This is a genomic window from Micromonospora cabrerizensis, assembly GCF_022230955.1.
Lineage (GTDB): Bacteria > Actinomycetota > Actinomycetes > Mycobacteriales > Micromonosporaceae > Micromonospora > Micromonospora cabrerizensis.
This window is the reverse complement of record NZ_JAKKFI010000014.1, coordinates 1-57,538: the sequence shown is the minus strand read 5'-3', so window position 1 is coordinate 57,538 and position 57,538 is coordinate 1. Positions and strand designations below refer to the sequence as shown.

Below are 57,538 nucleotides of genomic sequence, written 5' to 3'. Positions count from 1 at the left end.
CGACGGACCCGGGCGCCGGCGCCGCGCACGCCGACAGCGAGGCCGACCGCAACGAGGAGCACCTCCGGCACGGTGAGGTGGGGCCGCGCGTCCCGGAGGAGTAGCCCGTCCCGCTACGCCAGCGGCTCGACCGCCTCGACGAGCACCTGGAGCACGTGCCGGTACGGCTGCCCGGTGGCCCGGCTCATGCCCATCTCGCAGGTGCGGTTGCAGGAGGCGTACGCGTCGTAGCCACGCTGGTTGATCTCGGCGGCCTGGGCCGCGGTGGCGCTGGCGGTCACCTCGGGATGCAGCAGCCCTCGGTCACCGGCGAAGGCGCAGCAGCCCCAACTGTCCGGCACGGTCACGGTGTCGGCGACCGCCCGGGCCACCGTGCGCAGGTCGTCGATGCCGCCCAGGTGCACGGTGGAGCAGGTGGGGTGCAGGGCCAACGAGCCCAGCCGACGCGGTGCCGGCAGCGCCGGCAGGAGGTGCTCGGCGGTGAACGTGACACTGTCGACGAAGCGCAGGTCGCGGTAACGCGCCTGGTCCTCGTCGGCCAGCGCGCCGGTCAGCTGGGTCAGCCCGTGGGTGCAGGACGAGGCGTCGCACACGATGGGCAACCGGCCGTTGTCACTGGCCGTCCAGAGCGCGGCGAGGGTCCGCTCGGCCATCTCCCGGTGCCCGGCGGGGTAGCCCTTGGACTGCCACGGCGTTCCGCAGCACAGGCCCGCCGTCTCGGCCGGCACGACGAGCGGCACGCCCGCCAGCTCGCACAGGCGCAGGAACGCCGCCGCCGCGTCGCCGGCCGGGCCGCCCTCGGGCGCGAAGAGACTGCCGACGCAGGCCGCGAAGAACACCGCCTGCGCGTCCGGCGCGCTCCGGGGGCCGGGGCGGGGAGCGCCGGCGCGCGGCATGTCGTCGCTCCACCTCGGTACGAGTTCACTGGCACCCAGCCCTCGGATCACCCGGGTGGCGGCGCGGGTCACCGGCGTCGGTACGGCGTGTGCGGCGCTCAATCCCACCCGGACGCCGGTCACGGCACCCTTCCAGTGCCGCGCGGCGGAGCGGGCGGTGCGCTGGGCGAGTGGGCCGTGCCGCTCGGCGCGCAGCCGCTTCATCGCCGCGCCGGTGTCGATCCCGACCGGGCAGGCGGTGACGCAGAGGCTGTCGGCGGCGCAACTGTCCACCGCGGCGTACTCGTAGTCGGTGGTCAGCTCCCGGCGGCGTTCCTCGTCGCCGGCGGCGGTGGCGAGGGCGATCTGTCGTTGCAGGACGATGCGCTGCCGGGGCGTGGTGGTGACGTCGGCGGTGGGGCACACCGGCTCGCAGTAGCCGCACTCGACGCAGGCGTCCAGCTCGGGGTCGACCGTCGGAACGGCCTTGAGCTGCCGCAGGTGCACGGTCGGGTCGTCGTTGAGCAGCACACCGGGGTTGAGCAGGCCGCTCGGGTCGCACAACCGCTTGAGCTCGCGCATCACGTCGTACAGCTCGTCGCCGTACTGGCGGCGGACGAAGGGTGCCATGGCCCGGCCGGTGCCGTGCTCCGCCTTGAGCGTTCCCCCCTCGGCAAGGACGAGGTCGACCATGTCGTCGGTGAACCGGGCGTAGCGGTCGATCTCGGCCGGTGTGTCGAAGGACTGGGTCAGCATGAAGTGCAGGTTGCCGTCGCGGGCGTGTCCGAAGATCACCGCGTCTGAGTAGCCGTGCCGGTCGAACAGGCCGATCAGCCCGTCGCAGGTGCCGGTCAGGCGCGGCAGCGGCACCGCCACGTCCTCCAGCAGGGCCGTGGTGCCGGGCGGGCGGGCACCGGCGACCGCGGTGTAGAGGCCCTTGCGCAGGTGCCAGAGTTTGGCCCGCTCGCGCGGGTCGCGGGTCAGCTCGGTGCCGGTAACGGCGGGCAGTCGGTCGAGCACGGGCCGGGCGTCGCCCAGCGTCGCGGCCAACCGCTCCGCGCTGTCCTCGGCGAACTCCACCAGCAACGCGGCGTGCCCGGTGATCGTCAGGCCGCGCAGGGCCGGGCTCGCACCCGGGTCGCGCTGGCTGACCCGCAGGGCGGCCGCGTCGAGCAGCTCGGCGGTACGGGCACCGGCGGCGAGCAGGGCGGGCAGCGCATCGGTGGCGTCGGTGAGGCCGGGCAGGATCAGCAGGCCGGTGGCGGCGTGTTCGTGGATCTCGACGGTACGGAAGACGGCCTCGGCCACGAAGCCGAGCGTGCCCTCGCTGCCGATCATCAGGTGGGCCAGCATCTCGACCGGGCTGCTGTGGTCGAGCAGGGAGTTCAGGCCGTACCCCATGGTGTTCTTCATGGTGAACAGCCGCTCGATGGTGGCGCGCGATCCCGGCGTCGAGCGCACCCGGTCGCGCAGGCGCAGCAGCCCGGCGTACAGCTCGGGCTCGTCGGCGCGCAGCCGGTCGTCGGCGTCGCGGGCGGCGGAGTCGACCACGGTGCCGGACGGGAGGACGAAGCGAAGCGACTCCATGGTGCGGTACGCGTTGTCGGTGGTGCCGCAGGTCATCCCGCTGGAGTTGTTGGCCACCATGCCGCCCACCGTGCACGCGGCCTCGCTGGCCGGGTCCGGGCCGAGCCGGCGTCGGTAGCGGGCCAGCCGGGCGTTGGCCTGCCGGATCGTCAGGCCGGGCTGAAGCCGGATGCGGCGGCCGTCGTCGAGCACCTCGGCGTGCCGCCAGTCGGTGCGCACGTCGACCAGCACCCCCGCGCCGCCGGCCTGCCCGGCGAGGCTGGTGCCGCCGCCGCGCAGGGTCAGCGGCACGCCGGCCTCTCGGGCGCCGGCCATCAGCGCCCCCACCTCGGCCGCCGAGGCGGCGCGAACGACGGCCTGCGGCTCGAACAGGTACGGGGAGGCGTCGTGCGCCGCCGCCAGCCGCCGGGGCAGCTCGGCGCTGGCCCGGGTCGGGTCGTCGAGGCGCGAGCGCAGCAGCTCGGTCACCTCGCGGGCGCGGGCGGCGGTCGGCGTGGGTGGTCCTACGACGGGGTGCATGGACGGGTCCTCCCGGGACGTGGTCAGCCGGCCACCGGTGGCACGGCGGGACGGCCGGCGATCAGCAGCCGGCGGGGAGCGGTGTCGACCGGCTCCGGCAGCCGCAGCGGCTGGCGGCCAGGCGTGATGCTGCCGAGCACCGAGGGGTGCCGCGCGCCGGTGCCCGACGGCAGCGCGCCGGGCAGCCCGTGCACGGTCAGGTAGCCCAGCAGCGCGAAGGCCAGCGCCTCCTTGGCGTCCGACGCCACACCCAGGTCGTCGCTGGACGACAGGCCGACGCCCGGCAGCTCGTCGGCGATCATGCGCATCAGCGTCGGGTTGTGCGCGCCACCGCCGGAGACGATCAGCCGGGTGACGCCGTGGTCGCGGCAGGCGTCGGCCACCGTGACCGCGGTCAGCCGGGTGAGTGTGGCCAGCACGTCCCGCGGATCCGGCGTGGGCGCGTCGGCGAGGGCGGCGAGCAGGTAGGGCAGGTGGAACAGTTCCTTGCCGGTGCTCTTCGGGCCGGGCAGCCGGTAGTACGGCTCGTCGAGCAGCCGCCGCAGCAGGGCCGGGTCCACCTGCCCGGCAGCGGCCCCGCGCCCGTCCCGGTCGTACTCCTGGGTGCCCCCGCTGAAGTGGCGGGCTGCGGCGTCGAGGAGCGCGTTGGCCGGCCCGGTGTCGAACGCGAGGGGGTCCGCGTCCGGCGCGACCACGGTGATGTTGGCGATGCCCCCCAGGTTCAGCGCGGCGGGGACGCCGGGCAGGCCACCCAGCAGCAGCGCGTCGAAGAGGGCGACCAGGGGAGCGCCCTGGCCGCCGGCGGCGACGTCGCGGCTGCGCAGGTCGGCCACGACGGGAAGACCGGTGGCCTCCGCGATCCAGGCCGGCTGGCCCAGTTGGAGCGTGCCCCGCACGGCGCCGGCCTCGACCCAGTGGTGCATCGTCTGCCCGTGCGAGACGACCAGGTCGGCGTGCCCGTCGCACAGCTCCGCGAGGGCCCGCGCGCCGGCCTCGGCGAAGGCCTGGCCGATGCCGGTGTCCAGCACGCAGATCGCCTCGGTGGTGGTCGGCGCGGGCGGCAGGGCGGCGGCGATCAGAGCACGCAGCTCCTCGGGGTACGGGTGGCTGATCCGGCCCAGCGGTCGCATCCGCAGGGTGTCGCCGCTGCGGTCGAACTCGGCCGCGGCGGCTTCGATGCCGTCGTAGGAGGTGCCGGACATCAGGCCGATCACGCGCATCCCGTCCTCCTTCATGCCCGGCTGGCGGGCGCTGCCGCCGGGTCGTCGTCGACCTCGTCGGTGCGTCCATGGTCGTAGGGAACCGCCGGGGCCGGGTGGAACCGGCTCGACACCGCGCCGACGAACAGGGTGACCAGGACGCCGATCGGCACCAGCCACTGCGCGGCGATGGCGGTCTGGACGGTGGTCCCGCCCGTCGTGACGTCGATCTTGACGTAGCGGACGATGTAGGTCATCACCGCAACGGTGACGAGGAAGGCGATCACCGCGTCGACCTGGTTGGCCCGGCTGACCAGGCGGCCGAGCAGGAAGGCCCCGAGCAGCGCGCCGTAGGTGTAGCCCGCGATGGTCAGGCCGGTCAGGTAGACGTTCCCGGTGCTGGAGCTGAACGCGCAGGCGAAGATCGCCATGAACACCGCCCAGACCAGGGTCATCACCCGGGCGAGCCGGAGCATCACGTCGTCCGACGGGACCTTCTTGAAGAAGCTGTGGATGAAGTCCGCGACGGTGGAGTTCGACATCGAGTTCAGCGCCGACGACAGGGAGCCCATCGCCGCGCCGAGGATGCCGGCCACCAGCAGACCCGAGATGCCCACCGGCAGGGCGTGCAGGATGAAGTTCGGGTAGAGGTTGTCGCTGCTGTTCAGGCCCAGTTCCTTGAAGGTCTGACCCTTGTTGTACGACCACAGCAGCGCACCGACCAGGGAGAACGCCGCGAACTGGATGACCACGAAGATGCCCGAGGAGATCATCGCCTTCTGGCCCTCGCGCAGGGTGCGGGTGGACAGGATGCGCTGGACGATCAGCTGGTCGGAGCCGTGGCTGGCCATCGCGAAGATCGCACCGCCGATGATCGCGGTCGGCAGGGCGAACGGGCTGGTGAGCACGTGCGCGAGGTCGAAGTTGGTGTCGAAAAGCTGGAACTTGCCGGCGTCCAGCGCCTGCGCGTAGCCGTCGCCGCCGACGGCGTGGCTGAGCACCCCGATGGCCAGGATCGCGCCGCCCAGGTAGAGCCCCATCTGGATGGCGTCGGTCCAGATGACCGCCTTGATGCCACCGAGGTAGGTGTAGACCACCGTGATCACGGTGAGGACGATGATGATGGCCTGGTAGCCGACGTTCAGGCCCAGCTCGTCGAGGAGCAGCTTGATGGGGATCGCCGAGGCGAACAGTCGTACGCCCTCGGCGAGCAGCCGCGTGAAGACGAACGTGACCGATGCCAGACCCTGAAGTTTCAGGCCAAACCGCTCACCGAGGTACTGGTAGGCACTGACGAAGCCACCGCGCTTGTAGAGCGGGATGAGCACCGCGGCCACGACGACGCGACCGATGACGTAGCCCAGGGCCAGCTCGACGTTGCCGAACCCCTGACCGCTGTAGGCCCCACCGGGCACGCTGATCACGGTCAGGACGCTGGTCTCGGTGGCGACCACGGAGAACGAAACCGTCCACCAGGGCAGTTTGCCCTCACCCACGAAGTAGTCCTTGGAGGACTTCTGTTTGCCGGACAGGCGGAGTCCGACGAAGGCGATCACCACGAGGTACAGCACGATCACAACGAGGTCGAGTTGACGCACGGCTCGCTCCCTACCAGCGGTTGTCAATAAGTGACGTTAGCCGAGAGTAACGCGAAACTTTTTGCCAGTGCCGGTCCGGGCTGGCTACGCTGAGGCTCCAGCCTGCTGATATGGGGAGCGCGAGCCGGCGAGCCGCCTCCCGTCGGCCGGCGATGCGAGCACCAGCGAGAGGAACGACCACCCCGTGGACCTCAGCACCCTCGGCACCGAGACCCGCAACGACCGGACCAGCGACCTCGACCGGATGTCTCCCACCGAGCTGCTCCTCGCGATGAACGACGAGGACCGCTCGGTCGCGCAGGCCGTCCGCCAGGCCGTGCCGGACATCGCGGCCGCCGTCGACGTCGTCGTGGCGTCGTTGCGCCAGGGCGGGCGACTGATCTATCTCGGTGCCGGCACCAGCGGGCGGATCGGCATGCTCGACGCCGTCGAGTGCCCACCCACCTTCGGTACGTCGCCCGACCAGGTTCTCGGCCTGCTCGCGGGCGGGGCCGGCGCCTTCGGTGTCGCCGTCGAGGGCGCGGAGGACGACCCGGCCGGGGCCGTCGCCGACCTCGACGCGGTCGGCCTGACCGCCCGGGACACGGTGGTCGGGCTCGCCGCCAGCGGTCGTACCCCGTACGTGGTCGGTGGGTTGGCCCACGCCCGCGCGCGAGGCGCGACCACCGTCTCCGTCGCCTGCAACTCCGACGCGGTGATCAGCCGGTACGCCGACGTCGCCATCGAGGTGCCCACCGGCCCCGAGGTCCTCACCGGCTCCACCCGACTCAAGGCCGGCACCGCCGAGAAGCTGGTCTGCAACATGCTCTCGACCGCCACGATGGCACGGCTCGGCAAGGTCTACGGCAATCTGATGGTGGACATGAACGCCACCAACGAGAAGCTGGTCGACCGGGCGCGTCGGATCGTCGCCGAGGCCGCCCACACCGATCTCGACACCGCCACGCGGGCGCTCGCGGCGGCGCACGGGCACGCGAAGACGGCCATCGTGCTGCTGCTCGCGCACTGCACCGCGGAGGAGGCCACCGCACGGCTGCGCGCCGCCGACGACGACGTCCGGGCGGCCGTCGCGGCCTGAGCCACGGCAGGCGGAACCGCGCCACTGTCCTCTGTGGTGCCACGCCGGGTACCGTTTCGGTGCCCGGCTGGCGCGGGTATCGGCCTGTCGTCCGGGCGGGAGCGGCCAACCCGGTGGCGACGGGCCGGGGGAGGAGCGAGGGTGACGCAGCGCAGAGCACTGGTGGTGCGGGGCGGCTGGGAGGGGCACCAGCCGGTCGCGGCGACGGAGTTGTTCATCCCCTTCCTCGACCGCAACGGCTATGCCGTACGGGTCGAGGAGTCGACGGAGATCTACGCCGATGCCGCCGCGATGGCCGACACCGACCTCGTCGTGCAGTGCATGACGATGTCGCAGATCACCCCGGACCAGGTGGCGGGCCTCAGCGCGGCGGTCATCGCCGGCACGGGCCTCACCGGCTGGCACGGCGGCATCGTGGATGCGTTCCGCGCGTCGTCCGACTACCTCCAGCTGGTGGGCGGGCAGTTCGCGACCCATCCGGGCAAGGAGCCGTGCGAGCGTCACGGTGGCCCGGAGGACAACTTCCTGCCGCACACGGTGCGCATCACCGACCTCGGCCGGGCGCATCCCATCACCGCGGGAGTCGAGGACTTCGACCTGGTCACCGAGCAGTACTGGGTGCTGCACGATGACCTCATCGACGTCCTGGCCGTCACCACCCACCCGACGCAGGCGTGGCACCCGTGGCACCGCCCGGTCACCTCGCCGGCGATCTGGACCCGACTCTGGGGTGCCGGGCGCGTCGTCGTGACGACCCCGGGCCACAGCCTCGACGTGCTGGAACACGCGAGCGTGCGTGCCGTCATCGAGAGGGGGATGCTGTGGGCGACCCGCACCGCGTCGGCGTCGTAGGCCTCGGGGTCATCTCCCGCGCGTACCTGGACACGCTCGCCAACCACCCCGCGGTGAGCATCGCCGCGCTGGCCGACCTCGACGCCTCCCGGTCGGCCGCGGTCGCCGCCACGATTCCCGGGGCCGAGGCGGTGAGCGTCGAGCGCCTGCTCGCCCGCCCGGACGTGCAGACGGTACTCAACCTCACGATCCCCGCCGCGCACGCCGACATCTCGCTCGGCGCGATCGACGCGGGCAAGAACGTCTACGTCGAGAAGCCGCTCGCCGTGACGTTCCCGGACGGCCGCTCGATCATCGAACGGGCCGCGTCAGCCGGCGTCCGCGTCGGGTGCGCGCCGGACACCGTCCTGGGGACGGGTACGCAGACGGCGCGGGCGGCCATCGACGGCGGCCTCATCGGACGGCCGTTGTCCGCCTCGGCGGTCATGGTCACGGCGGGGCACGAGCGTTGGCATCCCAACCCCGACTTCTACTACGCCCCGGGCGGCGGCCCGTTGCTGGACATGGGGCCGTACTACGTCTCGGCGCTCGTCCACCTGCTCGGCCCGGTGCGCGCGGTGGTCGGAGCCGCCAGCCGCCTGCGCGCCGAGCGCGTCATCGGCTCGGGCGCGCGCACCGGCCAGCGGGTTCCGGTGGAGGTGGACACCCACGTCAGCGGTGTGCTGGAGCACGCCAGCGGTGCTCTCTCCACCATCACGACGAGCTTCGACGGCGTCGCGACGACGGCCGCGCCGATCGAGGTGCACGGGGAGGCCGGCACGCTCGCCGTGCCGGACCCGAACTACTTCGACGGCGAGGTCCGCCTCTTCGCGCTCGGCGGCACGCAATGGCGCGTCCTCGAACCCCGGGCCGGTTACGCCCAGGCCTCCCGAGGCATCGGTCTGATCGATTTGGTCAGGGCCGACGGTCAGCGTCCGCCGCGGGCGGGGGGCGACGTCGCGATGCACGTGCTCGAAACGATGACCGCCCTGCTCCGGTCGGCAGCCGAAGGACGGCGGATCGAGCTGACGACGGTGGTGGAACGGCCCGACCCGGTGCCGCTGACCCCGGTCGAGAACTGGGCGGCGTAAAGGCGTTCCGCGCTGTTCGCCGGACCGACCACTCGGTGTGAGGTCTCGGTCAGCTCGACTGGCATCAATATATCTTCATGACTGCACATGCACCGCACCACTGCCACCACGACCACGGATCCGGCGACGAGGTGCCGTACGGCCAGGTTGACGTCCCCGCGGGCTTCGGCCGGCGGACGCTTCTGGCCGGTGCCGGCGGAACGCTGATGCTGGCCGCGCTGCCGACCTCGGCCTGGGCGGCCACCACGACCATGGCCGGCGCCCCGACCGCGGCGGCCGGCGCTGGCCGGACGTCCCTGATCACCCAGGGCACCACGTTGGTCCACACCGACATGCACAACCACACGGTCATGTCGGACGGCGACGGCAGCGCCCAGGCCGCGTTCGCCTCGATGCGCGAGGCCGGTCTGGACGTCGCCGCGCTGACCGACCACGCCACGCTCTTCTCCATCGAGGGGCTCAGCTCGTCCGAGTGGCGGACCACCGGTGACCTGGCCAACGCGGCCAACGACCCGGGTCAGTTCACGGCGATCCGCGGGTTCGAGTGGTCACATCCCCTCCAGGGCCACATCAACGTCTGGAACACCTCCGACTTCGCCGACCTGCTGCGGGCCGGCAGCCCCGGCAGCCTGTACAACTGGCTCACCGGCCGACCCGGGGGTCTGGCGAGCTTCAACCACCCGGGTCGGGAGGCGGGCCGGTTCAACAACTTCTCCTTCAACGCCTCGGCCCGAGATCAGCTCGTGGGGCTGGAGATGTTCAACCGGACCGACGACTTCCTCTTCGAGGGCTGGTCGTCAGGCGTGACGTCACCGTTGGTGGCCTGCCTGAACGCCGGTTGGCGGCCGGCGCTGACCGGTGTCACCGACGAGCACGGCACCACCTGGGGCTTCCACGAGGGCAAGGGCCGCAGTGGTCTGTGGGTCGCCGAGAACACCCGCGCCGCCGTGTTCGAGGCGATGGCGGCCCGCCGATCCTTCGCCACGCGCGTCTCCGGGCTGCGGGTGGACGCCACGGCCAACGGCGTACGCATGGGTGGGGTGCTGAACGTGACCTCGGGCGACGTCCGGTTCCTGCTGGATCTGGACCGCGGCCCGGTCTGGGACGGCAAGCCCCTGCGGATCCAGGTCCTCCGTCCCGGCACGTCGGCGCCGACAGTCGTCGACGTCGTCGACACCGTCAACGGCCGGGTCACCGACTTCACCGTGCCGCTCGACGTCACCGACGGCGACTGGGTGGTGCTCCGGATCTCCGACCCGTCCCTGCCCAACGGCACCCCCGGCCCGGCCGGTCACCCGTGCAACGACTTCGCGGTGGCCTACACCAGCCCCTGGTGGCTCCGGCCCTGACCGTCGCGGCGCAAGATCGCAGCAGCTGAGTGGTTCGCCGGCCGGGCCGGAAAAGTTTCCGGCCCGGCACCAATCCGGCAGCTCCCGAGCCACGAATCCCTCCCGACCGCACCTGAGTACCAACGCCGTACCGGCGGAGACGGAGATCTGTTGTGAGATTGTCCCGAGCCCTGCTCACCGTGCCAGCGGCCGCGCTGATCCTCGCGTTTCCCGGCGTCGCGCACGCCGACGAGAGCGTTCAGGTCCAGTTGCAGGACCTGAACGAGACCGGCGCGAAGGGCACCGCGACGTTGACCGCGACGAGCGGCGGCGACCTCAGGGTCATGATCCGGTCCACGGGCATGACGCCGAACTCGCCGCACGCCCAGCACGTGCACGGCGCGGCCAACGGCATGGACTTCCACTGCCCGGACAAGTCCGCCGACGCGAACGGCAACGGGTACGTCAGCACCGAGGAGGGCCTCAAGATGTACGGGGACATCTTCATCTCGCTGACCACCACCGGCGACACGACCAAGGCCAGCGGCCTCGCCGTGGACCGGATGCCGACGGCCGACGCGAAGGGCAACCTCAGCTACGAGCGCACCATCCCGGCCGCCGAGCTGCCCACCGGCACGATCGAGCACCTCAAGGACCTGCACCTCGTGCAGCACGGCATCGACGCCAACAAGAACGGCAAGTACGACATGGAGGCGCTCGGCGAGTCGACGTTCGCCAAGTCCGTCGGCGTCAACGGCATCCCCGCCGAGGCCACCGACCCCGCCACCTGCGGCATGGTCAGCGGCGCGGCCGCCGGCTCCGTACCCGCAGGGGGTGTCGCCACCGGTGACGGCAGCACCTCCGGTGGGTCGCCGATGACCATGTACGCCGTGGGTGGCCTCGCGCTGCTCGGCGCCGCCGGTGCGGTCGTCGCGCGCCGCCGGTTCGCCGGTGAGCGCTGAGCCGGACCATCCGATGGACAACGGCGACGTACCTGTGCCTGCCGGCCACCGTCGAGGGCGCTACGCGCTCCCGGCGGTGGCCGGCGTCCTCACCGTGACGGCGGCCGTGACGATCGGTCTCGCGGTCGCCGGTCGCGGCGAGGACCCACCCCGACCCGACGCGTCCGCTGCGGCACCGGCCGCGAACACGTCGCCCGTTCCGGCGACCAGGCCGGGTGAGTTGACCTCGGGACCGCTGATGGTCGGCTCACCGCCGGTGCGGGTGTCGATCCCGTCGCTCAAGGCCGCCGCGGCGACGGTCGCCCTGGGCCTGCAACCGGACGGTGCGATGCAGGTACCGGACAGCGCCGCCGAGGTCGGCTGGTTCACCAGGGCGCCGATGCCCGGTGCGCTCGGCCCGGCGGTGCTGGCCGGCCACGTCAACTGGAAGGGTCAGCGGGGAACCTTCTTCGACCTCGCTAGGGTGAAGGTCGGGGCCGCGATCACGGTCGACCGGCAGGACGGCAGCACCGCGATGTTCACCGTCACCAAGGTCGAGCAGTATCCGAAGGACCGCTTTCCCACCGACGAGGTCTACGGGTCGACCGACCACGCCGCGCTGCGCCTGATCACCTGCGGCGGGGAGTTCGATGACAGCACGCAGCACTACCGCGACAACGTCATCGTGTACGCGCGTCTCGCCCACGCGCATCCCGCCTGATGCGCACCGTCCACCTCCGGTGGCGCGTCGGCGCGTCGCCCGAACAGGAAAGGACCTGCCGAGTATGAGCGGTGAACCGGAACAGGCGCGACGCCTGCGGTCGGTGCCGCAGGACACCGCAAGCCCGACCGCCGACGAGTTGCTCTCGCGGGTGGCGCGCGGCGACGAGGCGGCGTTCGCGACGCTCTACGACAGCGTGGCGGGCAGGGTCCTCGGGCTGACCCGCCGCGTCCTGCGCGACCCGGCGCAGGCGGAGGAGGTGACGCAGGAGGTGATGGTCGAGGTGTGGCGCACCGCCGGCCGCTTCGACGCCGGTCGAGGCTCGGCCTCGGCGTGGATCCTGACCATGGCGCACCGCCGGGCCGTTGACCGGGTGCGCTCCGAGCAGGCGCACCACAACCGTGCGCGGCAGGTCGCCGCGACCGAGTCGCACGTCCCGTACGACGAGGTGGTCGAGGACGTCACCGCCCGCTTGGAGCGGGAGCAGGTGCGCCGGTGCCTGGGCCGGTTGACGCCGGTCCAGAAAGAGGCGGTGACCCTGGCCTACTACGGCGGCCACACCTACCGTGAGGTCGCCGAGAAGCTGAAGGCGCCGCTGCCGACGGTGAAGACGCGGATGCGCGACGGACTGATCCGGATGCGCGACTGCCTGGGCATCGAGATGGAGGGGCGGGCATGAGCGCCGACATTCACACCCTCGCCGGCGCGTACGCCCTGAACGCGGTCGACGAGTTGGAGGGCGCGGCGTTCGAGCGGCATCTGGCCGACTGCGAGCCGTGCCGCGTGGAGGTGGCCGAGTTGCGGGAGACGGCCGCGCGGCTCGCCGACGAGACCGTCGTCGAGGCCACACCTCCGGGACTGCGGGAACGGACCCTGGCCCAGGTGGCGCGCACCCCACAGCTGAGGTCGGGCGTCGGAGGCGCCAGCGCCGGACGGCGGGCAGGCAGGTGGCGACAGCTCACCGTGGCCGCCGCCGCAGCCATCCTCGTGGCCGGCGGCGCGAGCGCGGTGACCTGGACCGTGAGCAACGACCGGGTCAGCGACGAGCAGGCCAGCAGCGCGCAGGCCCGTCAGATCGCCGCTGTGCTGGACGCACCGGACGCCCGGGTGTTCGAGCGGTCGCTGGAGCCGGGCGGTGCCGCCACCGTGGTGGTCTCCCGCAACCGCGACCGCGGTGTGGTGCTGCTGCGCGACCTGCCCGAGGCCGGCCCCGGGCGGATCTACGAGCTCTGGCTCATCCGCGGCAGCCAGCCCCGCAAGGTGGGACAGCTCGCCGAGGGTGTCAGGGCGTCGACCACGGTGATCGGTCCGGTCGCCGAGGCGGGCACGTTCGGCGTGTCCAACGAGCCCGCAGGAGGCTCCGCCGCCCCCACGCAGATCGTGGGTACGGTCGAGCTGAGCTGAGCCCGGGCCGGCCGTGACCACACCATCGGCCGGCCCAGCCCGTCATCCACCCATCCGGGCCGCGAGCGGCTCCGAATCACTCACATGGATGACGAACCGCTCGCCGGCCGGTACCGCCGGCTTCTGCCGATCGGGGACACCGCGACCCCGGGACGCGTCTGGCTGGCACGCGACGAGGTGCTGGACCGGCACGTCGCGCTCAAGCAGATCGCTCTACCAGGATGGGTGAGCGACGCGGAACGGTCGCGTCTACGGGACAGGACGCTCGGGGAGGTACGCGGCCTGGCCGGCCTGGACCATCCGGGCGTGGTCGGCATGTGGGACGTGCTGAGCGCCGACGGTTACCTGTGGCTGGTCATGGAGCACGTGCCCTCCCGCTCGCTGTCCGAGGTGGTCGCCGCCGACGGCCCGCTCGCTCCGGCCGAGGTCGCCAGGGTGGGTCTGCACCTGCTCGCCGCCCTGGGCGCCGCCCATTCGATGGGAGTGGTGCACCGGGATGTCCGTCCGCAGAACGTGCTCCTCGCCGATGGCGGCCGCGTCCTGCTCGGCGGATTCGGCTTGTCGATCTTCGACAGCCGTGACCCGGCGACCGTCGTCACGCCGACCCTGTCGACGGTCCAGTACGTCGCGCCGGAGCGCGCCCGCGACGGCAGGTCCACCCCCGCCACCGACCTGTGGGCTCTGGGCGCGACCCTGTATCTGGCTGCGGAGGGCCGGCCGCCGTGGACCCGGCCGTCGACCCTGGCCACGCTCGCTGCCCTGGCCACCGAGACGCCGGACCGGATGACCGTCCTGCCGCTCGAACCCACGGTCACCGGCCTCCTGCTGCGCAACCCCCGCCAGCGCCTGTCCGCCCAGGAGGCTTGCGACCAGTTGGAGCATGTGGCCGCGGCGACCGTACCCATGGGGCCCGTGCCGGCACCCCGACCGCGCCGCCGGCGGCGCGTACCCGTCATCCACCTGCGGCGTCGCCCACGACGCGCCGTGCCGGTGGTCCCGACCGGCCAGGACGCGGCCGACACCACGGTCATCCCGGTGACGGCCTCGACCACCCGGGACCGGACGTCGGCCTGGGCGTTCGTCGGCGCCGTGCTGGGCCTCTTCGCCGTCGTGGCCGTCGTCGTCACGGCGACCGGCACCGTGATCGGCGGCCTGCGCGACCAGGCCGGCGCTCCGGCCGCCGCACCGGGCGGCGCGGCGGCCGGTGCGTTGGAGACGACCACGGCGGCACCACCCGCCCACCTCTGCCTGGACGATGACGCCGCCGGCGAGGCCGAGCCCCTGCGGGAGTCCAGCGCGCCGCTGCCGTACGCCCTGCCGGACGGGTGGACCTGGCACCAGGACCGGGCCGGCTTCCTGTTGGCGGTGCCCGTGGGGTGGACTCGGCACACCGAGGGCGAGACGGTCTGCTTCCGCGACCCCGCCGAGGTGCGGGCCGTCGCCGTCGACCTCACCGCCGAAGCGTCCAGCGTGCCGTCGACGCGCTGGGAGGCGGCAGAGCGCGAGGCATCGAAGGCGGGTGCGCTGCCCGGTTACCGGAAGATCAGCATCGGACCGGTCATCCGCCCGGGTGGCGCCGCGGAATGGGAATACACCTGTGACCAGGCCGGTGGTGAGCGCCTGCATGTCCGCCGGCTGCTGGTCAACGACAGCAGGACCCGCGCCTACAGCCTGTCCTGGATCGCCCGGGACAGCCAGTGGGGCGCGACCGGGCCCTCGCAGCGCCTGGCCCAGGCGAGCTTCCGTCTCGACTGATGCGACGGGGTGGCCCCTCGGGTCATGGGGGGCATTAACATTTTTCGATTATTGTGGCGGTGATGCGACAGTGTGACGAAGGGCGGAGAACGCACACACGACGACGGGGGAGGCGACGGCCAGCACATGGGTGACACCCGACGGGCCGCGCAGGACGCGTTCGCCCGGTTCGTGCGCGACGCGGTCGACGCCGCCAGCGACGAGCGTGGCTGGTCCATCACGGAGGTGGCGGCGCGAAGCGGCGTCGGTCGCTCCACCGTCTTCCGGTGGCTGTCCGGTGACTGGCAGCACCACCCGGAGTTGCCCAAGGTCCGGGCGTTCTGCGCGACCCTGGATCTCCCACTCGGCGCGGCCCTGCGTGCCCTCACCCCGCTGGCGTACGACTCGTCGGCGCCGGCGGTGCCGGCTGCGGACCCGGCGGCGGAGGTGCTTCTGATGGCCGTCCGGGACCGACTGGTCGATCCCCGCACCACCGCCGCCGAGAGAGAGCACATCTTGACCGTCCTGCGCCGTCTCGGGCGCCACCGGTCGTCCCGGGCCAGCTGATCAGGTATCGAGAGGATCCGGTGACGGTGATGTCCGACCTGTTCGACTACGACGCCGAACTGCGCCTGCACAACGAACTCTTCCGTGCCGCTGCCCGCGTCGGCTCTCACGACCGCGTGCTCGACATCGGCTGCGGCACCGGCCAGTCCACCCGCGACGCCGCCCGCGCCGCGATGAACGGCAGCGTGACAGGCATCGATATCTCCGGGCCGATGCTCGAACGGGCCCGTCAGCTCAGCGACGACGAGGGCCTGCCCAACATCACCTTTCACCAGGCGGACGCCCAGGTGCACCGCTTCCCGTCGGCGCACTTCGACCTTTGCATCAGCAGGTTCGGAACGATGTTCTTCGCCGACCCGGTCGCCGCGTTCACCAACATCGGCCGCTCCCTGCGCCCCGGCGGGCGACTGGTGCTGCTGGTCTGGCAGGACCGTGACCGCAACGAATGGGCCACCGAGATCCGCCGAACGTTCACCGACGAGCCAGCCCCTAGTCGCGGTCCGAACGCGTTCTCCCTCGCCGACCCGACCGTCACGGAGGACATCCTGGTGGTGGCCGGCTTCGCCGCCGTCGACTTCACGGACGTGCACGTACCGGTCTACTACGGTCCGGACAGCGCCGCCGCCTTCGATGCGGTGTTCCGCCTGTGGGAGTTCGCCGACCTGCTGGCGAACCGTGACGACGCGGCCGCCGAGCGGGCCCGCACGCGGCTGCGTACCACCCTCGACGCCCACCAGGCCGACAGCGGCGTTCACTTCGACTCGCGCGCCTGGATCGTCACAGCTCGTCGGTGATCGACACGATCGGATCGTCGCAGGCGCGGGCGGCACCACGGCGGGACGATCCCCGCCCCGCCGTGGTGCTGTCACAACGCGGTGGTGGTCAGCGACCCTCGGGCGGCGCGGTCAGCTCGGCGTGCCGCACCGTGTAGTTGCCGCGGGTCACCATGGCGAAAGCGGCCGGCGCGAGGCAGGTGCCGATCCGGGACGGACCCCACTCGCCTGCCTCGTCCTGATCGGCGCTGGCCGACCAGGTGAAGCCGACCCGGTCCCGGCCACGGCCGCCGTCCTGCACGCTGAAACCGACCCGCTGGCCGAGGAAGTCGCGGGCCTTCTCGTCAGCGCGGGTGACGACCCCGGTCAGGGTCGCGTGACCCGGGCTGGTGATCATGCAGTCGACCGCCGCTTCGAAGCGGACGGTGATGTTCTCCGTGGCCAGCCAGTGTGCGACCCGCACCGTGCCCGTGGCGTCCGCGGGAGAACCCTTCTCCCCGCCCTTCAGCGGGATCGGTCGGCTGTAGGGCGCCGACCGGGCGTCAAAGGCGAACGACCGCACGTCGCCGTCCTGCCCGTACGGCAGAGCGAACTCCGCTGATCCGCTCACCTGGGCGGGCCGGTGGTTCGCGGCCCCGGCCGGCGTCGCCGCCGCGACCAGCATCGTCGCCGCCGCGATGCCCCATCCGAGTGTCTTGCGCATGGTCGTCCTCCCCGATCCGGCCGCGGTGCCGCGGCTCTGTTACCTCCACGGTCGGCGATCCGGGAACGGAAGCGATCCCCTCCGCGGGGGGACACGCTCCCCCGCCCACGGGAAACCGGCCCTGGTGAGCCACGTCCGCCGACGCCGGGACCGGTCGCGACCAGTGACGCCACGTCACATGCGGTGGTGACGTGGTGCCACTGACGGATCGGGCCGGCCGGCGGTGTCATTGGTGCATGTCCACCACACCTGTCATCGAAGTCGAACGGTTGAACGTCACCTACGGCGACTTCCACGCCGTCCGGGATCTTTCCTTCGAGGTACGGCGCGGGGAGCTGTACGCGCTGATCGGCACGAACGGGGCGGGAAAGACCTCGACCCTGGAGACCATCGAGGGGCACCGCACGCCGACCTCCGGAACCGTGCGGGTCTTCGGGCACAGTCCACGGGATCGGCGCGTCGTCCGTCCCCGGGTGGGCGTCATGCTCCAGGAGAGTGGTTTCTCCCCGGACCTCACGGTTCGCGAGTCCGTACGCCTGATCGGCCGGCTCACCCGGCGGACGGACGACGTCGACCGGGTGCTCGACATCGTCGACCTCACCGGCAGGTCGGGTCGGAAGGTGTCCCAGCTCTCCGGCGGTGAGAAGAGACGACTGGACTTCGCCACCGCCGTCTACGGGACCCCCGAGCTGGTCTTCCTGGACGAGCCGACCACCGGTCTGGACATCCAGTCCCGCGACGCCCTGTGGGCGACGGTGGACCGGCTGCGCGAGAACGGCGCCACCATCGTGCTCACCACCCACTACCTGGAAGAGGCGCAGCAGCGCGCCGACCGGATCGGGCTGATGCACCAGGGCACCTTCCACCGGGAGGGCACCGTCTCCGAACTGACCCGCACGCTTCCGGCCGTCATCCGGTTCTCGCTACCGCCGGTGGCACCGGCGCTGCCGTTGCAGGCGGTCGTCGACGCCCACGGGAAGGTCGTAGTCGAGACCTTCGGGCTGCAGAAGGACCTGCACACCCTGCTCGGGTGGGCGCAGGATCATGCCGTGGAGTTGCGGGACCTCCAGGCCGGGCCGACCCGGCTCGACGACGTCTTCCGGGCCATCGGCAGCTGACCGGCGCCGGCCACCGACTCGTTTCCCCGAAAGGAAACTCCCACCATGCTTCCCATCGCCCTCAGCGAGCTGATCCAGATCTTCCGGAACCGGCTGGTGCTGATCACCAGCCTCATCGTTCCGGTGGCTGTCAGCGCGCTCTTCGTCCGTCAGCACGAGACCTTCGCGGCTGTCGGCAGCCTCGGCTACATCGCGGCGATCGTGATGTTCACCGTGGCCGCGTTCGGGCTCTACGCCACGGCCGTCACCACCCTGGCATCGCGGCGGCAGAACCTCTTCCTCAAGCGGCTGCGATCCACCGTGGCGAGTGACCGCAGCATCCTCGCCGGTCTGCTGCTGCCCGTCACGATCCTCGCCGTGGTCCAGGTCACCGCGATCCTGACCGCACTGGCCGTGGTCGCCGGTGGGCCTGCCAACGTCGTCCTGCTGGTGGTGGCGGTCCTCGCGACCCTGGCCATGATGATCGGCCTGGGGCTGGCCACGGCGGGGCTGACGAACTCGCCCGAGCACGCCCAGGTCACCACTCTGCCCGTCACCCTCGGCGTGGTCGCCGTGTCCAGTTGGGTGGGCATCAGCGGCACCGAGGACCTCACCGTGCTCAAGCGGCTGCTGCCCGGCGGCTCGGCCACCGAGATGGCCGTGAACGCCTGGAACGGCGGCGTCGCCGTGACCGACTCCCTCCTCCTGCTCGCACCGACGTTCGGCTGGGTCGTTGTCGCCATAGCCCTCGCCACCAGGCTCTTCCGCTGGGAGCCCCGCCGGTGATCCAGGCCGGCGACGACCACGACCAGGCGACCGTGAACAGAACGACGAGATGAGAGGTGGACCCGATGGCTCAGCAACCCGAGGAACCCCAGACCGACCGCCGTACCGAGGCGGGGCCCCCGACCCTGGCGGAGGATCTCCTGCTGCTCCTGTTCCAGCCGGATGCCGGCTTCCGGGGCACCGGGGTCATCGCCGGTGAGAACACGCTCTTCTACGTTCTCGCGGGGGCGGTGCTCGCCGATCTCGGGCTCGGCGAGCACGTGCGTACCGTTCCCGGTCGGGGAGGGGTGCGGGTGGAGGCCGTCGCGGACCGCCCGCCGTCGGACGACATCCTGCGATCCGCGTGGGGCTACCTCGCGGAGAAGCCGCGCGGCATCCAGACCGTGCTCGCGGCGATCGGGCCGACGCTGCGTGCCCCGGTGCTCGACCGACTCGTCGAACGGGGCGACATCCGCCGTTCCAGTCGCAAGTCCCTGGGACTGTTCACCACGAAGGTCCTCGAGGACGGCGGGACCGGACGCCGGGCGGGCCTCCTCCGGGACGTTCGCGACGTGCTCGTCGACGGCGTTGAACCGCAACCCCGGGTGGCCGCTCTCGGCGCTCTGCTCTCGGGCAGCGGGACGCTTCCCCAGTTCGACCGGGAGATCCCCTGGACCACTCCGGTGATCACCCGCGCCAAGGACCTCGAACGGGGCGACTGGGGCGCCGGGGCCGCCGCCGAAGCGGTCACCCGCACCGTCACCGCGACGATCGTCAACAACGTCGTCGTGGCGGCGGCCGTGCTTCCCCGGTAGTGCGGAGGCGGTCGGCGAGTTCACGCACCGCCGCGTCGAACGCCCGGTCGGACTCGCAGGGTGAGTGTCCCCTGATCGGCGGCGGGAAGATGTCGCCGGGCGGGGCGACGACGTCGTACGGATCGCACAGCCGTCGGTCCACCGGTGCCATCCGACCGACTGCGGTGGGCGTCTCGTCGGGTTGTTGTGGCGGGAAGACTGAGCCGCCGATGGGGTCGGTGTCCCGCCACAGGTTCACCCACCGCCAGCCGACCCGCTCGGCGATCTCGTGGATCACCTCGTCGCTGACGTAGGCGGGAAACAGCCGGGCGTACAGCCGACGCAGGGGTGAGCCGTGGGTGAGCAGGGCGACCCGGTCGGTGACCCGTGGCGGCAGTTGCAGCAGGGTCGCGGCGAGGAGGACGGAGCCGTGGCTGTGCCCGGTGAGCACCACCGTGTTGCCGGAGTCGACGAGGTAGGTGATCCGGCGGGTCAGTTCGGGGACGGCCCGTTCGGCGTAGCACGGTGGCGCGAACGGGTGGGCATCTCTCGGCCAGAAGGTGCCCAGGTCCCACAGCACGCCCACGTAACGACGGAACCCGGGTGTGCGGTAGGCGAAGATCCCGCCGATGATCAAGCCGACGATGATGGCGGCGATCAGGTAGCTGCCGACACCGATGCTGAAGTTGACGAAGCCGACCGGCAGGCCCACGTAGCGTTGGATCAGCTCGCTGGGAGGCGTCGGCAGCAGGCCGAGCGCAACGGTCGTCATGGCGAGTCCGGCGAGGCAGGCGTAGAGCACCGCGAGTGGCACCACCCTCTCGGTGAAGCGGGCGCGGGCAATGGTCCTGCGCACCTGCCGCAACCGCGTCCTGGCATCGGCCGGCGCATCGGGGAAGTCGCGGGCAACGATCGACGCTGCGGCACGGCTCCGTCCCGGTCGTGACGCCAGAGACACCACGCCACCGACGGCCAGCGTCGCCAGCACCGCCAGCGAGAAACCGAGGATCACCCAGACGCACGCACGCGGGGGACTGGTGATCAGTGCGTCCGCGGTCGGCGCGCCCCTGTTGAGGACGTCGGACACCCGATAGACGAGTTCGGCGGAGAACGCGACCGCCAGACTGATCGCGGCGACAGCGGTCGCCAGGGCGCCGAACCCGAGCAGAGGCGCGGCATCCGGCTGTCGATTCCGGTGCCGGAACAGCACCACTCCCAGGGCCGCCAGGAGCACCGCCTGCCCGACGAACAGCCCGACGACCGCCAGGTTGTAGCCGGGCAGCCCGTTGTCCTCCGGCCAGGAGCCGGAACTGGTCAGAACGTCCACCCAGACCACGACGGTCAGGCCGAGGGTGAAGCTGCGCAGCATGCTGGCCACCCGGTCCAGCCGCCATTCCGTCCGCTCCGTCAGCGGGGGAGTGCAGAGCAGTGCCACACAGGTGACCAGCACAAGGACGGAAGCAGCCGCCAGCGCCAGGGTGCCGCCCGACAGACCCTGTGCGGACCGGGCACCCAGCAGACTGAGGTCCAGCGTGACAAACGCCGCCGCGACATGGATCGAGCGCAGCCGACCGACCAGCGGCTCGCTGTCCCACCGGCCGACGGCGGTGAGCTGCTGCGCCGGGTTCGGCTGGTCGGCTGTCCGGAAGGCCTGGAGGGGGAGCGCCGGACGCGCGCTGATCGCCCAGACCAGGCTGATGGCGGCAACCGGCACCAGCGCGAGCACCGCCAGGCGCAGTCCGGCCGGGCGTCCCCCGAGCCAGGACAGCCAACTGCGCCCGGCCACGCATTCGGGCGAGGACATGCACTTCCAGGCGATGACATCCAGCGCGATTCCCACGGCGCTCAGCACGTACATGCCGGTCAGGCTGAGCGCGAACAGTCGGCACAGGGCCTTGAAGACCGGATCGGGCCCGGCCCCGGCCGGACGCATCCAGATGGCCAGGTTGATCAGCATGAACGGCAGCAGGATCACCATCGACAGCGTTCGCACCGCAGTGCCGGCCGGCAGGTTGTTCCAGCGGTAGGCCTCGAGGGTGACTCCGCCTGCGTGGTCGCTGTCGTACTGGTCCGGCCGCGGTCGGTAGAAACCGCCCCTGCGGTCACCCGCCACCTGTTGTACGTGCGGCCGATCCAGCAGGTCGTCCGGACCCGTGGCGGACACCCCGTGCACCCGCAGCTCCACCACGCCGTCAGCTCCGGCGCGCCCGACCACCTCCCGCTGATCCATCCGGTACCGGCCCCCCGGCATGTACGCGGCTCACCGGCCCGCTCGGCTGATCCGACGGCGCCCGCGTGGCGGAACGCGCGTACCCCCCGAGAGCAGAAGCAACCCTGGCGGTGATGGTCACGCCCGTTGCTCAGAGCCAGTCGTGTTCGCGGGCGTAGCGGGCCGCCTCGTGGCGGGTGCGGGTCTGGGTCTTCTGCATGGCGTTGGAGAGGTAGTTGCGTACGGTGCCCTGCGCGAGGTGCAGGCGGGCGGCGATGTCGGCGACCGAGTAGCCCTCGCTGGTCACCCGTAGTACGTCGAGTTCGCGCTCGGTCAGCGGGCAGTCGTCGATGACGGCGAGGGCGGACACGTCCGGGTCGATCCATCGTTTGCCGGCGTGCAGGCCGGTGATGACCGAGGTGATGTGCGCCGGCTCGGCGGACTTGCTGACGAAGCCCTGGACACCGAGCTTCAACGCCTTGCGCAGCACGCCGGGGCGGGCATGGCGGGTCAGCATGAGGATCACCTGTTCGGGGAGTGTCCGGTGGATCTGCGCGACGGCGTCGAGGCCGTCCATGCCCGGCATCTCCAGGTCGATGACCAGCACGTCAGGTTGGTGCCGCAGGGTGGCTTCGACGGCCGACTCGCCGTCCTGCGCCTCGGCGAGGACGGTGATGTCGCCCTCCAGGGGGAGCAGTGCGGCCAGGGCCTTGCGGAGCAGCACCTCGTCGTCAGCGAGCACGATCGTGATCATCGACGTCCCTCCCGCGTTGCCGCCGGGATCGCGTCGACCCGAGCGGGCGGGAGCGTCACGGCGGTCAGGAACTGGCCGTTCGCCTGTTCCACGGTCAGTTCACCTCCGTCGGCGGCGACCCGTTGCCGCAGGGCGGACAGCCCTCTGAGCTCGGGAACGCTGTCGCCGCTCACGCCGTCGTTGAGGATGCTGATGCCCGACTCGGCGAGGGTGATCTGCACCCGGGTGGCCTGGGCGTGCCGCAGGATGTTGGTGGTCGTCTCACGCAGGACCTGGCCGAGCAGCTCGCTGGCGCGGGTGTCGACCTCGGCCTCCCGGGTCACCCGGACCCGGATGCCGGCTGCCTCGAACAGGTTCTTCGCGTTCTCGAGTTCCGCGGAGAGGTTGAGTCGCCGTTGCGCGTACGCGAGTTCCTTGGTCTGGGCGATGGTGTCGCTGACCAGGGCGTACGTCTCCTGCAGCTCCTTTTCTGCCCGGCCGGCGTCGCGGAGCAGCAGCTTCTGCGCGAGCGCGATCTTCAGTTTGACCACGTGCAGGGTGTGGCCCTGGATGTCGTGCAGGTCGCTGGCGAACCGGACGCGTTCCCGGAAGACGGCCAGCTCGGCTTCGCGCTCCCGGGTCTGTTCCAGTTCCCGGATGAGGTCGTAGAACCGCTCGCCCAGCACCGTCAGGACGATGACGAGGGTGGTGAGGGCGGTCGGGATGAGGACGTAGGTGACCAGGACGTCGCGTACGTCGTCCTGCTGCACCGCAAGCCGCGCCGCCCCGACGACGGCGACGTAGATGATCAGCCCGGCCACCGCCAGAGCACGACGTCGCCGCACCTCGCGCAGGGCGAGGGAACCGACGGAGCAGAAGCCCCAGTACGCGTTGGGGCTGCCGGTGAGCAGCACCCCGAGTGGCCAGACCGCTCCGGTGACGATCATGCAGGGCAGGGCGACCCGGGCGAGGTCGTTCGCGGTCCACCGTTCGAAGGCCACCAGGGCCGCCACGACACCCGGCGCCAGAATGACGAGGTGCCACCAGGCGTGTGTGTCGGCGTACAGGAGGACCGCCGCGGCGAGCACGACCAACGGCAGTGAGGTGATGAGACTGAGCCTGCGCAGCCGTCTCTGCGTCGACTCGGTGATGCGCAGTGAGGTCGCGGTCACTCCCTCAGTATTCCGCCGGGCCAGCTCAGCGACAGTGACACCACGTCACATCTCGTCATGACGTGGTGTCGCCAGCGAGGAGGGTCTGCGGCCGCCGCTGGCACGGCCGGCACGCTTACCCGGCGGAGAACGTGATGCCGGCATTCGTCCGGTATCGACTCGACTGTCCGTCCGGCGTGGTACCAATACCCAGATAGGCAAGCCGGCAGAAACGGGCGGCCCATGTCGACAAGGGCAGCGGAGCTGCTGCGTAAGCCGGGGCAACCGCAGCGACCGAGTCTTCTGGAACTCTTCTTCGACCTGGTCTTCATCTTTGCCCTCAACCGGGTCTCCCACCGGCTGGTCGAGGACCTCACCGAGCGGCGAACGGTCCTGGTCGAGGCCGGTGAGACGCTGTTGTTGCTGCTGGCTTTCATGGTGCTCTGGTTCGTCACGGCCTGGGTCACCGATCTCTATGATCCGCAACGAACGCAGCTTCAGTTGTTGGTCTACGCGGCCATGCTCGGCGCCCTGATGATGGCGGTTGCGGTGCCGCGGGCGTTCGGCGACCGGAGTCTGGCCTTCGCTGGCGCGTACGTCGCGGTCCACGTCTTTCGTGGGCTGGTCATCGTGCCGGCGCTGCGCGGCCACGAAGCTCAGCGGCGAGCGGGTGGCGTGTTCCTCTGGTTCCTGGTGTCCGCCGTGCCGTGGATCGTCGGAGCGATCGTCTCGGGCCCGGCGCGCGGGGTGTTGTGGACGCTCGCGATCGCCATCGACTGCGCGGCGCTGCTGCTGTTCTACCCCGCGCCGTGGACCCGCCCCGCCCAACGTCAGTGGCCGGTCCTGGCCGAGTATCTGTCGGAGCGCTACCGGCAGTTCTTCATCATTGCTCTCGGCGAGTTGATTCTGACGACGGGATCGGCCTACAGCGACACATCCTTTCGCGAGGGCGGGGCCGCGGCGGCCTTCGCGGTCTCGTTCGTCACGACCGTGCTGCTGTTTCGGGTCTACCTCTTCAAGGCGGGCCAGTTGTTGCCCGAAGCGATCAGAGTCTCCGTCGGGCCCGCCCGCCTCGTCCGGGAGGCGTTTCTCGCTCACGTCCTCATGGTCGCCGGCATCGTGGCCGTCGCCGTGGGGTACGAGATCGTGATCGATCACCCGTTCGGACGCACCGACGCGGCGTGGATCTTCGTGATCATCGGCGGACCGATACTGTTCCTGGTCGGGCGAGCCCTGGCCGAACACGCCGTGTTCGACCGGGTGTCCCGTTCCCGGACGATCGGCGCGCTGGTGCTCGTCGGCGTCGCGCCGGCCATGGTGCTCCTACCGCCACTGGCGGCGGCCGTCGTCGCCGCCGTCGTCCTTGGCTGCATTGCCGTCTCCGACACGATGCGCGCCCGGGAGAACCCTCCCGAACGGCCGCACCCACACCGCTTCCAGAAATGATCACGGCGGCCGTCACGTCATTGCCGAGCGGTCGATACACTGAATCTGACATCCATGTCAGGTGCGGTGTGGGGGTAGCGATGACGGCCAGCATTCGGATCGGCGAACTCGCCGCCCGTGCCGGGGTGAGCGTGCGGTCCCTGCGTTACTACGAGGAGCAGGGGCTGTTGACCAGCCTCCGCAGCCCCAGGGGCCACCGCCGCTACAGCGAGGGCCAGGTCGAGCGCATCCTGCTCATCCAGCGGCTGTTCGCCGCCGGCCTGAGCAGCCGGACGATCGTCGATCTGCTGCCCTGCGTCGACTCTCCGAGTGAGGACACCTCCGAGGCGGCCCTGGAGCGCATGCGCGACGAGCGCGACCGACTCGACCGGCACATCGAGAGCCTGATCCACACCCGCGGGGTGCTCGATGATCTGATCGCTGCCAACCGCGCTCACCGCACCGCGCTCGCCCGCGCGTGACCCGCGCCGCCCGACCGGAGACCGGCAGGCGCCACCGTCAGGCCGCGGCGAGCTGCGAGTAGAAGTCGCGTGGGTCGTGGGCCAGGGCGGCCTTGATGTCGGCGCTCCACTTGTCGACGACGACCTCCAGGGCGCCTGCGGCCAGACCGTCGAGGGTGGCGCGAACGACGTCCGCCGGGTCGATCTTCGGGCCGTCGTAGTTCGCGCTGAAGTCGGTGTCCACGGCACCCACATGGACCCCGGTGACGTGCGTGCCCTGTCCCGCCAGTTCCAGGCGGACGCTGTTCGTCAGCGACCAGGCCGCCGCCTTCGCGGCCGCGTACGCCCCCTCGCCGGGCCAGGAGAACCAGGACAACGCCGAGAGGACGTTGACGATCGCGCCGCCGCCGTTGCGGGCCAGCACCGGGGCGAACGCTCGCACCACGGAGAGGGTGCCGAAATAGTTGACCTCCATGTCGCGGCGCACGGCGTCGAGGTCGCCGGTCACCAGGTCGACATGGGAGTCGGCGCCGGCATTGTTGATCAACACCGACGCGTCCGCGGCGACCTCGGCCGCCGCGCGGACGGAACCGGGGTCGGTGATGTCCAGGGGCAGCGGTACGGCGCCCGGGAGGTCGACGCTCTGCCCGCTGCGGGACGTCGCGTAGACCTTCGCCGCGCCGCGCTCGAGAAGCTGTGTGACGTACTGCCGACCGATGCCGCGGTTCGAGCCGGTGACGACAGCGATGGAACCCTGGATCTGCACGGTGAAACTCCTTTGGTGGAGGGGCGACGCCTGCGTGCGTCGTTCACCGGAACGCTAGAACCTGTCATTGGTGTCAGATTCAAGGTTCTGATCGGTGACCTCGGTCACCCTCGGTCCGGCCCGAATGTTCACGACAACATCTCGCGCTCGGGTCGCGCCGGGGGAGCACCTGCGGGCGAGGGATGTTCGGAAACTTTCGCGAAAGCTCGCCGTCGCAGCTTGACGAGTGCAGGACTCATCTACCAGAGTCGATGTGGGCGTAGGTGGCGTGCCGTCGGGAGCTCGGGCGCCAGCAGGGCATCGACCTGAGTCAGTCGTGGGCGCGGTGGGCAGCGCTTGTTAACGCTAACGATGCTCTGCACCGCTGACCTGGCTGCGGTGGCGGCGTGGCCCGACGGCGACGGATCAGTGTCCCTCCGATCCCAGGAGAACGATCGATGAGAAGACCCACAGTGATCAGAACCGCGTTGATGTCGGCCAGCGCCCTGCTGCTGGCGTCGTCGGCGGTTGCCCTCGCGGTGCCGGCCGGGGCCGCGGCCGCCGGCTGTTCGGTGAGCTACAGCGTGTCCTCGCAGTGGCAGGGTGGCTTCGGGGCCAACGTCACGATCACCAACCTCGGTGACGCGGTGTCGAGTTGGACGCTGACCTGGTCCTACAACGCCGGTCAGACCGTCACGCAGGCATGGAACGCGACACTGACCCAGAGCGGTGCCGTCGTCACCGCCAAGAACGTCGGTTACAACGGGGGCATCGCGACCAACGGCACGGCCTCGTTAGGCTTCAACGGGTCCTGGACCGGCAGTAACCCTGACCCGACCACCTTCGCGTTGAACGGGGTGGTCTGCACCGGTGACACGACACCAACACCACCGCCCACCACCCCGCCGCCGAACGGGCCGGCGGACATCACGGTGAACAGCGCGACCAGATACCAGACCGTCGACGGGTTCGGCGCCGCCCAGTCCATCTGGGGTAGCGCCTGGTCCACCTCCGAGACGCAGACCCTGGTCGGGACGGGCGCCAACCAGTTGGGGCTGTCCATCGTGCGTACCGGTCTGTCACCGGTGTCCAGCGAGTGGGCGACACATGTCAACTCCCTGAAGACCGCGAAGACCGCCGGGTCCAACGTGAAGATCCTCGCCTCGCCGTGGACCGCGCCGGCGGCCTGGAAGACCAACAACAGCCGGGTCAACGGCGGCAAGCTGAAGACCGACTACTACGACGACTACGCCAACCACCTCAACAGCTACGTCCAGTACATGCGTGGCCAGGGCGTGCCGATCGACGTCACCTCGGTGCAGAACGAGCCGGACTGGCACCCGGACTACGACTCGATGGACTGGAGCGGCACGGAGCTGCGCACCTTCGTCCGCGACCAGGGCACGAAGGTGCAGAACACCAAACTGATGGTCGCCGAGGCGGTGAACCTGAACTACGGCTACACCGATCCGACCCTGAACGACGCGACCGCCCGCGCCAACATCGGCTACGTCGGCGGGCACCTGTACGGCACCGAGGACGCAGGGCGGCTCAGGCCCTACGCCCTGGCCGAGCAGCACAACAAGCCGGTGTGGATGACCGAGTGGAACCTGCACGCGGCCGACGGTGGCGGCTCCAACATCTGGGGCAACCCCGGCAACGCGGCGGTCTGGAACGAGACGCTCGACGACATCATGCGCACGGTCCACAAGTCGATGGAGGCCAACTGGAACGCCTACATCTGGTGGTACGGCAAGCGTTACTACTCGTTCATCGGTGACGGCGAAGCGGCGTACGGCACGGTGGCGGGCGCCCCGCTCAAGCGCGGCTACGCGTTCTCGCAGTACGCCAAGTACGTCCGCCCCGGTTACCAGCGGGTCGCCCTGACGAAGAGTTCCAAGGCGTCGCCGCTGGAGGTGACCGCCTACCAGGGTGACGGGAAGATCAGCCTGGTCATCCTCAACCGGTCGAACAGCGCGGTCAACAACGCCGTGATCCAGGCTCCGCAGAACGTCAGCAGGGCCGAGCACTATCTCACCTCGCAGACCGCCAACGCTGCCAGTCAGCCGACCACCGTGAACGGCGGTCAGGCCACCATCAACGTCGGTGCGCGCAGCATCTCCACGCTGGTGTTCACCCTCTGAGGCCTCCTCGCACCGCCGGTGGGGCGTGCGGGTGTGATCGAGCGACCGCACCCGTACGCCCCGGCGATCCTGGTCGCTCAGGAGCCGAGGTAGCGCAGGATCGCCAGGACCCGGCGGCTGTAGCCGGTCACGTGCAACAGCCCGAGCTTGTCGAAGATGGTGTTGACGTGCTTCTCGACCGCGCTCTGTGACACGTGCAGGCGCTCGGCGACGGCGGCGTTGGTGTGCCCCTGAGCCATGTGGTGCAGCACCTCGCGTTCGCGCGGGGTGAGACGGTTCAGCGGGTCGCTGCGGCTCGTGGCGGACATGAGCTGCCGGACGACCTCGGGGTCGAGCGCGGTGGCACCGGCGGCGACGCGGTCGAGCGCGTCCAGGAAGTCCTCGACCTGGGCGACGCGGTCCTTCAGGACGTAGCCGACACCTTCCGAGCGGTCGGCGAGGAGCTTCGCGGCGTAGCGCTTCTCGACGTACTGGGAGAGGACCAGCACGGCGATGTCGGGCCAGCGGCGGCGGACCTCCAGGGCGGCCCGCAGCCCGTCATCGGTGTTGGTGGGCGGCATGCGCACGTCGGTGACGACGACGTCGGGGCGGTGCTGCTCGACGGCGGTGACGAGCTGGTCGGCGTCCCCGACGGCGGCGACCACCTCGTGCCCCTCGTCGGCGAGAAGGCGGGCCAGCCCTTCCCGGAGCAGGGTGGAGTCTTCGGCGAGGACTATGCGCACGGCAGTGCCACCCGGATGGTCGTCGGGCCACCGGTCGGGCTGTCCACGTCGAGGTGCCCGTCGAGCGCGGTGACCCGGCGGGCGAGGCCCTGCAGGCCGCTGCCGTGCGGGTCGGCGCCGCCGAGGCCGTCGTCCCGGACCCGCATCGTGATGTTCTCGTCCTCCGCCATGATCTCGATGGTGATCAGGCTAGCTCGGGCGTGTTTGGCGGCGTTGGTGATCGCCTCGCAGGCCACGAAGTAGAGCACCGTCTCGATCGGTCGGGCGGGTCGGACCGGCACCTCGTAGCTGATGCCGACGGGGACCGACGACCGTTGCGCCACCATGCTCAGCACCTCGTCCAGTGTGGTGTGGTCGAGGGCGGCGGGATACACCCGCCAGGCCACGTCCCGCAGGTCGTCGACGGCGCGTTGGGCGTCCTCGTGTGCCTGCGCGAGCAGCTCGCGGGCCTTGTCGGGATCGCGGGTGCGGCGCGCCCGGCCCAGCAGCATGCCGAGTGCGACGAGGTGCTGCTGCAACCCGTCGTGCAGGTCGCGTTCGATGCGCTGGCGCTCGGCGTCGACGGCCGCGACGACGCCGGCCCGGCTGACGGCCAACTCGCTGATGCGCCTCTGGAGGGCCTCGCGGGTGTGGGATTCGAGCAGGTTGCGGGCCAGCCATCGGTCCAGCGTGGCCACGCTGACCACCGCCTGCACGTTCACCAGCAGCAGGGCCGCGCCGATGAGGCCTTGCAGCAGGAACGCGGCCGCGGTCATGGTGCCCGCGACGACGGCGCGTACCACGATGGCGGCGAGGACGGCACCGACCACGAGCAGGCCGGTGGTGAGCAGACCGAGCACCGCCGGTAGGAGGCGGGCGGCGAGGTAGCCCAGCACACGGGGTCCGCTCGCCCGGACCGAGGGTGGCGGTGGTTCCGCGGCGGTGACGGCCAGGCGCTGCCGTTCCCACTCGGTGACGCGGTGGGCGTACCGGACGATGGTGGTGCCGATGCGGCGCCGAGCCGCCGGCGCCGGCGAGACCGCGACCACGACGAGCCCGGCAAGCAGCAGGAACAGCACCTCGGCCACACCGGTGACGACACCGACCACCACGCCCACCAACGGCCGGCCCCACCGGGTCACGGTGTCGACCCACGACCGCCGGCCGGGGACCGCGCGTTCCACCACCGGGCCGTCCCTCCGTCGCTCATGTCGTCCCGTGTATCGGCACCTGCCGCCATCGGATCACGCCGAAGACGTTATGCAGTCACCGTGGCCCGGACCATGAGGCCGACCACAACCGCCGGGTGTGGAAAACCGCACCCACCGAACGAGACGCCGCCACGAACGCGGGGCCGGCGGGGGTGCTCCGCCGGCCCCTCGTGAGCGACCGGCTCAGCTGCCGTGGACCTCCAGCTCCCACAACGAGTAGCCGTACGCGGGCAGGGCCCGTTGGGTGCCCTGGACCCGCACGTAACGGCCGGTGCCGGAGACGGCGATGTCGTCCACGCCGCCGTCGCCCGTGGTCGTGGTGTGCACCGGCGACCAGGTGACGTTGTCCGCCGACACCTGGATCTGGTAGGCCCGCGCGTACGCCGCCTCCCAGGTCAACCGCACCCGGTCGAGGGTGCGGACCGCACCGAGGTCCACCGAGATCCACTGCGGGTCGGCGTACGCGCTGCCCCAGCGGGTGGCCGCGTTGCCGTCCACGGCGTTGGCGGCCACGTGCGCGCTGCCCGGCTCGACACTGGACGTGCTGACCGGCCGGCCCCGCGAGAGCAGGGAGCCACCGGTGGCGGTGCCGTAGACGTTGAGGTCCCACAGCGAGTAGCCCCACTGGGTGGCGCGTTGGGTGCCGTACACCCGCACGTAGCGGCCGGTGCCGGTGACCGTGAGATCGTCGACGCCGCCGTCCCCGGTGGTGGTGGAGTGGACCGGCGACCAGGTGACGTTGTCCGGCGACACCTGCACCTGGTACGCCCGCGCGTGAGCCGTCTCCCAGGCCAGCCGCACCCGGTTGAGCGCGTACGTGGCCCCCAGGTCGACGGTGATCCACTGCGGGTCGGCGTACGCGCTGCCCCAGCGGGTGGCCGCGTTGCCGTCCACGGCGTTGGCCGCCGCGTGGGCGCTGCCCGGCTCGACGCTGGACGTTGTCACCGATCGGCCCCGGGCCAGGTCGGTGGCGGGCGGCTCGCTCGGGCCGTCCGTCTTGATCCGCACGTTGCGGTAGTTGATGTCCAGCCCGGCGCCGTCGTTCTGCAACCCGATGTAGCCGTTGGCGATGGCCCGGCTGCTGACGTAGTCGTTGATCTTCACTCCGTTCAGCCAGATCTCGACCCGCTGGCCGTGCATGCCGATCTCGTAGGTGTTCCACGAGCCGGGTGGGTTGAGCGCCGCCGCACGGGCCGCCTGGTCGGGTGCCTGGAAGCTGTAGACGCTGCCGGTGGTGCGCGTCGGGTCGCCGTCGGTGGCGTCGATCTGGATCTCGTGACCGGCGGCGACCGGGCCCCACGGGTCGCCCTGCGGGTCGGGGAACCCGATGAAGACCCCGCCGTTGTCGTCGCCCGGCATCATCCAGTCGACCTTGAGCGAGTAGTTGCCGAAGGTGCGTACCGGGTACCAGAGCAGGCCCATCCCGCCGACCGAGCTGAGGGTGCCGTCGGCCAGGGTGAAGCTGCCCGCCCCCGCCTGCCGCCACTGCCCGAAGCTGGCCTGGGTGCCGTCGAACAGCGGGGTGTAGCCGGGCTCCGGCCGGCAGTCCGCCGCCACGGCGCCGGCCGCCACCCGGATGCCGCCGAGCACCATACGGGTGAAGTTCGGGTCGCTGTAGCTCTGCTCGGTGTGGCCCAGGCCGGTGTACCAGGAGCGCCCACCGCCGTAGCTGTGGCACCAGGTGATCGGGTGGTCGCCACCCATGGACCCACCGGAGTACGACGACTCGTCGAGGCTGGCCAGCACCTTGACCGTCGAGCGGGGGTTGGCCCGATAGTCGTACCACTCGTCGGTGCGGGTCCAGGTCGACGGCAGGTGTGCGGTGGAGGCGTTGGCCCGGTCCTCGACCCGGACGGTCGCCTGCTGCGTGGCCGGGTGCGAGGCGAAGTACGCCCCGACCAGGCCGCCGTACCACGACCAGTCGTACTCGGTGTCGGCGGCGGCGTGCACCCCGACGAAGCCACCGCCGGCGGCGATGTACGCCTCGAACGCGCCCTGCTGGCTGGCGTTGAGCACGTCGCCGGTGGTGCTGAGGAAGACCACCGCCTGGTACTGGGCGAGGTTGGCCGTGGTGAAGGTGGCCGCGTCCTCGGTGGCGGTGACGGTGAAGCCGTTCGCCGTACCGAGTTGTTGGATGGCGGCGATGCCGTTCGGGATGGAGGAGTGCCGGAAGCCGGCGGTCTTGGAGAAGACCAGGACCTTGCTCAGCGGTGCGGCCTGGGCCGCGGTCGGGGCCACCGTCGCCGCGCCGGCGGCGACGGTGAGTCCGGCGACCACGGCGACGGCGACGGCGGTGAGGGCTCGTCTGCGCATGTGTGCTCCTTGCGGGAGGGGGACGGGACAGGGCACGGCAGGTCAGCCGGCGGGCCCGGGCGGGCCCGCCGGCTGCGGCGTCAGAGGGCGACCAGGTCGAACTTCTCCCAGGGGCCGACCGCGTCCCGGTTCGCGATCAGTGCCTCGGCCCCGCCGTTCTCGGCGACCACGTACTTGTTGTTCACCGTCGCCCGCAGGCTGACCGACCCGTCCGCGTTGCGGACCAGGACGAAGGTTTCCCACGACCCGGCGAACGGCCGGTTGGCGATCAGCGGGTTCGCGCCGGCGTTCTCGGCGCAGGCGAACTGGTTGTTCACCCGGGCCCGCAGGGCGATGGTGCCGCCGCCGAGATCGACCTGGTCGAACTGCTCGGAGCTGCCGACGCTGGCGGCGGACGCGACCAGGTTGCCCGCTCCGGCGTTGGTGGCGCTGACGTATCGGCCGTTCGCCTGGGCACGCAGGGCGACCGCGCCGGTCACCGGTGGGCTGCTGTTGGTGAGGATCCGCAACGCGTCGACCATGCCCACCGAGGTGGTCCTGTTGACGATGCGGATCGTGTGGGAGCCGTTGGCCAGCCCGGTCCTGCGGAACACGACCTGCTGGGCCTGACGGGGGCCGGCGACGTTCAGGTTGACGTTGGCCTGGAGGACGTTGTCCAGGTAGACGTCGACGTTGCCCATGTCGCTGAACCGCTCGGACAGGTACTCCACCCCGGTGCCCGTGAAGGTGTAGCTGGCCGCCGCGCCGACGGTGGTGCTGTGGTGGGTGTCGTCGTTGTGGTCGCCGTACCCCCGGGCGGTGGTGTGGTGCCAGTTGGCGTCGTAGGTGAGCATCGTGTCGTTGACCAGCCCGCCGCCACCGGCAGCGCCGAGGCCCAGGGTCGAGGCGGTGCCGGACAGGCTCTTCTCACCCTGGTTGGCGGTGCCGGTCAGGGTGGTGGTCGCGTACGCCGACAACGGCTTGGCGGTGCGCTCCACGACGTACACCGTGTTCGCCGCGGTGGCGAAGCTGATCTCGGCGGCCGAGGTGGTGGTCAGCACGGCGTTGTCCGAGGTGCGGCGGACCCGGACCTCCTGACCGCCCCACGGGTTCACCACCCGGGCGGTCTTGCCGTACTGGCTCCGCAGCCCGACGTACTTGACCTCGCCGGCCTCCCGCTCCGAGCTGACCAGGAAACCGTCCTTGGCCAGCAGCGTGAACTTCCCGACGAAGCTGGAGTCGGTCGGTACGGCCGGGAAGACCCGGATCTTGTCGTTGTACGACTGGAGCAACGACTCGTTCATCGCCGTCAGGTGCACGCCGAGGTACTCGAAGACGCCGTTGGTGTTGTTGGTCATCCCGTTGGGATAGTTCTGGTATTTCTGCAGCATCGTCCGCATGCCCTGGAACGCCTGGTTGCCGAGGCCCAGTCGGGCGGCGTGCACGTGGTCGTTGGACCACACGTTGCCGTACGGGTGGGGCCGCACGTTCCAGGTGTTGACGGCGGTCTGCTGGTCGGGGTAGCCGATGCCGGTCTGGTCGTAGGGCCAGGCCAGCTCCAGCGCCACGTTCTCGTTGTTGCGGGTCTGCGAGACCGGCGGGTCGTGCGGCAGGTACGCCCCGTTCTGCACCTGGTACGGGGCCAGGTTGTCGACGATGGTCTGCCAGTTGGCCCGTAACCCGGCGTCGAGGCCGAGCTGCTGGCTCACCTGGATCGTGAGCGGGAAGAGCAGCCGGACGGCCGCCAGGTCGGTGATGGCGTTGCGGACGTCCCAGTACGTCTCGTGGGCGTTCGAGTTGGCCATGTACCACCGGCCGGTGGCGCTGTCGTAGTCCAGCATGTCCTCGTAGAACTTCACGGCCTCCCGCATGTACGGGTAGGCGGTGTTGCGCAGGTACGCCTCGTCGTTGCTGTACCGGTACTGGAGGTACATGTTGTAGGCGGCCTCGGTGCCGGTCGAGTACGTGTCGTTGACGTAGTCGCTGTTGATCGTGCCCCGGGCGTTGCCGTCCCAGCCCATCGTCTCCGGCACCCAGAGCCCGTCACTGCCGTAGCGGGTGGTGGTGTACGACTTCAGCGCGGGGAGGTTGCGGCTGTAGAGCCGGTTGAAGCCGGCCATCAGGTCGACGTGGTTGCTGGCCAGGAACGAGTTGTAGACGTCGCGCTGGTTCCAGTACCAGTACCCGTTGCTCCACTTGGAGTTGTCCTGGGTGGCCCGAAAGACCCCGTTGATGAAGTGCAGTGGGTAGTTGCCGTACGCGCCGGCCGCGATCATGTAGGTCGCCAGGTAGTAGGCGTTCTCCAGGTAGTCGGCGTCGCCGCCGGCGTTGGAGTACTGGACGAACGACTTGGCCCAGAAGTCGTGCCACCAGTTGCGGTAGTTGGTCAGCGTGGTGGTGTAGCCGGCGCTCTTGGCCGCCGCGAGCTGGTTCTTCGCCTGGGTCACCGAGTTCAGGCCCGGCGAGTTGATCCGGCTGGCCGCGGTGAACCACACGGTGTAGCTCGACGTGGGAGTGATCGTCAGCCGGACGCGGGTGCCGTTGACGACCTGGGAGGAGTACGAGGCTCCCTCGACGGTGGCCGCGAGCGTGTACCCGAAGTTGTTCGCGTCGGTCTGCCCACGGCTCAACCCGACGCCGGTGGCGTCGGCGAAGGTCGAGACGGTACGCCAGGTGTTGAGGTCCGGGACGTCGGCGATGTTCTGGACGGTGTTCATGTCCCAGAGGCTCAGGTCGAGCCCGACGCTGCTCACCCCGGGGCGGGTGTCCTCGACGTGGATGCCCATCACCTCCGAGTTGGGCGCGCCCAGCACCGTGACGGTCCGGTTGTTGTCGTACTTCGTGGTCAGCGTCCCGTCGTACAGGGAGAGGCGTTGCTGGAAGGTGGTGTAGCCGGTGTCGAGCTGCGGGTTGCTGTACAGGTTGACCATCCCGGCGGCGTAGGTCGACTGCTGCGCCAGGTCGACGCCGGAGACCTGGGCGGTCAGGCCGTTGTCGTTCCAGACCATGGCGCCGGTGCGGCCGTTGCCCACGGTGAGCCCGTGCAGCGGGTTGGTGTTCGGGCGGTTGTAGACGATGTCGTGCTTGGCCAGGTAGGCGGCCCGGTTGACGTTCACCGTTCCGGTGCTGGAGCCGAACGCGGCGTCGGTGGGTGCCGCGGCGGCTGGGCCGGAAGGGCCGACGGCGACGACACCACCGGCGAGCAGGACAGCGAGCGCGATTCGTGGCAGCGGCGTCATCTTCATCGACACGATCTCCTCTGGATCGTCCGTGCGGATGCAGGTCTCGCACCCCGGGAAGTGCCCCGGTCTGCCCACGTCCGCCGAAACGAGGGCGATGTCGAGACGACGCGGAACGTTGCCAGCCGGTGCCGGACTTACGGCATTCGGATGAACATCGACCCACGTCGTTGACATGCAGTCAACATCGGACGTCTGTGAGGGTCAATCCTTGAGGAGAGAGAAGTTCAGAAACTTCTCGTCACGGGGCAAGGCCAGACATCAGACGTATTCACGCGTTGTCAGTGGCGGGGCAGGGTCCGGCCATCGGGCAGGGTACGGCCGCTCAGCAGTGCCACCAGCGCTCCGCTGTCGGCGCGGACGAGCTGGCCGCTGCCCCAGCTCCAGTCGGTGTCGGCAGCCTCGACCCGGACGTCGGTCAGGTCGACGCCGAACCAGGCGCCGTTGGCGGCGGTGAGCTGGTCGAGGATGGCGACCACCGCCTCCCTCGGTGCGACCGGAGGATGGCCGAGCGCGATCGTCACGTCCAGGGAGTGGATGACGGCATGGCTCAGTGCGCCCGCAGCGCCGCCGCCCGGTGGCTGCCAGGCGTGCAGTGTCGGTGCGCGGAGCTGTTCGAGGAGGTCGGCGACCGGCAGCGCGGCGTCCCGCGCGGCCACGGTGTCGGAGAGGACGGTGAAGTCGCCCCGGGCCGCCGCCATCTCGGCCCCGAACAGCTCCGGAGTCAGCCGTGCCGGCATCGTCACGTGCGCGATCACGTGACGCACCAGCCATTTTTCACAGAGCGACGGGACGTCCCAGATCTTGACGGTCGCGGCAGCGAGGAGGTCGGCGAGCCGACCGTAGGTCGGTGCCACCAAGGACTGCAGGTCGGTCATGATCGGTCTCCTTGCACGAGGCGGACGAGGTGCTCCTCGAGCTTGTCGAGGGAGGTGAGGAAGCCGGCGCGAGCCTCGGGCAGGCGCATCGCCTCGGGCACGTGCCGCTGGTGGATGACGACCGCGGTTCTGCCGTCGCCGAGGTCGTCAAGCGTGCTGGTGGTGTGCATCCCGCTCGCCGGCTCGACCCAGGCGAGCCGCTCGGGCGGGACGACGTCGGTGAAGGTGGCGACCATCCGGTGGCTGCCGTGCTCGCCGAGCATCAGGGTCTCGAAGCGGCCGCCGGGGTGGAGTTCGACGATGATGTCGTCGATCGGGGTGACCATGCCGCGCGGGCCCCAGAAGTGGGCGAGTTCGGTCGGCTCGGTGAGGCAGTGCCAGACCAGCTCACGCGGCGCGTCAAAGGTCCGCTGATAGACGAACTCGTCGTCGTTCACTGGCTCTCGCCCTTCTGCAGGGCGGCGAGGCGCGTCTCCAGGCGGTCCATCCGCTCCGACCACGTGCGCCGACTCTCCTCGATCCAGGAGACCGCGTCCGCGAGCACCGTGGGTTCGAGCCGACACGGCCGGGTCTGGCGGTGCCGCCCCCGGCTGATCAGGCCGGACCGCTCGAGTATCCGGATGTGCTGCGACACGGCCTGCATGCTCATGGCGTACGGCTCGGCCAACTCCTTGACCGTCGCCTCGCCCGCGCTCAGCCGGGCAATGATGTCTCGCCTGGTGCTGTCGCCGAGTGCCGTGAACAGGGCGTCGAGGCGTTGATCCTCGGTCGTCGTTTCCACGGGCATTACTCAACCATCTGCTTTATCAAGCGTCAACTTGAATAACCCGCTCCGGCCGTGGCAGGCGCGCAACGCGTACCCGTCAGGGTCGGTTGTGCACGAACCACGCGTCGCCGGCGGTCAGGGCAACCGCAACTTCCCATCGGCTCAGGTCGAGGTCCGGGGCGAGCGCCTTGAGCTGGCCGGCCGCCGTCCACGCCTCGTCGCCCGGCGCCGGGCGACGACCCACCTGGAACTGCAGCATGGTGCCCCAGGACGCGACCAGGCGGGCGTCCCACCGGTGCCGCCAGTGCGCCAGCACCTCGGCGAACTGCTGCTGCTCCTCCCCGGTGAGCGCTCCGTGAAAGTCCAGCCAGTAAGCCGAGCTGCGAACGTCGTCGGTGGGCACCAGCATGAGCAGGACGCTGTCCGGCGTGTACCAGTATTCGGTCGAGGTCACGAGCCGCGCACTGTCGAGCACCTGGGCGTGCAGGTCGGCGTCGGCCAGCAGCCGGTCGTAGAGTGCCCGCTCCAGCACCGGGCGTGGAGTTGGCAGCACCACACCCGGCACCAGAGCCGTCAGGTCGACGCCCGCCACGCCCCGCGCGTGGAACTCGACCTCGTCCGCGTCGACCTGTTGGTCCTCGTTGTAATGGCGAAAGGCCAGCCAGGGATCGGATGACTCTGCGGCCTCGGCGAACGCGCGCAGCTCCGACACCGAAGGCCCCTGCTCGGGAACGGGCAGGATCATCGGCGTGTCGTCGTCGTCGGTGACCATGACGGGTAGGCGTCCGATGACGGGCACCAGCGCGTCGGCAGCCTGCCAGGCCTCGTGCACGCGGTCGGGGTCGACGTCGGCGACGAGGACGGTGCCGGACGGACCGTGCCCGATCGGCAGGCCGGCCAGTGGCGTGCCGACGAGGGCCGCTTCGATCTGGTCGAGGTCGTTTCGCACGCCGGAATCATCGCCCATGACGGTGCCCATCAGGATCCGCCGGGCAGCGGGTGCAGTCGCACGGTCACGAACGCCCGCGCCCGGCACCTTCGCCGACATCTGGCTGCCAGAGTCGGCCGCGGACCCGGCGACCGCGGCCCTACACCTCGCGCCGGGGATGCCCGTGACGGATCGGGTCGAGGTGCATCGTCGTTGCTGGGACCCGGCGCGCATCAAGCCGATGCTCAACCTGCCGGTGACCGGTGAGGAGCGCGGCTCCAGTTACTCGATCGACACCAGCGTGATCTCCCGCCCCGCCGCTGGCCCGTCAGGGGCAGCGGCCGACGCCGGCCCGGCGGCGCGACTCCGCCACGCGTCGACGGCGAGCAGCGCGAGGGCGGCCAGTGTCAGCAGCCCGCCGACGAGTGCCAGCGGGCGTGCTCCGAGGGTGGACAGCAGGCCGCCGCCGAGCAGAGAGCCGCCGGCGATGCCGGCGTTGAAGGCGGTGCTGACGCCCGCCGACGCGATGTCGGTGCTGCCCGGAGCCAGTTGCAGCATCCGGCTCTGCACGGCGGAGCCGAACCCCGCGTAGGCGAGGCCGATCCCGGCGAGGAGTGCGATCGCGCCGGGCCGGAGCGCGCCGAGCGCGTACAGGCCGAACAGCGAGGCCGTGCCGATGCTCAACGGTGCCAGCAGGGAGGCGGTGGGCCGGCTGTCCAGGGTGCGGGCAGCGGCCAGGGTGCCGACGACGCCGGCCGCACCGGAGACGAACAGCAGCGGTGCCAGCACCGCGTCGGCGAAGCCGCTGACGTCGAGCAGAAACGGTGTGACGTAGGTCTGCAGGGTCATGAAGCCACCGATGCCGAGGGCGGTCGCGACCAGCAGGAGGAGGAAACGTCGCCCGTCGGGTGCGGTGCCACGGGCGGCGCCGCCGGCGGCCGGGGGATAGGAGGGGAGGAGGACGAGCACCGCGACGGCGATCGCCAGCCCGACCCCGGCCAGCGCCGCGAACGCCGTACGCCAACCGGCCTCCTGCCCGAGCCAGGTGCCGAGGGGTACGCCGAGCACGGGGGCGAGCGTCGCCCCGGTCGCGAACAGCGCCACCACCCGGCCGCGCACCGCGACCGGGAAGGGGCCGGTCACTGTCGCCGTGGCGATGGACCAGAACAGCGCCTGGGCGAGGGCGGTCACGACGCGGGAGCCGGCCAGCACCGCGTACGTCGACGCGAGCGCGGCCATGGCGTTCGCGGCGGCGAAGAGCAGCATCGTGACGCCGAGCAGTTGGCGTCGGGGTATCCGCTGGGTCAGCCGGGCCAGTGGCACGGAGGCAAGCACGACCACGACGGCGTACCCGCTGACCAGCAGACCCACCTGCGAGCGGGACCGGTCGAGGTCGGGTGCGATGTGGGTCAGCAGCCCGACGGGCAGCAACTCGGTCGTGATGAACGCGAACGCGGCGAGGGAGAGCGCGACGAGCACGGCCCTGGCCCTCCGCGGCGACACCTCCGGCGCCATGATCCACCCACCTTTCCTGGTCACCGTAGTGCAGGAGGGGTGACCCCGCCGCACCGGAGGTGGCGCTGCGGGTCAACACCCGCAGCTACGGGACCGAACATGTCGGGGGTTCGTCGTAGGGTCGTGTCCGGGCAAGGGCGGCCCCGGCGGCGACCGGATCAGGTCGGGTCGGGCCGCGGGTGACCCGTCGCGGTCGACCATCCTTTGGCAACGACGATCAAGGAGCAGGCCATGAGTGACGACGTCACCGAGTACATCAACAAGACGCAGCCGTGGCAGATCGACGTGTGTGAGAAGTTGCGCGCGATGGTCGTCCAGACCGTTCCCGACGTCGAGGAGCGTCTCCAGTACGGCAAGCCGCACTACCTCCGGAACGGGCACTACGCGGCCGTCATCGCGGTGGCCAAGGACAAGGTCTCCTTCATGGTGTTCAACGCGACGGACGTTCCCGAGGTCAAGGGATTCCTCCGGTCCCTGGGCAAGGGTGACCGCAAGGCCGTCGACATCAAGGATGGGCAGACGGTCGACTACGACGCGCTTGCCGGCATCCTCAAGGAGACCACCGCCGCCCTGTGACCGCGTGCACCCGCGCGTGACGGTGACGGCACCGGCGGTGGCCTGAGGGCTGCCACCGCCGGTGCCGGCGGCGTCAGAGCCGCGAGGTGAAGGTGGCCAGGAACCGGTGCGGGGTGACCGCCCCGGCGTTGTCGAAGCAGATCACGTCGACGTCGGCGTTGGTGGTGTACGTCCAGGGTTGGGTGAGGTGGCAGTAGTTGCTGCCCGACCCCTGGGCCACCACCTGGGCGTGCGTCTCCTTGATGCCGACCTGCGGGAACGTCGCCAGGTAGCGGCCGGCGGGGGCCAGCGGTGCCACCGTGTTCGCACCGACACCGAGCACCGAGTTGTCGTTGGTCGGCCCGCCGACGGCGGTCCCCAGGTAACCGAAGTACGACGGCGGGCCGAGGGAGCCGATCACCGGCCGCCGGCGGTGGTACGACAGGGCGAAGTCGGTGTTGGTGAGCGCACCGGCCTGGTTGTAGCAGAAGACGTACACCTGCACGTCGGTGCCGACGGCGTTCCAGGAGTAGACCTTGCACCGGCGGGGGCCGGCGTTGGGTTGCACGGCGGTGACCTGCACGTTGCCGGCCAGCAGCGCGGCCAGACCCACCCCGGGCAGCCGCACCAGATACTGCCCGACGCCCAGCGGCCCGACCGTGTTCACCACACCCGTGGAGTTGTACGACTGCACCAGCACGCCGCTGGCCCACTGCGCGTACGCGTGGGCGGTGCCGGCCGGCAGCACGCCGGAGCTGGTCGTCCAGAGCACGGTGAACGGGGTGTCCTCGCGCGTGCCGCCAGGCTTGTGACACTGCACGTCGACGATCTCGTCGGCGCCGGACTGGAACCAGCGAACCACCTCGCAGTAGTGCCCGGTCCGGTTGACCGGGGTCACGTGCGGCACGCCCCGCGAGCTGGCCCCCACCTGCGGGAAGCGGACCTGGAACCGGCCGGGCGCGAGCTTCACGCCGTCGGCCCAGGCGGCGGGGAACGCCGTCTTCCAGCTACCCCACTGCCGGCTGGTGTCCAGCACGGTCCAGACCGGCACGGTGGGGTCCTTGACGTACGCGAACCCCCAGCGGTCGGCGGTGGCCGCCGCTGCCGGGGTCACTGGCGCGAGCGCGCTGGCGGCCAGGACGGCGGCCAGCGCTGCGGTGACGAACGATCGGAGACGCATGTGTTCCTCCAGTCGACGGGAACATGTCGGGGAGGAGTGTGCGCTTCGTGACGCGTTGGTCACAGTCGGCTACCCCTTGCTCGGGTGTCGGGTGTCCGCCACGGTCAACATCCACAGTGGACATCAACCTCTGCGGTGCTGATCGCCTCAAGGATTGCTCAAATTCGATCGACGCGATCCGCCCCGGCTCCAAACGCACATACGCTCACCGGACCCAGTACGCCTGTCTTAAGCAGAAGGAGGGGGAATGCGGCGCATACAACGGCGCATCGCGCTTCTCGCGCTGCCCGCCCTGGTGGGCAGCATCCTCGTGGCGACCGGGCCCGCGGGCGCCGATCCCACGGGGTCGTCAGCCACCGCCGGCCGATCCCAACCTGAGGATCGCCAGTCGGTACGCCTCGTACAGATCAGGCTGACCGGCGCCGACATGCTGGACAAGGTGTCCGACGCCGGCTTCGACCTTGAGCACGGCCTCCGACGCGTGCCGACCGGCATCGAGGGTGAGGCGGTGGTGACCGCCCAGCAGGTCGCCGAACTCACGGCGATGGGTGTCCAGGTGCTCGCCCACGACGAGGGCTTCGCCTGGAGCGACCAGGCCGACGGCGGCATCGGCATCGACGCCGCGAGCGCGCGGGCGGCCCAGCCGTCGAACCACCAGGCGACGGTACGCATCGCCCGCGCCGACTGGTTCACCACCAAGGGCCAGGGCTTCCTGTACGTCGAGGCGCGGACCACCGAGGGCCAGCAGGCGGACCCGGTCGTCGGGATGCAGCTGGAGAACGACTCGGGCAAGGGCACACCGTTCGGCTTCGCCCGGACGATGAGCCGGTTCGTCGACTCCGGGCAGTACATGTTCCACCGGAACCTGTTCAAGCTCGACGCCCGACCGTCCAAGATCCAGGTGACGAGTTCGACCGGTGGGGTCGCCACCGGTGTCGTGTCGAACTGGTTGGAGAACGCCCCGCCGCCGCTGACGGCGAACCCGTCCTACAAGTCGGACTTCGTGGACGGCTACAAGCACCCGCAGCAGCTCTACAGTCGCGCCAAGGAGATCGCCCGCCAGTACCCGGACATCGCCGAGATCGTCTACCTGCCGAACCAGACCAACGGGTACCAGCGCAAGGCGCAGGCTCAGCTCGGCGGCACCGGGCAGGCGGCGGTCGTCGTCACCTCCGCGGCGTGGGGCCACGAGGGCGGCAACGACATCACGGTGGAGTTCGTCGGCCGGCCCGACGCGAACCTCCCGCTCGCGGTGGAGATCACCGGCAAGGCGGTTCGCGTCCTGCTCGCCACGGACGCCTCGGGCGGTCCGGCGAGTACGGCCACCCAGGTGGCGGAGGCACTGCGGACCCGATCTGCGGGCCTCATCGACCGGGCGCACCCGTACCGCACCAACGAGGGCACCGGCATCGTCGTGCCGACGACCGGGCCGGTCGCGCTGACCGACGCCCTCGACCAGAAGCGCGTCGGAGCACCGGAGGGCGAGGTGCCGCGAGGCCCCGCGACGATCCCGGTCCTGCGGATCGGCAAGCACCGTGACGGCAAGAAGCCTGGCGTCCTGATCCAGGCGCAGGACCACGCCCGCGAGTGGGTGCCGGCGACGACCAGCCTGGAGTCGGCCGAGCGCCTGGTGCACAACTACCGGACCGACCGGGAGACGAAGAAGATCGTCGAGAACACCGACGTCTTCTTCATCCTGTCCAACAACCCCGACGGGGCGAACTACAGCTTCTACAACTTCGCCTCGCAGCGTAAGAACATGACGAACCACTGCCCGGACGCGAGCGCCGATCCGGCGCAGCGGAACTCCTGGGGCGTCGACCTGAACCGCAACTACCGGGTCGGGTCGGGTCACGACGGCTACGCGGGAGGGTCGACGAACTGCGTCAGTGGCACCTACCAGGGGCCGGAGGAGCTGTCCGAGCCCGAGTCGAAGAACATCATCTGGCTGGTCGAGAAGTACTCGAACATCAAGTTCATGATGTCGGTGCACTCCAACGGCGGCCAGCTGTTCTGGCAGCCCGGTGCCTACATCGCGGACGGGCGGATCACCACGCCGCGCCCGCCGCTGGGTGACGAGGCGTTCTACTGGCAGTCCGCCGCCCGGATCCTGTCGCAGGTCAAGGCGCACCGGGAAACCGTCGTCACACCGGAGAACGTCGGCGGCTCGTCGGACGTCCTCTACTCCTCCGCGGGCAACGTGCGCGAGGACCTGTACCACACCTACGGGATCTACGCGTTCGGCTGGGAGGTCGGCGGCTCGGTCTACAACCCGGCCACCGGCGACTGGCAGGGCGGCTCGTTCCAACCGGAGTGGGCGGGGAACCCGGAGCTGGTCAGTGGCCACGCCGAGACGATGGAGTACGCCAACGGGATCATGGAGATGTTCCGGGTCGCGGCGGACTGGGGCCGGGACAACAAGAACCCGACGTCCCGGCTGGTCCCCGGCGCGGGGCGCTACTCCGCGCCCGTCGACGTGCGCTTCGAGACCAGTGAGCCGGCCACCATCTACTACACGACCGACGGCAGCCGGCCCACGCTCGGGTCCCCCCGCTACGCGGCCACCGAGTTCCGCGAGCCGGGGCAGGTGTTCCACGTGACCGAGACGACGACGTTCCGCTGGTTCTCGGTCGACAGTGCCGGCAACATCGAGAAGAACTACGACCCGACGAAGAAGGACAAGCGCAACAACTACCGTACGGCGACGATCACCATCGCCAGGAGATAGCGCCCTTTCACGATCGTTGCCCCGTCGGTGCGGATCGAACCGCGCTGACGGGGCAACGACGACTGGTGGCCGGGTTGTGCTCCCGGTCCTGGGGCACCAGGTCTCCCGCTCACGATCTACGCTGCCGGGCCCGGGCCCGGCGAACCGCCGGCCATCACCGACAGGCCACGGCTGGCCAGAAAGCCGTGGCACGGAGGCAGTCACCTCCGCTGCCACGGCCTTCCGCCGGTCACCTGCCGGGGCCGACCTCGATGGGCGGTGCCCAGGTGGTGGCACGTGCCGCGTGACCGGGGAAGAGCAGCAGTTTGCCGGTGGTGTCGTCCACCAGGAGCAGGTCGTCGTGGTCGTCGCGGGTGAAGGGGCCGGTGACTAGCTGACTCCGGGTGCCCCAGGTGTCTCCGGCGATCTCGACGCGGGCGCCCCAGGTGGTGCCGGCGGTTGTTCCGGGGTAGAGCCAGAGCTTGCCGTTGGCCTGTTCGACAGCGAGCAGGTCGTCGTGGTCGTCCGGGTTGAACCGCCCGACCAGCAGTTCGTCCATGGCGGTCCAGCCGCTGGTGCCGGCCTCGACCGGGGCGTCCCAGGTGGTGCCGGCGGCCGTGCCCGGATAGAGCCACAGCTTGCCGTTGGCCTGCTCGACCGCGAGTACGTCGTCGAAGGCGTCCCGGTTGAACTGACCGCTGACGAGTTTGCTCATCGCGTTCCAGCCGCTGCGACCGGCCTCGACCCGGGCACCCAGTTTGCCGCCGGCCGCAGTGCCGGGATAGAGCCAGAGCTTCCCGCTCGCTACGTCCACGGCCAGCAGGTCGTCGTGGTTGTCCCGGTTGAACCGGCCGCTGACCACCTTCGTCAGGCTCTGCCAGTTGCTGTCGATCAGAATTCGGGTGCCCCAGGTGAGACCGGTGGCGGTTCCCGGGTACAGGAACTGTCGACCGGTGAGCGTCTCCACCCCGATCAGGTCCTGATAGGCGTCCCGGTTGAACTCACCGACGACGAGTTGGCTCAGTCCGTGGGGCTGGGGAGTCGGCTGGCGGCCGGCGGGCGGCACCGGCGTTCCCCAGGTCACTCCTGCGGTGATCCCTGGATAGAGCCACGACTGGCCGTTCGCCGCCTCGACCGCGATCAGGTCGTCGTAGGCGTCCGCGTTGAACCGGCCCACCGCGATCCCACTCATCGCGTTCCAGCCGCTGCGGCCGGCCTCGACCGGGGTGCCCAGGGTGGTGCCGGCGGCCGTCCCGGGGTAGAGCCAGAGCTTGCCGGTAGCGGTTTCCAGTGCGAGCAGGTCGTCGTAGGTGTCGCCTCGGGTGAGTTGGCCGCTGGCGAGCTTGCTCATCGCGTTCCAACCGCTGCGGCCGGCCTCGACCCGGGCACCCAGGCCGCCACCTGCGGCCGTCCCCGGGTAGAGCCACAACCTGCCGCTCGAAATCTCCACTGCCATCACATCGTCGTACGCGTCCCGGTTGAACCGGCCGCTGACCAGGTTCTTCATCGTCTGCCAGTTGCCGCCGATCTGGACCCGGGCACCCCAGGCGGTCCCGGTGGCCGTCCCCGGGTAGAGGAACTGCAGGCCGGTGCTGCTCTCCACGGCGATCAGGTCGTCGTAGCTGTCCCGGTTGAACCGGCCGGTCACCAGGTTCGTCATCCGGTTCCAGTCGGTGGCCCCGGTGTCGACCAGAACCCGCGCGTCCCAGGCGCCGGGGGTGGCCGTACCGGGGTACAACCAGAGCTTGCCGGTCGCCGGGTCGGCCCCGATCAGGTCCTCGTAGGCGTCCCGGTTGAACTCACCCACCACCGGGGACAACAGATCGTACGGCTGCTCGGCGCGGACCTGCGCCACCCAGCCGGCCAGATCGTCCAGTCGGGTTTCGGTCGCCCCGGTGCGGGTCTCGGTCTCGGCGAGGCATCCGTGCTGCCACGAGGTGCGGTTGATCGCGACCAGCTCGACCTGACCGTTGACGTCCCGGAAAGCGGGCCCGCCGGCGTCTCCCTTGCAGATGGTCGCCTCGGTCGAGGTGCCGACGATGGTGAGGGTGGTGGCATCGACCGCGTCGACGATGAAGGTGGCGGTGCTGAGCTGGTTCGGCACCCACTCGGTAGTGGTTCGCCCGAATCCGCCTACCCGGAGGATCTCGCCGACAGTCGGGGCGGCGCCCAACCTCGGTATGGCGACATCGGTGACCGGGGCAGCCAACTCGACCAGCACCAGATTGCGATCCGGATGGGGTTCCACGCGGGTCGCCGCGACCACGTGCCCAGCGGTCGTGCTCAGGTCGGTACGGCCGACGGTCACCGTGGTCGGCCGGGAGGGTGCTCCAGCCGTGACGGCCTGCCCGCCCTCGGCGAAACAGTCCTTCGCGGTGACCACCCAGTCGAGATCGATCAGTGCACCGCTGCAACTCTGTACGCCGCCGAAGTCGACCTTCGTCACGAACCCGTAACTGCCGGCCCCGGTCGTGGTGCCGCCACCGACCGCGTACGCCGAGGCTCCGGCCAGCGTGCTGGCCGCGACAGCCACGGTCACCATTCCCGCCATCCACCGTGTGCGGCTTTGTCTACCAGGCAAGACTGACCCCCGTCATATTGATCATCAACAATTGATTTGTTGGGCGGGAGTTTAGCGGCTGCCCGCCTCGGCGGAGGCCCGCCGATGAGTGGCGGCAGCCTCCGGTCGGCCGGCGTCGACCCCGCTGCCGGCGCCGAGGTCGGCGGGTCGGTCGCCGCGCTGATCGACGCCGCAGCGCGACGCTTGATTAAATCGAACAGCGTGAATAGATTGACGCTGGGCACCGCCGTGGCCGAAAGACCGGGCCGTCGGCGACTGGCAGGTCCACCCCGAGCCGGGCACTTCGGTCGTACGCGCCGACCAGCCGCTGTGGCGCACCGCCGCGCCGCACCCAGGGCGCGTTGTCGCGCCGCGTCAGTTCCGGACGCGCGCCGCCACGTCGCCTCCGCCCAGCTCGATGGCAGAAGGACCTCTCATGACGATTTTCCGCGCCCGCCCCGCTCCGACCCTGGTGGTCGTCGCCGTGCTGGCCGCCGCCGTGACCGCGACCGGAACGGCCCTGCTCACCGGACCGGCCTCGGCCGCCCCGGGTTGCCGGGTCGACTACACCCCCAACCAGTGGTCCGGCGGATTCACCGCCAACATCAAGGTCGCCCCGGGCGACACCGCCGTGTCCAGTTGGACCGTCACCTGGACGTACGCCGGGGACGAGCGCGTCACGAACGGCTGGAACGCCACTGTCAGCCAGGCCGGATCGACGGTGACCGCCCGCAACGCGTCGTACAACGGCAGCATCCCGGCCGGTGGCGCGACCGAGTTCGGCGTACAGGGCACGTTCGGCTCCAGCGGCGGCGCGCCGACCGGGTTCAGCCTGAACGGTGTGCCGTGTAACGGTGCCCCGCCGACGACGCCCCCGCCCACGACGCCTCCGCCGACAACGCCCCCGCCCACGACGCCTCCGCCGACCACCGAGCCGCCGGTCGGGTGCGCCGGGGCGGTGCTCTGCGACGGCTTCGAGAACCAGACCGGCTCGACGCCGTCGGGTGACTGGACGGTGGTGAGCCCGGACTGTTCCGGTGCCGGCACGGCCACCATCGACACGAGCACCACGCACAGCGGCAGCCGGGCGGTCCGGATCAACGGCGCAGCCGGGTACTGCAACCACGTCTTCATCAGGTCGACGAAGAACCTCGGCGGCATGGGCGGTGTCCGGTACGGCCGGATCTGGGTGCGGCACACCACCGCCCAGCCCACCGATCACACCACCATGGTGACGATGGCCGATGCCGCCGACGGCAACAAGGACCTGCGGTTGGGTGGCCAGAGCGGGGCCTTGCAGTGGAACCGCGCCTCCGACGACGCGACCCTGCCGGAGCAGAGCCCGGCCGGGGTGGCGCAGAGCCTGCCGCTACCGGTCAACCGGTGGGCCTGCGTGGAGTTCATGGTGGATGGCTCGGCCGGTCAGCTTCGTACCTGGCTCGACGGCGCCGCCGTCACCGGGCTGACCGCGGACGGCGTCCCGACTCACGACATCGACGGTCAGTGGTACAACCGCACCTGGCGACCGCAACTCACCGACCTGAGGCTGGGCTGGGAGAGCTACGGCGGTGGGGCCGACACCCTCTGGTACGACGACGTCGCGGTCGGGTCCAGTCGCATCGGCTGCTGAACCGTCAGCGGTGAACCGTCGTGTCCCGGGAGATGATCAGGGGTGTGTCGCGATGGAAGTGACACACCCCTGCTCGTTCCCCACCCCTGAGGGTGCTGAGGTGGCTCCGCGCGGCCTGTCCACACCGGCGTACCTCGCCGATGGGCCTCGGCCCGTGCGTCGGGCGCCACCCGGAATTCACACCTTCCTCTGCGGTGCGGGGTGGTGCCACAATGACAGCGGCGTCCAAGCGGTTACCGCTGGGCCCGGGGGAGGGCCTTCCGCAGGAAGCGGACGGTGGGCACGAACCCGGAGGCCGCGATGGACCTTGTTCCCGACGCTACCGCCATCTCCAGCCTGGTCGATCTGCTCGGTGGTGTGCTGCAGTTGACCGCTGCGGTCGTCACCCTGGTCGCCGCCGTCAACGTACGTGGGCGTCGCCGTGGTCGCGGTCGGGGCGGCGATGATGACGATGCTCGTCCGTGAAACCCCGCTTGAACGCGAACGTCCGCGAGGTTGCGACGGCCAACTGCCGGCCTCTGGTCAGGATCGCGTCCGAAACGGGGCGAGGGTGGCGCGGATCTGCTCACCGGCACCCCACTCGTCGTCGAACTGGGCCAGCACGGCGAGGTGTTGTCGCAGCTGGACGATCGGCATGCGGGTCCGCCAGTCGTCGTCCAGCGAGGTCAGGTCCGCATAGACCTCGAAGAACCGCTGCGCCTCGGGCGGGGGCGCGGTGGACCACACGTGGGCGAGGTCGACCTCGGCCCACGTGTACGACACCGCCGGGTCGATCAACGCGGGCTGCCCGTCCGGGGTGGCCATGACGTTCTGTGCCCACAGGTCGCCGTGCGTCAGGCACGCCGGCCGGTCCGGCAGCAGCTCGGGCAGCCGGTGACACAGCCGTTCCAGTGCCGCCCGGTCCGCGACGTCGAGTGCCGCGTCGACGCGAGGCTGCCCGAGCCATCGAAGCAGCCGGTGCTGTGCGAAGAACGTGAACCCGTCGTCGTGCCACGTGTTGACCTGGCGGCGACGGCCGAGCCAGTTGTCGTGGTGCCAGCCGAAGCGAGGGTGGGTGGTGCTCAGGTGCATGCGGGCGAGCACGTGCGCGAGCTGCTCCCAGAAGCTCTCGGTCTGCGGCCTCGGACGCAACACCGACAACACGAGCAGTTCCCGATCCGCCAGGATCACCTCGGGTGTGGCCACGCCGCCGAGTTCGCGCAGGGCGGCCAGCCCTTCGGCCTCCGCGGCGAAGACCCCCTCGTCCGGCGTGTCGGCGAAACCCTTGACGAACAGCGCCGGGGCGTCTCGACGGGTGGCGATGCCCGCGAGCGCCGCCACCCCGCCCGTCACCGACTCCACAGTGGTGACCTCGCGCATCCCGGCCTGGAGCAGGCGCTCCAGCAGGATCGTCGTCGAGCTCATCAGGAACCCCTCATCTGCGTGCATCCCTGCCTGCGGCTGCACGCGCTCGGCGGCCACCAGGAGTCGCCGTCGGCCGGCCCTCACGTCGATGCCAGCGTAGGCGGCCACGGTCCGGTGGACACCTGAGCGGTGTCCCGTAGGTTGGGGGTGCGCGCCCGTGACCGGCGGCGGTGGCTGACCACCGTCACCGGCCAGTGGGTTCACGGACCATCCACGCATTCGAGGAGAGGCGGACCACGAGATGACGGCGGTGCCTGCCGCGGATCCGGCGGTTGCCGGGCGAGGAGCGGCTGAGGAGGATCTGCGGGCGTTGTTCGGGCAGTCCACGGCCGTCTTCGCGTCGCTGACCGGCCCGGCGCACGTGGTGGAGACGGCGAACCGGGCCTTCTTCGACACGATCGGCCAGGAACGGGTCCGCACCGGGGTCGCGCTCGTGGACGTGATGCCCGAGCTGGCCGACCAGGGCTTCATCGCCCTGCTGGATCAGGTCTACGGCACGGGCGAGGCCTACATCGGCCGTGACGTCCGGGTCGTGCTGGGCAGCGGCCCGCAGGCCCGGGAGGCGTTCTTCGATGTCTCCTACGAGCCGCGCCGGGACGCCGACGGCACGGTGACCGGGATCCGTGTGCTCGGTGTGGAGACCACCCAGGTCAAGCACGCCCAACGGTTGATGACCGAACACCGGGCCCTGCTGGAGCAGATCGCCCGCCAGGCGCCCCTGACCGAGGTGCTCGACGGGATGGCCCGCTGTATCGAGAATCTCGCACCGCAGGAGGTGCTCGTCTCGGTGCTGCTGGCCGATCCCGACGGCCGGCACCTGCGCCACGGCGCCGCCCCCAGCCTGCCCGGCTTCTACAACGAGGCCATCGACGGCATCGCCACCGGCGAAGGCGTCGGGTCCTGCGGCACCGCCGCCCACCGCCGGGAGCCGGTGATCGTCACCGACATCACCACCGACCCGTTCTGGGACGACTTTCGGGAGCTGGCCGGCCGGGCCGGTCTGGCTGCCTGCTGGTCCACTCCGATCCTGGCTCGCGACGGCGGCCTGTTGGGCACCTTCGCCATGTACCACCGCACCCCGCGCGTCCCCCAGGAGTCCGACCTCGCTCTCACCCGGGTCTTCGCCGGCACCGCGGCCCTGGCCATCGAACGCCACCACATCGAACAGGCGAAGACGGCCGCCGAGGCGCGCGCCCGGGCGGCTCACGACGAGCTGGCCAGGGTGCTACGCGTGGAGCGGGAACTGCGGGCCGAGGCCGAGCAGCGCGCCGTCGCCTCCGCGGAACTCGCCGCGCGGATGCGTGCCGCTGCGGCCGCGCAGGCTGCCCTGCCCCATCCGGAGCACTGCCAGCTCGGCGATAAGCCCGGATGCACGGCACCCGCCGAGATCAAGATTGCCGACTCGTGGGGTGACTCGGCGTGGGGCTGCACCGCGCACGTCGAGGAGGCCATCCTCAACGTGCGCTCGGTGTTCATCGCCAGCGAGGAACTCGGCGGCCTGGCCGCCTACCTCAACCGCTGACGCGGTCTGCGACAGCCGCCACGTGCCTCGCCCGGCTGCCGCCCTGATCCTGATCAGGAGTGATGGGCGGCCACGTTGATGACATTGCCGTCCGGAGCGCGGACGAAGAACCGCCGCACTCCCCATGGCTCGGTGGTCAGCGGGTGCACGATCGCGTAGCCGAGGCGCTGTGCCTCCGCGTAGGCGCCGTCCACGTCGTCCACCTGCACCGAGATGACCGAATCCTCGGGTGCGGACGCGTCGCCGGAGACGAGCTGCACGCTCGCGCCGCTCTCGGGCGAGGTGTAGCGCGCCACCCAGCCCATGTTGAACTCCTCGGTGCTCAGCCCGAGGTAGTCGCTGTAGAAGCTCTGGGCGGCGCCGATGTCAGGTACCGGAAGGTTGGCCAGGACGCGGACGACACGCACGCGGACCTCCTGCTCGGAGTTGTGGGCTCATCATCATCGCGCGCCGCGCCTGCGTACCTGTTCATCACCGCGCGCAGGAAGTCGCTGGAAGGCGGTGGGCCGCCGCGCGCGCGGACCCACCGCCTTCCACCGGGTACGCGACAGCCAGCCCCTCAACACCAGGTCAGCGTCGAGTTGATCCGGGTGACGTTGCTGATCGTGTTGTTCGCGCCACCGCAGGGGCTCTGGGTGATGTTGGTGCCGCTGACGGTCAGGTTCTGCAACCGGATGCCGGAGGAGATCGGGAACTCCGTGCGGGACGCGATCCTGATCTCGCCGCCGCCCGTCACCGTCCCGGACACCCCGGCGATGACGACGTTGTAGCAGTTCTCCACCAGGATCGAGTTGTTTCCCGTGTTCGAGATCGTCACCCGGTCGATGACCGCGCCACCGGACTCGGACACGCAGAAGATCCCGCGGCCACCCCCGGACGCGATCACGTTTCCGACCCGGATGTTGGTCGGATACGAGCTGCCCACCCGGCCGTTGCGGTTGGCCATCCGGAACGCCGCGTACCCGGTGCCGGCCCCGGCGCCCTGCGCGTCGACAGTGCCGACGGAGGCGTTGATCGTGTCGTTGAGCAGCAAACCGGAGTCCCGGGTGTTCCGCGCCGTGACAGTGCCGATGGTCAGGCCGTCCACGCCGTACGTCTCCACCCCGTGTGTGCCGGTTCCCGACACGTACACGGTGTCGATGCGGACGTTGCGCACCTTCACCGTCCGATCCCCGCCGTGGTTGTCGATGCGCACTCCCAGGCCGGCGGAGAGCCGCATGTCGATCTGCCCGAGGGTCAAATTGTTCACGTTGCGCATGAAGATCCCGTACAACGGAGACCCGGTCAGCGTCAGGTTCTGCACCTCGACATCCGTTGTTCCCCGCGAGTAGACCGGTGCCTGGTCGCCCGAGCCCGATCCGGTCACGTTGATCGTGCCGCACACCGCCAGCGTCGTGTACGACGGCAGCGACAACCGGGAACCCGCGCTCATCGACCCGGAGCCGCGAACGACCACCCGCTGCTTCGACGTCCGACCTGCCGACAGTGAGCTGACCGCCGCCTGCATGGCCGACAGCATGCTCGTACCCGAATAGACCGTCGACGAGCCGTTACGGGCCGTCCAGGTGCTCCCGCTCAGTACGGCCTCGGCGTTGGTCGACCCGCTGCCACAGCCCGGTGGCGCGGTGCCCCCGTTGCCCACCTGGACCATCTGCCACTGCTGGTTGGCACCACCCAGATCGGTGTACTGGCTGACACGGCCGCCGTCGGCGGTGGACCGCTCCCAGACCTCGAGTGCCTTGGCGGAGTGGCGGTTGATCAGTCGGACATGGCCGCCGTCGGAGTCGAGCACCTGGAACTGCTGGTTGGTGGCGTTGAGGTCCGGCCACTGGCGATAGTCCGCGCCGTCGGCGGTGTTCCACTCCCAGAGGTCGAGGACCTTGCCGCTGTGCCGGGCCTTGAGGCGGTAGTAGCCGCTGCCGGACGAGACGAACTGGAACTGCTGCCATTCGCCGTCGTTGCGGGACCACTGCTGGATCACGGCGCCGTCCGCCGTGGAGGTGTCCCGGACGTCGAGGACCTTGCCGCTGTGTCGGTTGACCAGGACGTAGTAGGCGTTGGTGTCGATGGTGGCCGCGGCGGCCGGCGGCGCGCCGACCAGCACGGCACCGGCGGCGCCGACCAGCGTGGTGATCATGGCCAGAACCAGGCCGGTACGCCGGCCGCGGCGGATCGACCCGTCGCTGGACGGTCTTTTCGTGGTGGTGGGGGTCATCGGTCCTCCTGGCTCGATGGGGGAGAGGTCCCGCGGTTATTCCAGGTGGAAGGTGGCGGAGGCGCGCTCGGCGCTCGTGGTCACCGCTTCCAGGTGGAGCAGTCCGTCGCGGTGGCGCACGTACCGGCCGGGGAAGTTCTGTGACTCCAGGGAGACCGCGGTGCTGGCAGCCAGGCCGGATCGACGGTGGAAGCTCGCGTCGCCGCCGAAGACGGACGAGCCGTCGTTGCGTTCGACGTACAGGGCGTAGCCACGGTGGCGCAGGTGGTAGCCCGGGAAGTTGGTCGACTCCAACGACACCGTCCCGCCGCCGGCGAGGCCGGTGACGATGCGGAACTGGGAGTCGGCCAGGTTGGCCACGTTCGGCTCGATCCGGGCCCGGTAGTCGTAGTGCCGGATGTAGCTGGTGGTCAGGTCGTGTGAACGCAACCGCACCGGTGTGGCCCCGTCGGGCACCGGGATGCCGAAGTTCGGGGTGCCGTCGGTGTTCCAGTACACCTTCTGCAGCCGGGTGCGCCGGTTCGGGTCGTTGAGCGGATCGCCGGTGATGTCACGGTAGTTGCGGTCGTGGTAGACGAGGATGTCGCTCTGCCCGTCCTCGGAGACGGTGAACGAGTTGTGGCCGGGGCCGTACTGACCGGTGGCCGCGTTGCTGGCGAACACGGGGTTGGGGCTCTTGCTCCAGGCGGCGGCGTCGAGCAGGTTCGCGGTGGCCGAGGCGCTCAGCATCCCCAGGCAGTAGTTGGCGTCCGTGGCGCTGGCCGAGTAGGTCAGGAAGATGCGGCCGTTGCGTTGGATCACCGCCGGCCCCTCGGCAACCCGGTAGCCGCGGGTCTCCCAGTCGTACGTCGGCACGACGAGCCGCGTCACCGTACCGGTGATCTGCCACGGGTTGGCGCCCATCCGGGCGAGGTAGACGTTGGAGTTGTTGGAGATGCCCGGCTCCTGCTGCGCCCAGGTCAGGTAGCGCACGCCGTTGGCCACGAAGGTCGACGCGTCCAGGCTGAAGGTGTCCCACGGTGTCGTGATCCGGCCGCGCTCGGTCCACGAACCGGTCAGCGGATTGGCGCTGGCGTTCTCCAGCACGTACATGCGGATCCGCCACACGTCGTCGGTCCGGCCCGCCGCGAAGTAGACGTACCACCGGTTGTTGATGAAATGGATCTCTGGCGCCCAGATGTGGGCGCCCATCTCGCCGCTGGTGTGCCGGTTCCAGATCGTCGTCTCGGTCGCCGTGGCCAGACCCTGGAGGGTGGTCGCCCGTCGCAGCACGATCCGGTCGTACTGCGGCACGGTCGCGGTCATGTAGTAGTAGCCGTCGGTGTGTCGGACGATGTGCGGGTCGGCCCGCTGGTTCACCAGCGGGTTGGTGTAGTTGACCGCCGGTGCGGCGTGCGCCGGCCCGGCTGCCGGCAGGCCGGCTGCCACGGCGAGCACCACCAACACCGCGGCCACGACCGACCGTAGGCGTCGGCGGGCTCGCCGGCTGGCTGACCACCGGCCGCCGGATGGGTGGACGACCGGACCGGTGGGGTGGAGTGGCAGCGGCATCTGTCCTCCGTGGGGTTGGTGAGCGACTCGTCGGCGCAGGTGGTGCCGGCCGTTGGCGTCGTGGCCGATCAGGTCGACGCCGAGCAGCACGCGGGACCGGAACCGGCCGCGACACCAGGGTGACGGCGCCGCCAGCCTGCGGCACCCCGCCGGGTCGGTGCGCGAGTGGCTCGCGAGATGTGACGGTGGCGTTGCGCCCAGGTTGCGGTCTCAGTGTTGGCGCTAACATCGACAAGTGTCAAGGTCTTGGGGTCAGCGCCCGAGGTGTACGCGTCGAACGCCGCGACCTCTTCGTCGCTCACCGACGGAGCGACGTCGAGGTGCCACGCACGTCCTCTTTTCGGTTGGTCACCCCTCCGCTGACAGTGCCCTTTGCGCACCCAGCGCGTTGCGGGTGGTCGCGGTGGCGCAAATGAGCGCAGTCCGGGATAGCCTTGGCGCATATGGCTACCTTTCGCAGCGCCTCAGTGCTCCTCTCGTCGGACGGCACCAGGACCCCCGGCACCGCCGCACTCTTCGCCGAGCCCGCCCGCAGGGGCGGGGTCCCGCCGTGGGCAGGTGACTTCCGACCTGCCAACAGCGCCGGCAACGGCCCCAAGAACGCGGTGGGGAAGACCTTCACGTTGGAGCTGCCCGACGGCAGCACCGGCAAGGTCGTCGTCCAGGGCCTCAAGAGCGGAAAGGGAGGCGTCGTTCTGGCGCTGATGGGTCAGGACGCACCCCCTTTCTGAGCAAGACCGATCACCACCGGCCGGTCAGCGACCTGCCGATGTCAATGCGTTCGGACAGTGTCCGGACGCATTGCCGCGCCCGTGGCGAGGCGGTCCTGGCCGGTGACGTTCCGCCGGCCAGGACGCCACTCAGCGGCGGCCGGTGGCCAGGGCGACGAGATACTGACCGCCGCCCGCGTCGACGCTCGCCGTCACCGGCAGTCCGGGCACCAGCCGGGAGAACCGGTCGATCAGCCAGTCCGCCGCCTCCTGGGCGTCCTTCCTGCTCGGGCAGCGGGCCACCAACTCCCGGCCGCCCTTGCGCTCAAGCCTCTCGGCGACGGTGATCAGCGGCGCGGGCTCCACCACGTGCAGACGGTCCGGCCAGGCGATGACCACCTTGACGGCACCCTTGCGGGTGTTGCAGGCGCGGTGCGCGAGTCGCTCGACGACCTTGGCCTTCTTGTCGGCGGTGCGGCTGTCGACGCTGGGCCCACGAGGGTCGTTCACCGACCTGTCGGCGTCGACCGGCTCATCGCACACCCAGCATCGCCAGTTGTCCCGCCGCGCGACGTCATCGAGAAGACTCATCCGAGCAACCTAGCCTGTCAGCCGGCCCCCGACCGTCACGCCCTGATCCGCTCGGCGACCCGCACCGCCACTTCCAGGGCCGGTGCCGCTCATCGAGTCAGGCGCGGGTCAGGACCCGCGGGGCGTACGCGTCACGGTTGTCCTCCAGACCCGCTCCGCGTCAGGGACCAGGACCACGGGGTGCCGGAGGCATCGTTACGGTCGCTGTCAGCGACCGGCCCGGTCGGGTAACCGAGGAGTAGACGATCATGGCTCGTACGTTGGCCGACATCCTGGACGCGGCAGCACGCGGGCAGTTCCCGCCACCGGACGGCGGGACGACAGTGGTGGCGCAACCCAGCCGCCGCGACGCCGGCGTGATCGCCTTCACCGCCCACTCCGTGGTGTTCACCGACGAGGACCCCCACTGGGTACGTCAGGCCCTGGCCGCTGTCGACTGCGACCCCCTGGCCGCCGCGATGAACCCGCGTTTCCTGGGTGCGCTGCTAGAGCGCACCCGGCGGTCCATGGACACCATCGACCTGCTGACGGTCGCGAGCCCTCTTGCCGGTGCGCCCACGTTGAAGCTCAGCGAGCTTGCGGACGCTGACCATCCGCGCGGAGCCAGGGCACGCAGACGCCGGGACGACGTCCGTGTCTGGGCCGCCGAGGGCGGGGTGGTCGTCCTCGGCCGAGGGTTGGCGGGTCGCTGGGAGACCGCCATCGAGGTCGACGAACCACGTCGCCACCGGGGGTTGGGTCGGGCGCTGGCGACGGCCGCCCGACATCTGGTGCCGGACGGTCAGCCGGTCTGGTCGCAGCAGGCCGTCGGCAACGCGCGCAGTGTGCGCGCCTTCCAGGCGGCCGGGTTCCGACCGGTGGGAGCGGAGGCGCTGCTCCTTCCGGTGGCCTAGGTGTACTGACCACGGAC

49 protein-coding genes (1 of these 49 cut by a window edge) are annotated in these 57,538 nt (G+C 70.6%); 25 read left to right on the top strand and 24 right to left on the bottom strand.

The genetic code is table 11. The features are described from left to right. A protein-coding gene (locus tag LADH09A_RS02420) for a ribonuclease (protein ID WP_238643094.1) crosses the window boundary here: on the top strand, positions 1-104 show its 3' portion. Its footprint begins 79 nt before the window's first position; the window shows 104 of its 183 coding nt (coding positions 80-183); its start codon lies off the left edge, out of view; its stop codon occupies positions 102-104. Between the two features lie 9 nt (positions 105-113). Here the strand turns inward: LADH09A_RS02420 and LADH09A_RS02415 are convergent, their stop codons facing one another. From LADH09A_RS02415 to LADH09A_RS02405, 3 genes are read right to left on the bottom strand one after another with little or no spacing between them, the layout of a single operon-like run. Continuing rightward, complete coding sequence (locus LADH09A_RS02415; RefSeq protein ID WP_238643093.1) at positions 114-2,981, bottom strand: FAD-binding and (Fe-S)-binding domain-containing protein; 2,868 nt, start codon at positions 2,979-2,981, stop codon at positions 114-116. 23 nt (positions 2,982-3,004) lie between these two features. Further along, positions 3,005-4,201 carry an anhydro-N-acetylmuramic acid kinase gene (locus LADH09A_RS02410; RefSeq protein WP_238643092.1) on the bottom strand — a complete coding sequence of 399 codons (1,197 nt, stop codon included), beginning with the start codon at positions 4,199-4,201 and terminating at the stop codon, positions 3,005-3,007. Between the two features lie 11 nt (positions 4,202-4,212). After that, on the bottom strand, positions 4,213-5,778 hold the full coding sequence (locus LADH09A_RS02405) for a sodium:solute symporter (RefSeq protein WP_238643091.1): 1,566 nt from the start codon (positions 5,776-5,778) through the stop codon (positions 4,213-4,215). Between the two features lie 184 nt (positions 5,779-5,962). Here LADH09A_RS02405 and murQ point away from each other — a divergent pair, with 184 nt between their 5' ends. The 11 genes from murQ to LADH09A_RS02350 all read left to right on the top strand — a co-directional run bounded on the left by murQ (position 5,963) and on the right by LADH09A_RS02350 (position 16,267). Then, positions 5,963-6,856 carry an N-acetylmuramic acid 6-phosphate etherase gene (murQ, locus tag LADH09A_RS02400; RefSeq protein ID WP_238643090.1) on the top strand — a complete coding sequence of 298 codons (894 nt, stop codon included), beginning with the start codon at positions 5,963-5,965 and terminating at the stop codon, positions 6,854-6,856. A gap of 141 nt (positions 6,857-6,997) precedes the next feature. Next, positions 6,998-7,708 carry a ThuA domain-containing protein gene (locus LADH09A_RS02395; RefSeq protein ID WP_238643089.1) on the top strand — a complete coding sequence of 237 codons (711 nt, stop codon included), beginning with the start codon at positions 6,998-7,000 and terminating at the stop codon, positions 7,706-7,708. Next, complete coding sequence (locus LADH09A_RS02390) at positions 7,678-8,778, top strand: Gfo/Idh/MocA family protein (protein ID WP_238643088.1); 1,101 nt, start codon at positions 7,678-7,680, stop codon at positions 8,776-8,778. The genes LADH09A_RS02395 and LADH09A_RS02390 overlap by 31 nt, the downstream gene beginning before the upstream one ends. A 77-nt stretch (positions 8,779-8,855) precedes the next feature. After that, complete coding sequence (locus tag LADH09A_RS02385; protein ID WP_238643087.1) at positions 8,856-10,127, top strand: CehA/McbA family metallohydrolase; 1,272 nt, start codon at positions 8,856-8,858, stop codon at positions 10,125-10,127. Between the two features lie 152 nt (positions 10,128-10,279). Further along, complete coding sequence (locus LADH09A_RS02380) at positions 10,280-11,068, top strand: GVDTG sorting domain-containing protein (RefSeq protein ID WP_238643086.1); 789 nt, start codon at positions 10,280-10,282, stop codon at positions 11,066-11,068. Beyond that, complete coding sequence (locus tag LADH09A_RS02375; protein WP_238643085.1) at positions 11,058-11,768, top strand: class F sortase; 711 nt, start codon at positions 11,058-11,060, stop codon at positions 11,766-11,768. Before LADH09A_RS02380 ends, LADH09A_RS02375 begins: the two co-directional genes overlap by 11 nt. Before the next feature lie 64 nt (positions 11,769-11,832). Continuing rightward, positions 11,833-12,447, top strand: coding sequence for an ECF RNA polymerase sigma factor SigK (gene sigK / locus LADH09A_RS02370; protein ID WP_238643084.1), 615 nt, complete (start codon positions 11,833-11,835; stop codon positions 12,445-12,447). Further along, positions 12,444-13,172, top strand: coding sequence for an anti-sigma factor (locus LADH09A_RS02365; RefSeq protein ID WP_238643083.1), 729 nt, complete (start codon positions 12,444-12,446; stop codon positions 13,170-13,172). The genes sigK and LADH09A_RS02365 overlap by 4 nt, the downstream gene beginning before the upstream one ends. A gap of 84 nt (positions 13,173-13,256) precedes the next feature. After that, positions 13,257-14,927, top strand: a complete 1,671-nt coding sequence (locus LADH09A_RS02360) for a serine/threonine-protein kinase (protein WP_238643082.1) — start codon at positions 13,257-13,259, stop codon at positions 14,925-14,927. A gap of 126 nt (positions 14,928-15,053) precedes the next feature. After that, complete coding sequence (locus LADH09A_RS02355; protein ID WP_238643081.1) at positions 15,054-15,473, top strand: helix-turn-helix domain-containing protein; 420 nt, start codon at positions 15,054-15,056, stop codon at positions 15,471-15,473. A gap of 29 nt (positions 15,474-15,502) precedes the next feature. After that, positions 15,503-16,267, top strand: coding sequence for a class I SAM-dependent methyltransferase (locus LADH09A_RS02350; protein ID WP_238643080.1), 765 nt, complete (start codon positions 15,503-15,505; stop codon positions 16,265-16,267). 88 nt (positions 16,268-16,355) lie between these two features. Here the strand turns inward: LADH09A_RS02350 and LADH09A_RS02345 are convergent, their stop codons facing one another. Next, complete coding sequence (locus LADH09A_RS02345) at positions 16,356-16,949, bottom strand: hypothetical protein (RefSeq protein ID WP_238643079.1); 594 nt, start codon at positions 16,947-16,949, stop codon at positions 16,356-16,358. Positions 16,950-17,185: 236 nt separating this feature from the next. Here LADH09A_RS02345 and LADH09A_RS02340 point away from each other — a divergent pair, with 236 nt between their 5' ends. From LADH09A_RS02340 to LADH09A_RS02330, 3 genes are all read left to right on the top strand, one after another. Then, entirely contained in the window at positions 17,186-18,067 is an 882-nt protein-coding gene (locus LADH09A_RS02340) for an ABC transporter ATP-binding protein (RefSeq protein ID WP_238643078.1), read from the top strand. 45 nt (positions 18,068-18,112) lie between these two features. Next, a complete protein-coding gene (locus LADH09A_RS02335; protein WP_238643077.1) occupies positions 18,113-18,832 on the top strand; it encodes an ABC transporter permease in 720 nt (239 codons plus the stop codon). A 65-nt stretch (positions 18,833-18,897) separates the two neighbouring features. After that, entirely contained in the window at positions 18,898-19,626 is a 729-nt protein-coding gene (locus LADH09A_RS02330) for a GOLPH3/VPS74 family protein (protein ID WP_238643076.1), read from the top strand. On the opposite strand, the gene LADH09A_RS02325 is transcribed toward LADH09A_RS02330, so the two are convergent. The 3 genes from LADH09A_RS02325 to LADH09A_RS02315 all read right to left on the bottom strand — a co-directional run bounded on the left by LADH09A_RS02325 (position 19,586) and on the right by LADH09A_RS02315 (position 23,719). Beyond that, a complete protein-coding gene (locus LADH09A_RS02325; RefSeq protein WP_238643075.1) occupies positions 19,586-21,835 on the bottom strand; it encodes a hypothetical protein in 2,250 nt (749 codons plus the stop codon). The genes LADH09A_RS02330 and LADH09A_RS02325 overlap by 41 nt on opposite strands. 130 nt (positions 21,836-21,965) lie before the next feature. Continuing rightward, positions 21,966-22,568 (bottom strand): response regulator transcription factor, encoded by a 603-nt coding sequence (locus LADH09A_RS02320; RefSeq protein WP_238643074.1) that lies wholly within the window; start codon positions 22,566-22,568, stop codon positions 21,966-21,968. Further along, a complete protein-coding gene (locus LADH09A_RS02315) occupies positions 22,565-23,719 on the bottom strand; it encodes a sensor histidine kinase (protein ID WP_238643073.1) in 1,155 nt (384 codons plus the stop codon). Before LADH09A_RS02315 ends, LADH09A_RS02320 begins: the two co-directional genes overlap by 4 nt. A 222-nt stretch (positions 23,720-23,941) precedes the next feature. Between LADH09A_RS02315 and LADH09A_RS02310 the strand changes: the two genes are divergently transcribed. Together LADH09A_RS02310 and LADH09A_RS02305 are read left to right on the top strand one after the other, a co-directional pair. Next, positions 23,942-25,144, top strand: a complete 1,203-nt coding sequence (locus LADH09A_RS02310; RefSeq protein WP_238643072.1) for a low temperature requirement protein A — start codon at positions 23,942-23,944, stop codon at positions 25,142-25,144. A 92-nt stretch (positions 25,145-25,236) separates the two neighbouring features. Further along, positions 25,237-25,605 (top strand): MerR family transcriptional regulator, encoded by a 369-nt coding sequence (locus LADH09A_RS02305; RefSeq protein ID WP_238643098.1) that lies wholly within the window; start codon positions 25,237-25,239, stop codon positions 25,603-25,605. A gap of 37 nt (positions 25,606-25,642) precedes the next feature. Here LADH09A_RS02305 and LADH09A_RS02300 read toward each other — a convergent pair whose 3' ends face one another. Then, a complete protein-coding gene (locus LADH09A_RS02300) occupies positions 25,643-26,350 on the bottom strand; it encodes an SDR family oxidoreductase (protein WP_238643071.1) in 708 nt (235 codons plus the stop codon). 437 nt (positions 26,351-26,787) lie between these two features. On the opposite strand from LADH09A_RS02300, the gene LADH09A_RS02295 reads away from it, so the two are divergent. Further along, a complete protein-coding gene (locus LADH09A_RS02295; RefSeq protein ID WP_238643070.1) occupies positions 26,788-28,473 on the top strand; it encodes a cellulose binding domain-containing protein in 1,686 nt (561 codons plus the stop codon). A gap of 77 nt (positions 28,474-28,550) precedes the next feature. On the opposite strand, the gene LADH09A_RS02290 is transcribed toward LADH09A_RS02295, so the two are convergent. From LADH09A_RS02290 to LADH09A_RS02245, 9 genes are all read right to left on the bottom strand, one after another. Then, positions 28,551-29,195, bottom strand: coding sequence for a response regulator (locus LADH09A_RS02290; protein ID WP_238643069.1), 645 nt, complete (start codon positions 29,193-29,195; stop codon positions 28,551-28,553). Further along, entirely contained in the window at positions 29,186-30,361 is a 1,176-nt protein-coding gene (locus LADH09A_RS02285; protein ID WP_238643068.1) for a sensor histidine kinase, read from the bottom strand. The genes LADH09A_RS02290 and LADH09A_RS02285 overlap by 10 nt, the downstream gene beginning before the upstream one ends. 207 nt (positions 30,362-30,568) lie before the next feature. After that, positions 30,569-32,698 (bottom strand): ThuA domain-containing protein, encoded by a 2,130-nt coding sequence (locus tag LADH09A_RS31825; RefSeq protein ID WP_308194457.1) that lies wholly within the window; start codon positions 32,696-32,698, stop codon positions 30,569-30,571. An 80-nt stretch (positions 32,699-32,778) separates the two neighbouring features. Further along, on the bottom strand, positions 32,779-35,922 hold the full coding sequence (locus tag LADH09A_RS02270; RefSeq protein WP_238643067.1) for a glycosyl hydrolase family 95 catalytic domain-containing protein: 3,144 nt from the start codon (positions 35,920-35,922) through the stop codon (positions 32,779-32,781). 275 nt (positions 35,923-36,197) lie between these two features. After that, a complete protein-coding gene (locus tag LADH09A_RS02265) occupies positions 36,198-36,794 on the bottom strand; it encodes a maleylpyruvate isomerase family mycothiol-dependent enzyme (RefSeq protein WP_238643066.1) in 597 nt (198 codons plus the stop codon). Continuing rightward, positions 36,791-37,231, bottom strand: a complete 441-nt coding sequence (locus tag LADH09A_RS02260; protein ID WP_238643065.1) for an SRPBCC family protein — start codon at positions 37,229-37,231, stop codon at positions 36,791-36,793. Before LADH09A_RS02260 ends, LADH09A_RS02265 begins: the two co-directional genes overlap by 4 nt. Further along, entirely contained in the window at positions 37,228-37,575 is a 348-nt protein-coding gene (locus tag LADH09A_RS02255; protein ID WP_238643064.1) for an ArsR/SmtB family transcription factor, read from the bottom strand. The genes LADH09A_RS02260 and LADH09A_RS02255 overlap by 4 nt, the downstream gene beginning before the upstream one ends. Positions 37,576-37,657: 82 nt before the next feature. Continuing rightward, positions 37,658-38,722 (bottom strand): DUF4253 domain-containing protein, encoded by a 1,065-nt coding sequence (locus LADH09A_RS02250; RefSeq protein ID WP_238643063.1) that lies wholly within the window; start codon positions 38,720-38,722, stop codon positions 37,658-37,660. Between the two features lie 48 nt (positions 38,723-38,770). Then, positions 38,771-40,003 carry an MFS transporter gene (locus LADH09A_RS02245; protein WP_238643062.1) on the bottom strand — a complete coding sequence of 411 codons (1,233 nt, stop codon included), beginning with the start codon at positions 40,001-40,003 and terminating at the stop codon, positions 38,771-38,773. Positions 40,004-40,234: 231 nt separating this feature from the next. Between LADH09A_RS02245 and LADH09A_RS02240 the strand changes: the two genes are divergently transcribed. Then, entirely contained in the window at positions 40,235-40,579 is a 345-nt protein-coding gene (locus LADH09A_RS02240; RefSeq protein ID WP_238643061.1) for a DUF1801 domain-containing protein, read from the top strand. Positions 40,580-40,652: 73 nt separating this feature from the next. On the opposite strand, the gene LADH09A_RS02235 is transcribed toward LADH09A_RS02240, so the two are convergent. Beyond that, positions 40,653-41,738, bottom strand: a complete 1,086-nt coding sequence (locus LADH09A_RS02235) for a hypothetical protein (RefSeq protein ID WP_238643060.1) — start codon at positions 41,736-41,738, stop codon at positions 40,653-40,655. 247 nt (positions 41,739-41,985) lie between these two features. On the opposite strand from LADH09A_RS02235, the gene LADH09A_RS02230 reads away from it, so the two are divergent. Then, positions 41,986-44,466 (top strand): M14 family metallopeptidase, encoded by a 2,481-nt coding sequence (locus tag LADH09A_RS02230; RefSeq protein WP_238643059.1) that lies wholly within the window; start codon positions 41,986-41,988, stop codon positions 44,464-44,466. 229 nt (positions 44,467-44,695) lie between these two features. Here the strand turns inward: LADH09A_RS02230 and LADH09A_RS02225 are convergent, their stop codons facing one another. Further along, on the bottom strand, positions 44,696-46,987 hold the full coding sequence (locus LADH09A_RS02225; protein WP_238643058.1) for a S1 family peptidase: 2,292 nt from the start codon (positions 46,985-46,987) through the stop codon (positions 44,696-44,698). Between the two features lie 454 nt (positions 46,988-47,441). Here LADH09A_RS02225 and LADH09A_RS02220 point away from each other — a divergent pair, with 454 nt between their 5' ends. Beyond that, positions 47,442-48,635 carry a cellulose-binding domain-containing protein gene (locus tag LADH09A_RS02220; RefSeq protein ID WP_238643056.1) on the top strand — a complete coding sequence of 398 codons (1,194 nt, stop codon included), beginning with the start codon at positions 47,442-47,444 and terminating at the stop codon, positions 48,633-48,635. 276 nt (positions 48,636-48,911) lie between these two features. After that, complete coding sequence (locus LADH09A_RS02215) at positions 48,912-49,100, top strand: hypothetical protein (protein WP_238643055.1); 189 nt, start codon at positions 48,912-48,914, stop codon at positions 49,098-49,100. Between the two features lie 57 nt (positions 49,101-49,157). Here the strand turns inward: LADH09A_RS02215 and LADH09A_RS02210 are convergent, their stop codons facing one another. Beyond that, the gene (locus LADH09A_RS02210) at positions 49,158-50,039 is read right to left on the bottom strand and encodes a fructosamine kinase family protein (protein ID WP_238643053.1); all 882 of its coding nucleotides are present in this window, start codon (positions 50,037-50,039) and stop codon (positions 49,158-49,160) included. Between the two features lie 250 nt (positions 50,040-50,289). Here LADH09A_RS02210 and LADH09A_RS02205 point away from each other — a divergent pair, with 250 nt between their 5' ends. Then, positions 50,290-51,561, top strand: a complete 1,272-nt coding sequence (locus LADH09A_RS02205; protein WP_372492210.1) for a GAF domain-containing protein — start codon at positions 50,290-50,292, stop codon at positions 51,559-51,561. Positions 51,562-51,614: 53 nt separating this feature from the next. On the opposite strand, the gene LADH09A_RS02200 is transcribed toward LADH09A_RS02205, so the two are convergent. The 3 genes from LADH09A_RS02200 to LADH09A_RS02190 form a co-directional block, all read right to left on the bottom strand. Further along, the gene (locus LADH09A_RS02200; protein WP_238643051.1) at positions 51,615-51,968 is read right to left on the bottom strand and encodes a VOC family protein; all 354 of its coding nucleotides are present in this window, start codon (positions 51,966-51,968) and stop codon (positions 51,615-51,617) included. 152 nt (positions 51,969-52,120) lie between these two features. After that, a complete protein-coding gene (locus tag LADH09A_RS02195; RefSeq protein ID WP_372492209.1) occupies positions 52,121-53,776 on the bottom strand; it encodes an RICIN domain-containing protein in 1,656 nt (551 codons plus the stop codon). Between the two features lie 36 nt (positions 53,777-53,812). Next, on the bottom strand, positions 53,813-55,231 hold the full coding sequence (locus tag LADH09A_RS02190; RefSeq protein ID WP_238643050.1) for a family 43 glycosylhydrolase: 1,419 nt from the start codon (positions 55,229-55,231) through the stop codon (positions 53,813-53,815). Between the two features lie 539 nt (positions 55,232-55,770). On the opposite strand from LADH09A_RS02190, the gene LADH09A_RS02185 reads away from it, so the two are divergent. Next, positions 55,771-56,058 carry a hypothetical protein gene (locus LADH09A_RS02185; RefSeq protein WP_218906239.1) on the top strand — a complete coding sequence of 96 codons (288 nt, stop codon included), beginning with the start codon at positions 55,771-55,773 and terminating at the stop codon, positions 56,056-56,058. Between the two features lie 129 nt (positions 56,059-56,187). On the opposite strand, the gene LADH09A_RS02180 is transcribed toward LADH09A_RS02185, so the two are convergent. Continuing rightward, positions 56,188-56,628, bottom strand: a complete 441-nt coding sequence (locus LADH09A_RS02180) for a hypothetical protein (RefSeq protein ID WP_238643049.1) — start codon at positions 56,626-56,628, stop codon at positions 56,188-56,190. Between the two features lie 248 nt (positions 56,629-56,876). Here LADH09A_RS02180 and LADH09A_RS02175 point away from each other — a divergent pair, with 248 nt between their 5' ends. Beyond that, positions 56,877-57,521: a GNAT family N-acetyltransferase gene (locus LADH09A_RS02175; protein WP_238643048.1), complete on the top strand. Its 645-nt coding sequence runs from the start codon at positions 56,877-56,879 to the stop codon at positions 57,519-57,521. The last annotated feature ends 17 nt before the right edge of the window (positions 57,522-57,538 follow it).

What these genes read in the sequence shown, in the direction of transcription:
- LADH09A_RS02335 (WP_238643077.1), top strand. Translation starts at nt 18,113, where the DNA reads ATGCTTCCCATCGCCCTCAGCGAGCTGATCCAGATCTTCCGGAACCGG.
- LADH09A_RS02195 (WP_372492209.1), bottom strand. Translation starts at nt 53,776, where the DNA reads ATGACCCCCACCACCACGAAAAGACCGTCCAGCGACGGGTCGATCCGC.
- LADH09A_RS02220 (WP_238643056.1), top strand. Translation starts at nt 47,442, where the DNA reads ATGACGATTTTCCGCGCCCGCCCCGCTCCGACCCTGGTGGTCGTCGCC.
- LADH09A_RS02345 (WP_238643079.1), bottom strand. Translation starts at nt 16,949, where the DNA reads ATGCGCAAGACACTCGGATGGGGCATCGCGGCGGCGACGATGCTGGTC.
- LADH09A_RS02320 (WP_238643074.1), bottom strand. Translation starts at nt 22,568, where the DNA reads ATGATCACGATCGTGCTCGCTGACGACGAGGTGCTGCTCCGCAAGGCC.
- LADH09A_RS02355 (WP_238643081.1), top strand. Translation starts at nt 15,054, where the DNA reads ATGGGTGACACCCGACGGGCCGCGCAGGACGCGTTCGCCCGGTTCGTG.
- LADH09A_RS02210 (WP_238643053.1), bottom strand. Translation starts at nt 50,039, where the DNA reads ATGAGCTCGACGACGATCCTGCTGGAGCGCCTGCTCCAGGCCGGGATG.
- LADH09A_RS02225 (WP_238643058.1), bottom strand. Translation starts at nt 46,987, where the DNA reads ATGGTGACCGTGGCTGTCGCGGCCAGCACGCTGGCCGGAGCCTCGGCG.
- LADH09A_RS02180 (WP_238643049.1), bottom strand. Translation starts at nt 56,628, where the DNA reads ATGAGTCTTCTCGATGACGTCGCGCGGCGGGACAACTGGCGATGCTGG.
- LADH09A_RS02385 (WP_238643087.1), top strand. Translation starts at nt 8,856, where the DNA reads ATGACTGCACATGCACCGCACCACTGCCACCACGACCACGGATCCGGC.
- LADH09A_RS02270 (WP_238643067.1), bottom strand. Translation starts at nt 35,922, where the DNA reads ATGAAGATGACGCCGCTGCCACGAATCGCGCTCGCTGTCCTGCTCGCC.
- LADH09A_RS02410 (WP_238643092.1), bottom strand. Translation starts at nt 4,201, where the DNA reads ATGCGCGTGATCGGCCTGATGTCCGGCACCTCCTACGACGGCATCGAA.
- LADH09A_RS02365 (WP_238643083.1), top strand. Translation starts at nt 12,444, where the DNA reads ATGAGCGCCGACATTCACACCCTCGCCGGCGCGTACGCCCTGAACGCG.
- LADH09A_RS02350 (WP_238643080.1), top strand. Translation starts at nt 15,503, where the DNA reads ATGTCCGACCTGTTCGACTACGACGCCGAACTGCGCCTGCACAACGAA.
- LADH09A_RS02330 (WP_238643076.1), top strand. Translation starts at nt 18,898, where the DNA reads ATGGCTCAGCAACCCGAGGAACCCCAGACCGACCGCCGTACCGAGGCG.
- LADH09A_RS31825 (WP_308194457.1), bottom strand. Translation starts at nt 32,698, where the DNA reads ATGCGCAGACGAGCCCTCACCGCCGTCGCCGTCGCCGTGGTCGCCGGA.
- LADH09A_RS02230 (WP_238643059.1), top strand. Translation starts at nt 41,986, where the DNA reads ATGCGGCGCATACAACGGCGCATCGCGCTTCTCGCGCTGCCCGCCCTG.
- LADH09A_RS02325 (WP_238643075.1), bottom strand. Translation starts at nt 21,835, where the DNA reads ATGGATCAGCGGGAGGTGGTCGGGCGCGCCGGAGCTGACGGCGTGGTG.
- LADH09A_RS02250 (WP_238643063.1), bottom strand. Translation starts at nt 38,722, where the DNA reads ATGCGCGCCGGGTCCCAGCAACGACGATGCACCTCGACCCGATCCGTC.
- LADH09A_RS02185 (WP_218906239.1), top strand. Translation starts at nt 55,771, where the DNA reads ATGGCTACCTTTCGCAGCGCCTCAGTGCTCCTCTCGTCGGACGGCACC.
- sigK (WP_238643084.1), top strand. Translation starts at nt 11,833, where the DNA reads ATGAGCGGTGAACCGGAACAGGCGCGACGCCTGCGGTCGGTGCCGCAG.
- LADH09A_RS02360 (WP_238643082.1), top strand. Translation starts at nt 13,257, where the DNA reads ATGGATGACGAACCGCTCGCCGGCCGGTACCGCCGGCTTCTGCCGATC.
- LADH09A_RS02295 (WP_238643070.1), top strand. Translation starts at nt 26,788, where the DNA reads ATGAGAAGACCCACAGTGATCAGAACCGCGTTGATGTCGGCCAGCGCC.
- LADH09A_RS02415 (WP_238643093.1), bottom strand. Translation starts at nt 2,981, where the DNA reads ATGCACCCCGTCGTAGGACCACCCACGCCGACCGCCGCCCGCGCCCGC.
- LADH09A_RS02235 (WP_238643060.1), bottom strand. Translation starts at nt 41,738, where the DNA reads ATGCGTCTCCGATCGTTCGTCACCGCAGCGCTGGCCGCCGTCCTGGCC.
- LADH09A_RS02175 (WP_238643048.1), top strand. Translation starts at nt 56,877, where the DNA reads ATGGCTCGTACGTTGGCCGACATCCTGGACGCGGCAGCACGCGGGCAG.
- LADH09A_RS02310 (WP_238643072.1), top strand. Translation starts at nt 23,942, where the DNA reads ATGTCGACAAGGGCAGCGGAGCTGCTGCGTAAGCCGGGGCAACCGCAG.
- LADH09A_RS02265 (WP_238643066.1), bottom strand. Translation starts at nt 36,794, where the DNA reads ATGACCGACCTGCAGTCCTTGGTGGCACCGACCTACGGTCGGCTCGCC.
- LADH09A_RS02240 (WP_238643061.1), top strand. Translation starts at nt 40,235, where the DNA reads ATGAGTGACGACGTCACCGAGTACATCAACAAGACGCAGCCGTGGCAG.
- LADH09A_RS02340 (WP_238643078.1), top strand. Translation starts at nt 17,186, where the DNA reads ATGTCCACCACACCTGTCATCGAAGTCGAACGGTTGAACGTCACCTAC.
- LADH09A_RS02245 (WP_238643062.1), bottom strand. Translation starts at nt 40,003, where the DNA reads ATGGCGCCGGAGGTGTCGCCGCGGAGGGCCAGGGCCGTGCTCGTCGCG.